50 protein-coding genes, 1 tRNA gene and 1 pseudogene (2 of these 52 cut by a window edge) are annotated in these 57,671 nt (G+C 48.9%); 46 read left to right on the top strand and 6 right to left on the bottom strand.

What is annotated here, in order from left to right:
- A protein-coding gene (locus DXA36_RS05265; protein ID WP_118677001.1) for an AlbA family DNA-binding domain-containing protein crosses the window boundary here: on the bottom strand, positions 1 to 251 show its 5' portion. It extends 46 nt beyond the left edge of the window; the window shows 251 of its 297 coding nt (coding positions 1-251); the start codon lies at positions 249 to 251; its stop codon lies off the left edge, out of view.
- Between the two features lie 190 nt (positions 252 to 441).
- Between DXA36_RS05265 and DXA36_RS05260 the strand changes: the two genes are divergently transcribed.
- The gene (locus DXA36_RS05260) at positions 442 to 681 is read left to right on the top strand and encodes an HPr family phosphocarrier protein (RefSeq protein ID WP_118676999.1); all 240 of its coding nucleotides are present in this window, start codon (positions 442 to 444) and stop codon (positions 679 to 681) included.
- A gap of 34 nt (positions 682 to 715) precedes the next feature.
- Here DXA36_RS05260 and DXA36_RS05255 read toward each other — a convergent pair.
- A pseudogene (locus tag DXA36_RS05255) lies at positions 716 to 2,433 on the bottom strand (AAA family ATPase).
- Between the two features lie 278 nt (positions 2,434 to 2,711).
- Between DXA36_RS05255 and DXA36_RS05250 the strand changes: the two are divergent.
- From DXA36_RS05250 to DXA36_RS05210, 9 genes are all read left to right on the top strand, one after another.
- A complete protein-coding gene (locus tag DXA36_RS05250) occupies positions 2,712 to 3,434 on the top strand; it encodes a tRNA threonylcarbamoyladenosine dehydratase (RefSeq protein WP_118676997.1) in 723 nt (240 codons plus the stop codon).
- A gap of 84 nt (positions 3,435 to 3,518) precedes the next feature.
- Positions 3,519 to 4,931, top strand: coding sequence for an MBOAT family O-acyltransferase (locus DXA36_RS05245; RefSeq protein ID WP_118676995.1), 1,413 nt, complete (start codon positions 3,519 to 3,521; stop codon positions 4,929 to 4,931).
- Between the two features lie 33 nt (positions 4,932 to 4,964).
- Complete coding sequence (locus DXA36_RS05240) at positions 4,965 to 6,065, top strand: alginate O-acetyltransferase AlgX-related protein (RefSeq protein WP_182478939.1); 1,101 nt, start codon at positions 4,965 to 4,967, stop codon at positions 6,063 to 6,065.
- Between the two features lie 25 nt (positions 6,066 to 6,090).
- Positions 6,091 to 7,722, top strand: a complete 1,632-nt coding sequence (locus DXA36_RS05235; protein WP_118676991.1) for a putative polysaccharide biosynthesis protein — start codon at positions 6,091 to 6,093, stop codon at positions 7,720 to 7,722.
- Positions 7,723 to 7,892: 170 nt separating this feature from the next.
- Positions 7,893 to 9,086, top strand: a complete 1,194-nt coding sequence (locus DXA36_RS05230) for a DUF3048 domain-containing protein (RefSeq protein ID WP_118676989.1) — start codon at positions 7,893 to 7,895, stop codon at positions 9,084 to 9,086.
- A gap of 25 nt (positions 9,087 to 9,111) precedes the next feature.
- Positions 9,112 to 9,894, top strand: coding sequence for an adenosylcobinamide-GDP ribazoletransferase (locus DXA36_RS05225; protein WP_182478938.1), 783 nt, complete (start codon positions 9,112 to 9,114; stop codon positions 9,892 to 9,894).
- A gap of 189 nt (positions 9,895 to 10,083) precedes the next feature.
- A complete protein-coding gene (locus DXA36_RS05220; protein ID WP_118676986.1) occupies positions 10,084 to 11,280 on the top strand; it encodes a pyridoxal phosphate-dependent aminotransferase in 1,197 nt (398 codons plus the stop codon).
- Positions 11,281 to 11,283: 3 nt separating this feature from the next.
- Entirely contained in the window at positions 11,284 to 12,150 is an 867-nt protein-coding gene (locus DXA36_RS05215; RefSeq protein ID WP_118676984.1) for a patatin-like phospholipase family protein, read from the top strand.
- A 12-nt stretch (positions 12,151 to 12,162) separates the two neighbouring features.
- Positions 12,163 to 12,996 (top strand): undecaprenyl-diphosphate phosphatase, encoded by an 834-nt coding sequence (locus DXA36_RS05210; RefSeq protein ID WP_182478937.1) that lies wholly within the window; start codon positions 12,163 to 12,165, stop codon positions 12,994 to 12,996.
- Positions 12,997 to 13,128: 132 nt separating this feature from the next.
- Here DXA36_RS05210 and DXA36_RS05205 read toward each other — a convergent pair whose 3' ends face one another.
- Complete coding sequence (locus tag DXA36_RS05205; RefSeq protein ID WP_118676980.1) at positions 13,129 to 13,542, bottom strand: hypothetical protein; 414 nt, start codon at positions 13,540 to 13,542, stop codon at positions 13,129 to 13,131.
- A gap of 536 nt (positions 13,543 to 14,078) precedes the next feature.
- On the opposite strand from DXA36_RS05205, the gene DXA36_RS05195 reads away from it, so the two are divergent.
- The 8 genes from DXA36_RS05195 to dnaJ all read left to right on the top strand — a co-directional run bounded on the left by DXA36_RS05195 (position 14,079) and on the right by dnaJ (position 24,032).
- On the top strand, positions 14,079 to 15,770 hold the full coding sequence (locus tag DXA36_RS05195) for a Na/Pi cotransporter family protein (RefSeq protein ID WP_118676978.1): 1,692 nt from the start codon (positions 14,079 to 14,081) through the stop codon (positions 15,768 to 15,770).
- 85 nt (positions 15,771 to 15,855) lie between these two features.
- On the top strand, positions 15,856 to 16,572 hold the full coding sequence (locus DXA36_RS05190; protein ID WP_118677147.1) for a response regulator transcription factor: 717 nt from the start codon (positions 15,856 to 15,858) through the stop codon (positions 16,570 to 16,572).
- 2 nt (positions 16,573 to 16,574) lie between these two features.
- A complete protein-coding gene (locus tag DXA36_RS05185) occupies positions 16,575 to 17,987 on the top strand; it encodes a sensor histidine kinase (RefSeq protein WP_118676976.1) in 1,413 nt (470 codons plus the stop codon).
- Between the two features lie 103 nt (positions 17,988 to 18,090).
- The gene (locus DXA36_RS05180) at positions 18,091 to 18,627 is read left to right on the top strand and encodes a DUF6465 family protein (RefSeq protein WP_118676974.1); all 537 of its coding nucleotides are present in this window, start codon (positions 18,091 to 18,093) and stop codon (positions 18,625 to 18,627) included.
- A 370-nt stretch (positions 18,628 to 18,997) separates the two neighbouring features.
- Positions 18,998 to 20,032: a heat-inducible transcriptional repressor HrcA gene (hrcA, locus tag DXA36_RS05175; RefSeq protein WP_118676972.1), complete on the top strand. Its 1,035-nt coding sequence runs from the start codon at positions 18,998 to 19,000 to the stop codon at positions 20,030 to 20,032.
- 70 nt (positions 20,033 to 20,102) lie between these two features.
- Positions 20,103 to 20,822 (top strand): nucleotide exchange factor GrpE, encoded by a 720-nt coding sequence (gene grpE, locus DXA36_RS05170; protein WP_243114570.1) that lies wholly within the window; start codon positions 20,103 to 20,105, stop codon positions 20,820 to 20,822.
- Between the two features lie 58 nt (positions 20,823 to 20,880).
- On the top strand, positions 20,881 to 22,755 hold the full coding sequence (dnaK, locus tag DXA36_RS05165) for a molecular chaperone DnaK (protein WP_118676970.1): 1,875 nt from the start codon (positions 20,881 to 20,883) through the stop codon (positions 22,753 to 22,755).
- A gap of 101 nt (positions 22,756 to 22,856) precedes the next feature.
- Positions 22,857 to 24,032, top strand: a complete 1,176-nt coding sequence (gene dnaJ / locus DXA36_RS05160) for a molecular chaperone DnaJ (RefSeq protein ID WP_118676968.1) — start codon at positions 22,857 to 22,859, stop codon at positions 24,030 to 24,032.
- 82 nt (positions 24,033 to 24,114) lie between these two features.
- On the opposite strand, the gene DXA36_RS05155 is transcribed toward dnaJ, so the two are convergent.
- Positions 24,115 to 25,281 carry an MFS transporter gene (locus DXA36_RS05155; protein WP_118676966.1) on the bottom strand — a complete coding sequence of 389 codons (1,167 nt, stop codon included), beginning with the start codon at positions 25,279 to 25,281 and terminating at the stop codon, positions 24,115 to 24,117.
- A 148-nt stretch (positions 25,282 to 25,429) separates the two neighbouring features.
- Here DXA36_RS05155 and DXA36_RS05150 point away from each other — a divergent pair, with 148 nt between their 5' ends.
- The 5 genes from DXA36_RS05150 (at position 25,430) to thiI (ending at position 30,575) form a co-directional block, all read left to right on the top strand.
- Positions 25,430 to 26,047: an NUDIX domain-containing protein gene (locus tag DXA36_RS05150; RefSeq protein ID WP_118676964.1), complete on the top strand. Its 618-nt coding sequence runs from the start codon at positions 25,430 to 25,432 to the stop codon at positions 26,045 to 26,047.
- Positions 26,048 to 26,202: 155 nt separating this feature from the next.
- Complete coding sequence (gene prmA / locus DXA36_RS05145) at positions 26,203 to 27,192, top strand: 50S ribosomal protein L11 methyltransferase (RefSeq protein ID WP_118676962.1); 990 nt, start codon at positions 26,203 to 26,205, stop codon at positions 27,190 to 27,192.
- Positions 27,193 to 27,211: 19 nt separating this feature from the next.
- A complete protein-coding gene (locus tag DXA36_RS05140) occupies positions 27,212 to 27,991 on the top strand; it encodes a 16S rRNA (uracil(1498)-N(3))-methyltransferase (RefSeq protein ID WP_118676960.1) in 780 nt (259 codons plus the stop codon).
- 80 nt (positions 27,992 to 28,071) lie between these two features.
- A complete protein-coding gene (locus tag DXA36_RS05135; protein ID WP_118676958.1) occupies positions 28,072 to 29,232 on the top strand; it encodes a cysteine desulfurase family protein in 1,161 nt (386 codons plus the stop codon).
- Between the two features lie 149 nt (positions 29,233 to 29,381).
- Positions 29,382 to 30,575: a tRNA uracil 4-sulfurtransferase ThiI gene (gene thiI / locus DXA36_RS05130; protein ID WP_118676956.1), complete on the top strand. Its 1,194-nt coding sequence runs from the start codon at positions 29,382 to 29,384 to the stop codon at positions 30,573 to 30,575.
- A 240-nt stretch (positions 30,576 to 30,815) separates the two neighbouring features.
- Here thiI and DXA36_RS05125 read toward each other — a convergent pair whose 3' ends face one another.
- Positions 30,816 to 31,046: an HPr family phosphocarrier protein gene (locus tag DXA36_RS05125; RefSeq protein WP_009251471.1), complete on the bottom strand. Its 231-nt coding sequence runs from the start codon at positions 31,044 to 31,046 to the stop codon at positions 30,816 to 30,818.
- A 136-nt stretch (positions 31,047 to 31,182) separates the two neighbouring features.
- On the opposite strand from DXA36_RS05125, the gene mtaB reads away from it, so the two are divergent.
- The 12 genes from mtaB to DXA36_RS05060 all read left to right on the top strand — a co-directional run bounded on the left by mtaB (position 31,183) and on the right by DXA36_RS05060 (position 41,793).
- Positions 31,183 to 32,655: a tRNA (N(6)-L-threonylcarbamoyladenosine(37)-C(2))-methylthiotransferase MtaB gene (gene mtaB / locus DXA36_RS05120; protein ID WP_118677143.1), complete on the top strand. Its 1,473-nt coding sequence runs from the start codon at positions 31,183 to 31,185 to the stop codon at positions 32,653 to 32,655.
- Between the two features lie 103 nt (positions 32,656 to 32,758).
- Positions 32,759 to 33,034 (top strand): IreB family regulatory phosphoprotein, encoded by a 276-nt coding sequence (locus DXA36_RS05115; RefSeq protein WP_009251469.1) that lies wholly within the window; start codon positions 32,759 to 32,761, stop codon positions 33,032 to 33,034.
- A 129-nt stretch (positions 33,035 to 33,163) separates the two neighbouring features.
- Entirely contained in the window at positions 33,164 to 33,658 is a 495-nt protein-coding gene (ruvX, locus tag DXA36_RS05110; protein WP_118676954.1) for a Holliday junction resolvase RuvX, read from the top strand.
- Positions 33,659 to 33,781: 123 nt separating this feature from the next.
- Positions 33,782 to 34,042: a DUF1292 domain-containing protein gene (locus DXA36_RS05105; protein ID WP_118676952.1), complete on the top strand. Its 261-nt coding sequence runs from the start codon at positions 33,782 to 33,784 to the stop codon at positions 34,040 to 34,042.
- A gap of 17 nt (positions 34,043 to 34,059) precedes the next feature.
- A complete protein-coding gene (locus DXA36_RS05100; protein ID WP_118676950.1) occupies positions 34,060 to 34,536 on the top strand; it encodes a Fur family transcriptional regulator in 477 nt (158 codons plus the stop codon).
- Positions 34,511 to 36,190 carry a ribonuclease J gene (locus tag DXA36_RS05095; RefSeq protein ID WP_182478936.1) on the top strand — a complete coding sequence of 560 codons (1,680 nt, stop codon included), beginning with the start codon at positions 34,511 to 34,513 and terminating at the stop codon, positions 36,188 to 36,190. The genes DXA36_RS05100 and DXA36_RS05095 overlap by 26 nt, the downstream gene beginning before the upstream one ends.
- A 3-nt stretch (positions 36,191 to 36,193) precedes the next feature.
- Positions 36,194 to 36,538: a YlbF family regulator gene (locus DXA36_RS05090; protein ID WP_147366547.1), complete on the top strand. Its 345-nt coding sequence runs from the start codon at positions 36,194 to 36,196 to the stop codon at positions 36,536 to 36,538.
- Between the two features lie 18 nt (positions 36,539 to 36,556).
- Positions 36,557 to 36,952: an endolytic transglycosylase MltG gene (locus tag DXA36_RS05085; protein ID WP_118676946.1), complete on the top strand. Its 396-nt coding sequence runs from the start codon at positions 36,557 to 36,559 to the stop codon at positions 36,950 to 36,952.
- A complete protein-coding gene (locus DXA36_RS05080) occupies positions 36,939 to 37,646 on the top strand; it encodes an O-methyltransferase (RefSeq protein ID WP_118676944.1) in 708 nt (235 codons plus the stop codon). Before DXA36_RS05085 ends, DXA36_RS05080 begins: the two co-directional genes overlap by 14 nt.
- Before the next feature lie 11 nt (positions 37,647 to 37,657).
- Entirely contained in the window at positions 37,658 to 38,908 is a 1,251-nt protein-coding gene (locus DXA36_RS05075; RefSeq protein ID WP_118676942.1) for a peptidase U32 family protein, read from the top strand.
- A 503-nt stretch (positions 38,909 to 39,411) separates the two neighbouring features.
- Positions 39,412 to 41,523: a glutamine synthetase III family protein gene (locus tag DXA36_RS05070; protein ID WP_118676940.1), complete on the top strand. Its 2,112-nt coding sequence runs from the start codon at positions 39,412 to 39,414 to the stop codon at positions 41,521 to 41,523.
- Between the two features lie 198 nt (positions 41,524 to 41,721).
- Positions 41,722 to 41,793, top strand: a tRNA-Gln gene (locus tag DXA36_RS05060).
- Between the two features lie 76 nt (positions 41,794 to 41,869).
- Here the strand turns inward: DXA36_RS05060 and DXA36_RS05055 are convergent.
- Complete coding sequence (locus DXA36_RS05055; RefSeq protein ID WP_118676936.1) at positions 41,870 to 42,259, bottom strand: helix-turn-helix transcriptional regulator; 390 nt, start codon at positions 42,257 to 42,259, stop codon at positions 41,870 to 41,872.
- Positions 42,260 to 42,466: 207 nt separating this feature from the next.
- Between DXA36_RS05055 and DXA36_RS05050 the strand changes: the two genes are divergently transcribed.
- The 11 genes from DXA36_RS05050 to uvrB form a co-directional block, all read left to right on the top strand.
- Positions 42,467 to 43,180, top strand: a complete 714-nt coding sequence (locus tag DXA36_RS05050) for an acyl-[acyl-carrier-protein] thioesterase (protein ID WP_118676934.1) — start codon at positions 42,467 to 42,469, stop codon at positions 43,178 to 43,180.
- A 2-nt stretch (positions 43,181 to 43,182) separates the two neighbouring features.
- Positions 43,183 to 44,028 carry a CvfB family protein gene (locus tag DXA36_RS05045; protein WP_330424978.1) on the top strand — a complete coding sequence of 282 codons (846 nt, stop codon included), beginning with the start codon at positions 43,183 to 43,185 and terminating at the stop codon, positions 44,026 to 44,028.
- A 9-nt stretch (positions 44,029 to 44,037) separates the two neighbouring features.
- Positions 44,038 to 44,955 (top strand): CPBP family intramembrane glutamic endopeptidase, encoded by a 918-nt coding sequence (locus DXA36_RS05040; RefSeq protein ID WP_118676932.1) that lies wholly within the window; start codon positions 44,038 to 44,040, stop codon positions 44,953 to 44,955.
- A gap of 133 nt (positions 44,956 to 45,088) precedes the next feature.
- Entirely contained in the window at positions 45,089 to 45,769 is a 681-nt protein-coding gene (locus DXA36_RS05035; RefSeq protein ID WP_147366546.1) for a hypothetical protein, read from the top strand.
- A 203-nt stretch (positions 45,770 to 45,972) separates the two neighbouring features.
- Entirely contained in the window at positions 45,973 to 47,061 is a 1,089-nt protein-coding gene (locus tag DXA36_RS05030; protein WP_118676929.1) for a PucR family transcriptional regulator, read from the top strand.
- A 91-nt stretch (positions 47,062 to 47,152) separates the two neighbouring features.
- Positions 47,153 to 47,839, top strand: a complete 687-nt coding sequence (gene ftsE / locus DXA36_RS05025; RefSeq protein WP_118677137.1) for a cell division ATP-binding protein FtsE — start codon at positions 47,153 to 47,155, stop codon at positions 47,837 to 47,839.
- Positions 47,829 to 48,728 carry a permease-like cell division protein FtsX gene (gene ftsX / locus DXA36_RS05020; protein WP_118676927.1) on the top strand — a complete coding sequence of 300 codons (900 nt, stop codon included), beginning with the start codon at positions 47,829 to 47,831 and terminating at the stop codon, positions 48,726 to 48,728. Before ftsE ends, ftsX begins: the two co-directional genes overlap by 11 nt.
- A gap of 39 nt (positions 48,729 to 48,767) precedes the next feature.
- Positions 48,768 to 49,994: a murein hydrolase activator EnvC family protein gene (locus tag DXA36_RS05015; protein WP_118676925.1), complete on the top strand. Its 1,227-nt coding sequence runs from the start codon at positions 48,768 to 48,770 to the stop codon at positions 49,992 to 49,994.
- Positions 49,995 to 50,043: 49 nt separating this feature from the next.
- Entirely contained in the window at positions 50,044 to 51,291 is a 1,248-nt protein-coding gene (locus DXA36_RS05010) for a S41 family peptidase (RefSeq protein WP_118677135.1), read from the top strand.
- A 160-nt stretch (positions 51,292 to 51,451) separates the two neighbouring features.
- Positions 51,452 to 55,720: a hybrid sensor histidine kinase/response regulator gene (locus DXA36_RS05005; RefSeq protein WP_118676923.1), complete on the top strand. Its 4,269-nt coding sequence runs from the start codon at positions 51,452 to 51,454 to the stop codon at positions 55,718 to 55,720.
- Positions 55,721 to 56,132: 412 nt separating this feature from the next.
- Positions 56,133 to 57,671 carry the 5' portion of an excinuclease ABC subunit UvrB gene (uvrB, locus tag DXA36_RS05000; protein ID WP_118676921.1) on the top strand. It continues 447 nt past the right edge of the window, so the window shows 1,539 of its 1,986 coding nt (coding positions 1-1,539); it begins with the start codon at positions 56,133 to 56,135; its stop codon lies off the right edge, out of view.

The following is a 57,671-nucleotide window of genomic DNA, read 5'->3' as shown; positions in this document are numbered from 1 at the left end:
CGGATCTTTCCTTGAGACAGCAGGGACATAAGAACTTTCCGGGCCGGAAAACCGGAACATCCCAGCAACAATTCAACATCCTTACGTGAGATTTCCTTTTCGGCATTTTCTATTCCTATGATTTCCCCGTCCCTTGAAACACCAACATAGATTTCCCCACCTTCGGAATTGGCAAATGCTATAATTTCTTTCTTAAAATCTGTATTTATTATTTCTTTTAACTCCAGTTGACTACTTTCTGTAAATTCCATTTAACACCTCCTGGTATATCATAATGTATTATATCGCGATTGATTTATATTTTCCGACACAGGAACCATGTTTTAACCATATTTTAATCAACGAACTGTATATTTAAGAAAAAAACGGAGATACTTTAGCTACAATATTCCACAGAGTAAAAATCAGGTGAAATAATAAGAGTAATGAAAGGATAGAATTATGGAATCGGTTAAAATCTGTTTTGACAATGCGGATGAAGTATGGAAATTTGTAAATACCATAAGAAAATTTGACGGGGAATATGATTTGGCGGCGGGAAGCTACACGGTAGATGCCAAATCCATTCTGGGAGTTTGTGCCCTGGGAACCGGAAAAGCACTGGATCTGAAGCTGGTAAATCCCAGAGGGGAAGAGAAAAAACTGTTGACAGCCCTGCATGAGTATATGGTTGGGGTGTAACGGCAGTACGGGAGGATAGTACTGCCGCCTGACATCAATGTCCTTTTTTAATGAATACATTCTTTCCTTCAAAAGCAAAACCATATTTCCGGATGCGCTCTGCCGGCACCCCTTCGGCAATCAGTCCCTTTGCATACCCCTTTTCCCCGATCTGGTCAAGCGCCCTTTGGGCAGTATCTTCAAGACCAGGTTCTTTTCGGGTGCTGCGAACTTTAAATTCCAGAATAACTGCATCATCCTCCTTGCTGCGGGGCCGTAACATTACATCATATCTGCCGAAACCGTTTTCCCGGTTCGAAGTTATTATATACCTGTCCGTAAGATCCACCATCAGGCCCAGCAGAAACCCATGATAAAACCGTTCCGGATCGGCCTGTTTTTCCGCACCTTTTCCCGTATCAAAATAGCTGAAGGTTTCCAATGCAATCCTGTTCATATAGGCATTCATCGCTTCCAGATCATCCTGGAGCAATGCTTTAATAAAACCGTTATAATCAGATGCGCTGCGTCCGAACCAACTGTGCACCATATTGCGGAACATTATCCGTACCTCAAAGTTCGTCAGAGACAGCTCATATTCGGGCCTCCATTCTCCGAACTTTGAAGTGACAACCCTGTAGCCCTTTACCTTTAGATAGCCGCTTGCCAGCAGCAGGCTCCAAATAGCCCGTTCATCGATATCCAACTCGTCATAAACGATTTGTTCATCAATTTCTGCACCCGACTTTCTCCCTGAAGAAGCCTTTCGAAGGATATTTTGATATCCCGGCTGCCCTCCCGGATTAGCTTTCCAACCAGATTGTTAGAGCTGGTATTTGCCCAATAGGGACCCACTTTTCCGGTATCGAGGAAATTAATAATTGACCAGGGGTTATAGATTTCTTTCTTATGGCCAAAGGTAAAACCATCATACCAATTCTTTACCTCATGGATACGTTCCGCCAATCCGTACTCAGAAAGGGCGGCATTCACTTCTTCATGTGTGAAGCCAAAGCATTCCGCGTATTCATCCGAGGTTGTGGTAATCACCTTCAGGTTGTTTAAATCGGAAAAAACGGATTCTCTGCTGACCCGTGTAATCCCTGTCATAATGGCACGCTCCAGATAGGGATTCGTCTTAAAAGAAGCGTTAAAAAGACTTCGGATGAAGGAAGCCAAATCCCCCCAATACCCATCTACATAGGATTCCTGCATGGGAGTATCGTATTCGTCCAAAAGGATAATTACTTTTTTTCCATAATATCTGTAAAGATAATCGGAAAGTTTATGCACAGCCATAGTTGCAATGACTTCAGGGATATCCAGCGTCGCCGCACTTCTCATGATACTGCGGTAGCTTAACTTTTCTTCCTCGGTAAGATAACCGCCCTCCAGCAGAAACGCATTTATATTATATAAATCGGCCAGCAGCTGGCCGATTCTCTGTATGGTGGTTCGGTAATCCTTTTCTTTTACATTAGCAAAAGTAAGACTGATGACTGGATATGTTCCCTGCAGAAGACGGTATTTTTCATGCTCCCAGATAGCAAGGCCTTCAAACAAGTCTGCCCGGCCGGCATATTTCAGGGAGAAAAATTGTTCCAGCATGCTCATAGTCAGGGTTTTCCCAAAACGTCTTGGGCGGGTAAGCAATGTTACACTATCACCGCTTTCCCACCATTCACGGATAAAATCCGTTTTATCGACATAAAATACCCGTTCTTTTCTTATTGATTCATAATCCTGAAGCCCGATCCCTACCGTTCTGCCCATATGAAACTATCCTTCCTTTAATTAAAAACGATTTATAAAGAACATTTCTGAAACAGCCCGGAATTGCCCGTGCTGCTGCCTGTCTATAAAATATCGGATTATTTCAGAAAATACAATGAAATCCGGCTGTATGTACCTTCCATAAGCTGCCGCTTTGTAACAGGTTCCGTCACGATTCCGCAATGTACATACACGAATTCATAGACAGATTTCCAGGGACAATGGTATAATGAAATGCCACTCCTTTTATACAGATTGAGAAAACAGGGAGAAAGTGAATGCAGGAACAATTTACAAGAACAGCCCTTCTTCTGGGAGAAGAAGGAATCGATATATTAAACTCGTCAAAGGTAGCCATATTCGGCATCGGAGGCGTGGGAGGCTATACGGCGGAGGCGCTGGCCCGGAGCGGCGTGGGTCATTTCCTTCTGGTGGACAATGACAAGGTGGCTCTTTCCAATCTGAACCGCCAGATTATAGCAACCCTGGATACCGTGGGCAGATACAAAACCCAGGTGATGAAGGAACGTATCCTTTCTATTAATCCCCGGGCCATGGTGGAGACAAGGGAATGCTTTTTTCTGCCGGAGAATGCGGATGATTTTGATTTTTCTTCCTATAATTATGTGGTGGATGCCGTGGATACGGTAACGGCCAAGCTGGAACTGATCGTACGTGCCAAACAGGCCGGCGTGCCGGTAATCAGCAGCATGGGGGCCGGCAACAAGATGGATCCCACCCGTTTTGAGGTGGCGGATATTTACCAGACAAGCGTATGCCCTCTCGCAAGGGTTATGCGCAGGGAACTGAAGGCAAGGGGAATAAAGGATGTGAAGGTGGTATACTCCAAAGAGGAGGCGATGAAGCCAAAGGAAACTCCGGCATTGGAGGACACTGCTTCCTGCCGCCGCTCCATTCCCGGAAGCATTGCCTTTGTCCCCAGTGTCGCCGGTTTGATTGCAGCCGGAGAGGTGGTACGGGATCTCACAAAAAAGGTTTGAAAAATATCTTCTACCGTTTATAATAAGTAAAAGACAGGGATTCATTAAAGTACCGGAAGCACAAAAGAAGATGGAGAAAAGAGAATGGTATTCAGCTCGATGTTGTTTTTGTGGGCTTTTTTGCCCATAGTGTTTATACTGGATAAAATTGCGGGGAAGAGCAGGAAGCTTCAGAATCTTCTTTTGCTTGCAGCCAGCCTGCTTTTTTATGCATGGGGTGAGCCAAGGTATATGTGGCTGCTTCTTGTCTCTATACTGGCCAACTTCGCCCTGGGCCTTTTTATGGATGCCGTGCAGGGACAGGGAAGGCGCAGGACGTTTCTTATAGCAGGCATCCTGGTAAACTTAGGAATCCTGGGATATTATAAATACTTTAATTTTTTCATTAATACCATAAACAAAATATCCGGCAGGGAGCTTTTGTCCATGAAAGACATCGCCCTGCCTTTAGGCGTGTCCTTTTTTACCTTCCAGGCCATGACCTATCTGATCGATCTGTATAAGAAAAAATACCCGGCGCAGAAAAACATACTGCATATGGCCCTCTATTTTTCCTTCTTCCCTAAAATCACCCAGGGACCGATTGAAAAATACAGGGATTTTGAAAAACAGCTGACACAGAGACAGCAGAGTCTGTCCCTTATGGGCGAAGGTGTCCGGCGTTTTGTATATGGACTTGCCAAAAAGGTTATTATCGCGGATACGCTGGGAGCCTGCGTGGATCGGATATATGGGCTGGATTTGGGCAATATAAACGGTATATTGGCCTGGATTGCCATTATTTTTTATTCCCTGCAGCTGTACTATGATTTTTCCGGCTACTCCGATATGGCGGTGGGGCTGGGGAAAATGTTCGGGTTTCATCTGACGGAAAACTTCAATTATCCCTATATTGCTTCCACGATTACCGACTTCTGGCGCAGATGGCATATTTCCCTGACGTCCTGGTTCCGTGAATATCTGTATTTCCCTCTGGGCGGGAACCGGAAGGGCAAGGTGCGTACCTATATTAATATTTCCATTATTTTTGTTGCCACCGGACTGTGGCACGGCGCCAGCTGGGATTTTATCTGCTGGGGTATTTTCCATGGTGTTTTTATGGTTCTGGAGCGTCTGGGACTGGGTAAAATCCTTGAAAAGACAAAGGTGGTGAAGCATGTCTACACCATACTGGTGCTGTGCGTGGGCTGGACCTTTTTCCGCGTGGGGGATGTGGGCCTTACCCTCCAGTACCTGAAGCGGATGTTTCTTCCCTGGATGTATACCGCATCCGGTTATGCCGTACAGGAACTGGTTACCAACCGGGCTTTTTTTCTGGCGATATGCGGTATCCTGGGCTGCGGCCTGCTGCAGAAAGCGGCGGTTAAAATTACTCCCCGGGCGGAAAAATTCAAAAACAGCACGGCGGAACTGGTATTCTGTATGCTGCTTCTGGCCTACAGTATGCTGCTTATGGTGAGCAGCACCTACAGCGCTTTTATTTACATGAATTTCTAATGCATGTTTCTTCTGATACGAAAGGAGCGGTATATGTCGAAAAAAAAGGCGGCGGCGTGGATAATTATATTTGCCCTGCTTATTATAGGACCCAGGGTTATTTCCTTTTTTTGGGATCCTTCATTAAATACCGAAAATACGGAAAACAGGCAGCTGGCGGAGAAACCGGAGCTTTCCCGGGAAAACCTGCATACCTTTGCATCGGAATACAACAGCTATTATAACGATCATCTGGCCTTCAGAAGCCAGATGATCGAAGCCAACAGCATCCTGAATATGAATATTTTCGGGGACGCCTCTTCCGCAAGCGTGGTATTGGGAAAAAATGACTGGCTGTTTTTTACGGATGAGGGAAGTATTGAAGATTATAAGGGGACGAATCTTTACAGCCAGGAGCAGCTGGAACTGATTAAGGACAATATGCTGAGTACCAAAGCCTATCTGGACGCCAGGGGCATTGAATTTGTCCTCATGATCCCTTCTAATAAGGAAGAAATTTATTCAGACAACCTCCCTGACTATATCCGCAAAAGGGGAGAGCAGACCAGGGCGGAGCAGGTGATTTCCTATCTGCGTGAGGAAACGGGGATCCGGATCGTCTATCCGAAAGAGGATCTGCTGGCCTACAAGGATCAGTATGATTTGTATTGGCATTACGATACCCACTGGAATTACCTGGGGGCCTACATCGGTGCCAAGTCCCTTCTCAGAGAGCTGGGAATACAGATACCCCAGGTGGAAGAGCTCACAATTACACCCAACGACTTCTCCGGATACGATTTGGCGAATATGATGAATCTGAGGGACTATTATAAAAATAACAAGCCTGCCGAGGTCAGCTATGATGTGTCGGGTTATCCGACCAACAATATGACGGTTATCCAGGCGATAGACGCCACGGAGCTGATATACCAGTCGGATTCACCGGACAGAAGACGGCTTTTCCTCGTAAGGGATTCCTTTGCAGGGGGGATGGCCCCGGTGCTTGCCTCCAATTTCGCGTATACGTATATGCCCCATTGGAACGGATGTTTTGAACAGTCGATGATCGATGAACAGCAGCCGGACATTTTTGTTTATGAGGTTGTGGAACGAAGGCTGGATGCCCTGCTTTCTTTCCGCCTTTCGGAGTAAACAATTGCAAACAGGTGGATAATATATGGGGAATAAGAAAAACAGCAACAGCTTTGTTATGCAGGCGGGGATTCTGGCAGCAGCCGGGATTATATGCCGAATCATAGGAATTTTATACAGAAGTCCGCTGGCCGCCGTTATCGGAGACGAAGGAAACGGATATTATTCATCCGCTTATGAGATATACACGATCATTCTTCTTGTTTCCTCCTACAGCATCCCTTCTGCGATTTCCAAGGTCATCGCCCAGAGACTCGCATTGAAAGAATACCGGAATGCCCAGAAAATTTTCCGCTGCGCCATCGGTTACGTGGTGGTGGTGGGCGGACTTGCCAGCCTTTTTACCTTTTTCGGCGCAGGCTTCCTGGTAGGAGGAAATTCCATCCCGGTCCTGCGGATTTTTGCCCCCACCATATTTTTTTCCGGCCTTCTTGGGGTCCTGCGAGGGTATTTCCAGGCGCACGGTACGATGGTGCCCACCTCCTTTTCCCAGATAGTGGAGCAGATCCTGAATGCGGTGGTCAGCATCCTGGCGGCTTTCCTTCTGATTAAAGCCGTATCGGATTCGGACACCACCACCCAGGCCATATACGGTGCGTCGGGCAGTGCAATCGGCACGGGATCCGGCGTGATAATCGCTCTGCTATTCATGCTGGGTGTGTTTGTGCTGAATAAAGAATATATTAGCCGTAAGGTCAAAAGGGATCGCTCCTCCCAGCTTCTGACCACCGGGGAAGTATATAAAATCATCATTACCATGGTGACTCCTGTTATTTTGAGCACCTTTATTTACAACTTTAATACTTCTTTGAACCTTACCATATATACCAGGATCATGGAGCATGTGAAAGGTTTTACCGAAGCGCAGGCTTATACCCAGTATGGGCTGTTCAGCGGCAAAGCCAAACAGATATCCAACATCCCCATCGCTATAGCTTCCGCCATGTCCTCTGCCATGATTCCCGGAATTTCCGGGAGCTTTGCCCAGGGAGATATCTCGGGAACCAACAGGCGCATAGGTACCGCGATTAAAACGACCATGTTCCTTTCCATTCCTTCCGCCGTGGGCCTGACAGTGCTGGCCAAGCCTGTGACTTTGCTTCTGTATCCCCAGAAATCGTCCGTGGATACCGTATCCTACCTGCTTGCGGCTATGAGCATCAGCATCATTTTCTATGCTCTTTCCACTATCAGCAATGCAGTTCTGCAAGGGATTGGAAAGGTGAACCTGCCGGTAATCAATGCAGCGGTAGCCCTGGTAATCCAGACGGTGGTGCTGGTCCCCCTTCTTCTGACTACAGATTTAGGGCTTTATACCCTGGTTATTGCCACCGTCCTGTATTCCTTCCTTATGTGTATATTAAACGGGATCTCCGTGAAAAAAGAATTGAAATATAAACAGGAGATTATAAAAACCTTCCTTCTTCCCGGATGGGCCGCCGTCCTTATGGGCGCCGCCGCCTTTGGTGTTTACCAGGGCCTGTACCTTCTCATCCATATTAATGTAGTATGCCTGGCTGCGGCTATCCTTGTGGCAGTCCCCATATATTTTATTCTTACTATTAAAATGGGCGCTGTGGGAAGGAAGGATCTTCTCGCCCTTCCCAAGGGTGCATTATTCGTTAGAATTGCGGAAAAATGCCGTTTAATTCATTAAGAATTTCATAATTTACTGGACTTTCAGGTACTTGCGGAGTACAATATCATAGACTTTATGGACTTTACAACGGTAAATTACCACAGGATGCAACAGCCGATGAAAAAATCACAGATGCCGGGGATAAGGAGATATTCTTTTGCCGGGGATCGTTTTTTTAGGAGAAACACATGAAAAAAAACCAGATGATTACAGGGATAATACGCCGGAAAACCGTTCTTTTTACCGCATTCTTGGTAGGTGCTGCATTGCTTGCGGGCTGCGGCAATAGCGGGGAACAGCCGGCCGAATCGGAAACCGCCGAACAATCCCAGTCTGTCAGCGCCAGCGAACAGGCACAAGCCAATGAAACCGGAGCCGTTACCCATGACAAAGAGGCTGCCAAGGTACAAAATGACGGGGAACACAGCTTCCTTACCGGGGAAAAAATGGAATCCGGACAGGTGGCCCAAAGACCCCTTGCCGTGATGTTCAACAATATTATTGAAGGCTGCCCGCAGACGGGCATCGGCCGTGCCTCCATTGTCTATGAAGCGCCCGTGGAAGGCCGTATTACCAGATTAATGGGGCTTTTTGAAAATTACCAGGATATGGACCGCATCGGTTATATCAGAAGCAGCAGAGACTATTTTGTTTACTGCGCCCTGGAATTCGACGCTATATACGCTCATTTCGGACAGGCCACCCCCTATGTGGGGGAACTGCTTAACAGCGACCGCGTGGACAATATCAGCGGAGCCGTTGCGGGTATTGACCATCCGGCGTCCAGCACCTTTCTGCGGACCTCTGAAAGGAAAGCGCCCCACAATGTATATATCGACATCCGGGGGCTGCTAAAGGACATTAAAAAATTTGGCTACAGCCAGACCTACCATGATACCCATAAGCCCAAATTCGCTTTTGCCCCGGACGGCCGGAGGCCGGACAACTCCGACGGTAAGCAGGCTCTTCTTCTTTATCCGGGAGGAAAGAAAACCGATCTTCCCAACGGTTTCAGCAAGGTACAGGCATACTTTGAATACGATCAGAAAGAAGGGAAATATTACCGCTATCAATACGGCGGCCCTCATATTGACGAAAGCACGGGGGAACAGCTGTCTTTTGACAACGTCATTTTCCAGTATTGCTACGGCGAAGTAAGGGATGAAAACGACTACCTCGCTTTTGGCTGCCACGGGGACAACAGCATGAAGGTCCAGGTATTCACCCAGGGAAAAATGACCGAAGGGACCTGGTCCCGTTATGCAGACACCGATCCCGCTTATTATGTGGATAAAGACGGAAACCCCATCGAACTCAGTCAGGGAAAGACATGGATATGCCTGATATGGGACGAATACGCTGATGATGTGGTTATCGAGTAAAGACCAAAGAGACAGGAGCGACAGCATGAAACAGATCTGGAACAGTTTACGTTTAGCTTTTTCCATGTATTCCATAATACCCGCCCGCCAGATAGACAAGACAAAAGACAACATGAAATATATTCTTTGTTTTGTTCCCTGGGTCGGGGCCGTCATTGCATTCCTTATTACCGAATGGAGAATTGTCCATCCCTACCTTCTGGACTATGAATTCCTCCGTTCCGTAATCTGCGTAATGATACCCCTCCTTCTCTCCAGCGGAGCCTTTATGGATGGATTTTTCCGTACCGTTGACGCCCTTTCTTCCCATCAGCCCAGAAAAGGCAAACTGGAAATCCTTCAGGACTCCCACAGCGGTTATTTTGCCATCATCACCTGCGTCAGCTATTTCCTCATTATAGTTGGGCTTTGGAGTGAAATGCCTATAGACGGGTGGCCCGTTGTAGCCCTGGGATTTATTTTATCCCGTTCCCTCTACGGCCTCTCCATCATCTGGCTCCGCCATTCCCAGACAAGCAAATGCTCCCTCTATGTCCCCGAAGGCAAAACCAAGATTGCAGTTGCCGCCATACTCATCCTTTATACGGCTGCCTGCGCTTTTTTCATGCTCCGCATGAACCTTTCCGTAGGCCTTGCCTGCATCGCAGGCGCCGTCATCGCATTCCTCTACTACTGTTGGGTAGCTTTCAAGCATTTCGGAGGAATCACCGAAGACATAGCAAGCTTTTTCGTCCAGGTATGCGAAATATTGATTCCGCTCATGGCCCTTCTTGTATACCGCATGCCCACGGACTTCACCAGCCTGTAAAAAAGCGGATATGTAAAAGACTGAATCCCCCGATGTTATATCGGACTTTTCAGTCTTTTTTTACTGTTCACGTCCCCTGTGCCGACGTTCCTATTGTAACTTCGGCCTCCCCTGTGATACAATGGTCGGGACAAAAAAGACAGCAAAGCCGAACGGCAGTTAAGCCGCAAAGCGGTTTGGAGGGAAATTATGGTATCAGAGCAATATAAATCCATGCTCAGCGGAAAATCGGTCATCCGTACACTATCCGAATTCGCTGCCAGGCGTGGGGAAGAGATCGGCTATGAAAATGTATATGATTACAGTCTGGGGAATCCATCGGTTCCCGTTCCTGCGGAATTTACGGACTGCATGATAGAAATGCTTCAAAACAGCAATCCCATGGAGCTGCATGGCTACAGCCCCAGTCTGGGAATCCCGTCGGTGCGTGCAAAAATTGCAGAGTCTTTGAACAAAAGGTTCGGAATGGACTACGGCCCGCAGCATATTTTTATGGCATCCGGTGCAGCCGGCGCCCTGGCCCATGCCTATCGGGCGGTGACACAGCCCGGGGATGAAATCCTGACCTTTGCCCCCTATTTCCCGGAATATAATCCATATGTAAATCTGACCGGAGCGGTCCTGAAGGTGGTTCCGGCGGATACCGGCACCTTCCAGATCAATTTCGGGGCGTTTGAAGAAATGCTGAATGAAAAGGTGACGGCAGTCCTGATTAATTCGCCCAATAATCCTTCCGGAGTGGTCTATTCCGAAGAAACCATAGAACGCCTTGCCGGTATCCTCCGGGAAAAGGAAGAGGAATACGGGCATTCTGTTTTTATCATTTCGGATGAGCCTTATCGGGAAATTGCATTTACAGGCGTAAAGGTACCCTATGTATCCCGTTATTACACCAATACCATTTCCTGTTATTCCTTTTCCAAATCCCTGTCTCTTCCGGGGGAACGGATTGGTTATGTGGCGGTGAACCCTGCCTGCCCGGATGCGGAAACCATAGTAAATATGTGCGGCCAGATATCCAGGGGAATCGGCCATAACTGTCCGCCCTCCATCATCCAGCTGGCGGTGGCGGAGGTTCTGGATAAGACGGCGGATCTGACCGTTTATGAAACCAACCGGAACCTGCTGTATGACTGTCTGACTAATCTGGGCTTTACCTGTGTGAAACCAGGCGGGACCTTCTACATATTCCCCAAAGCACTGGAAGAGGATGCCGGGATTTTTTGTAAAAAGGCCCTGAAATATGATTTGGTTCTGGTACCCGGTGATACCTTTGGCTGTCCCGGCTATTTCCGGATGGCCTACTGCATTGACACGGAAAAGGTGGAGCGATCCCTGCCGGCCCTGCGAAGATTTGTGAAGGAAGAGTACGGACAACGGAGGTAGAGTATGTATCAGGCCGGATTGGTTTTGGAAGGCGGCGGAATGAAAGGCGTTTATACCGCCGGTGTCCTGGATTTTTTCCTGGACAAAAAAATAGAATTCTCCAATTGCTATGGGGTATCGGCAGGAGCCTGCCACCTGTGCAGCTATCTGTCGGGCCAGCGGGGCCGGGCATATGCCATCAGCGTGGATTATCTGAAGGATAAACATTATTGCAGTGCATATAATGTATTGACAACAGGGGATTTGTTTGGGGTAAAGATGTGCTATGACGATATCCCCAACCGTCTGAACCCCTATGACTATGAAGCCTTCAACCGGTATCCGGGAAAAGCCTATGCGGTGGTGACCAATATCGAAACGGGGCAGCCGGAATACCTGCGTCTGAAGGAAATGTACCGGGATATCCTTGCGGTGAGGGCGTCCGCTTCCCTGCCCCTGGTTTCCAGAAATGTGAAAATCGGAGAAAAACGTTATCTGGACGGCGGCCTATCGGACAGTGTCCCTATCATGCATTCTATTGTGGACGGCAACCGGAAAAACGTGGTGGTGCTCACCAAAGAGGAGGGATACCGGAGAAAACCATCCTCCCATCTGGGGCTGGTGAAGCTGCGCTATGCCAGGTACCCGAAAATCTATGAGCTGATGGCGAACAGGCATATTGCCTATAACAATATGCTGGATTATCTGGATGCCCAGACGGCCAACGGGCAGGCCTTTGTGATACGTCCCCGGAAAGCCAGCGGGATTGGGCGGATAGAAAAAGACAGGGAAAAGCTGCGCCTGCTGTATGAAGAAGGCTACCAGGATGCTAGGGATTGCTACGAGGATCTGCTGCACTATCTGGAACCGGGAACGGAAAGTAAAAAATAATGGAGAATAGGTATGATTGAAATTTTAAAATCGATTTTGTTCGGTATTGTGGAAGGAATTACGGAATGGCTGCCTATCAGCAGCACCGGCCACATGATTCTTCTCAATGAGTTTGTGACACTGGAGGTATCCCCGGAATTCTGGGAGGTATTTCTCGTGGTCATCCAGCTGGGTGCTATTATGGCTGTGGTGGTTTTGTTCTGGAATAAGATTTTCCCCTTTGATCTGGGTAAGAACCGGAAAAAGGGTATTATAAAAACCGATATTTTTGTGATGTGGTTCAAGGTACTGGTGGCCTGTATCCCCGCCATGATTTACGGCGTCCTCCTGGATGATATTGTGGAGCCTTATTTGTATAATGCGACTACAGTAGCTATCATGCTGATCTTATTCGGTGTCGCTTTTATCCTGATAGAAAACTGGAACAAAGGGAAAAAGCCCAGAATCAACAGCCTGGCCGCCCTTACCTACAGGGACGCCCTGATTATCGGCCTTTTCCAGCTGATTGCTGCGGTATTCCCCGGAACCTCCCGCTCGGGGGCCACAATTGTGGGGGCGCTGCTGATAGGGGTCAGCAGGGTGGTATCTGCGGAGTTCACTTTTTTCCTGGCAATCCCCGTCATGTTCGGCGCCAGCCTTTTGAAGCTGGTAAAGTTTGGCTTCGGGTTTACCATGACGGAAGCCTCTCTGCTGATCATCGGTATGGTGGTGGCCTTCGTGGTTTCCATGGGAGTGATTTCCTTCCTGATGGGTTATATCAAAAAGCATGACTTCAAGATATTCGGCTGGTACCGGATTGTGCTGGGAATTATCGTGCTTGCCTATTTTTATCTGCTTGCCGCATAAGTGCCGGAAGGGAAACTTGCGGACAGCGGGCAGGGAACCATTTGGCAGATGCGGAGTTTGAGTGACATAAAAATAGGAAGAAGGCGGCTGCTAACCTTCTTCCTATTTTTATGTTCCGGGGCAGCGCATACCTTATCCCTGCTCTCTCTTGTGAAGCAGTTCATTAATTTCCTCCGCCCGCATAGCCTGCCGTTTCCTGAAGTAAGTGAATATGGAAATATCCACAAGCAGAAAAACGGCGGTATAGGTTGCCAACTGCCTGATCGTCAGGGAATCCCAATAAAAAACACGGCAAAAGACAAGAGTGGACAGATAAAGGAGGAGGGATTCCGTAAGGCAGTAATGGCTCCATTTCCTGAATTCGATTCTGCAGACAGCGGCATCGATCAGCTGGCAGAGGATCAGCCAGAGAAAAAGATACAGCACCGAAGCGGTATATCCGTCCAGGCCGCGGCTGTATAATACCTGCAGCGCCGAGTTGGCAATTGTGATGAGGGTAAAACAGATACATATAGAAGGAATACGTACAGAAAGCAGTTTATTCATAACATTTCTCCTTTTAGTTTCTCTTTCAAAGGTTCGATATAATTACGCGTGATGATCAGCTTTTCCCCGTTCCGGAGCGCAGCCGGAAGTAATCTGCCCCGGGCACAGAGAGGCTGTGAACGATAACAGGACCCTTTCTAACTTTAAATAACAAATTAAAATGATATTTTACATAGATTTTACATAACCTAAGCGTGTACTTTACACACGCCTGATAAAATAAAGAAGGACAATGAGAAAGTATGAATTTTTGTAACTGTTCAGCAGATCAGCGCATTTACTGCGCTGACCGTAAGAAAGTGATTCAGGAGTGCAAAAATCCATCGCCGAAGGCGATTTAAGATGGATTTTTGCAGAGTAACTGTGAGGGTACTGAACAGTTATGATTTTTTTCTCCATTGTAAAACCCATGTAACTGCCAGAGTTACAACCAATGAAAAATAAATACCGCCCCGAAGCGGAATGAGGGAGAAGTCAGGATTTCGATTGCGTGAAAAGACAGCGATATCCGTTGACGAGGGCAGAGGAGAGTTGGAATGTCTATTAATGATGTAGGAATGTTGTTTTCATTCATCGGCGGCCTTGGCATGTTCCTTTACGGAATGAATATCATGGCTGACGGCCTTCAGAAATCAGCCGGGGGCAAGATGCAGAAGCTGATGGGATTTCTGACCAAGAACAGGCTGATGGCCATCCTTGTAGGAGCCGGAGTAACTGCGATTATTCAGAGCTCTTCCGCCACAACGGTCATGGTGGTAGGGTTTGTTAATGCCGGCATGCTGGAACTGGCACAGGCTGTGGGCGTGATTATGGGGGCCAACATCGGTACCACCATAACGGCCTGGATTGTTTCCATGAGCGAATGGGGCAGTATTATGAAGCCCGAGTTCTTTGCCCCTCTGTTATTGGGAATCGGTGCATTTCTGGTCCTTTTTACCAAGAGTGAAAAAAAGAAAAAAGTCGGGGAAATCCTCGTCGGCTTCAGTATTCTCTTTATCGGCTTGTCTTTCATGTCCGACGCCATCAAACCCTACCGGGATGCACCTGTCTTTGCGGACGCCTTTGCCGTGCTGGGTAAAAATCCTGTGCTTGCGATCCTGGCAGGCGCTGTGGTTACGGCTATCATTCAAAGCTCATCCGCTTCGGTGGGAATTCTCCAGACACTGGCCCTCAACGGGGTAGTGAACTGGCAGTCCGCCGTGTTTATCACGCTGGGCCAGAATATAGGAACCTGCGTAACCGCCCTGATATCCAGCGCGGGAGCCGGGAAAAATGCAAAAAGAGCCTCTATTATCCATCTGCTTTTCAATGTGATAGGAGCGGTCATTTTCGGAATTATCATGTTTATCCTCTTCCGGTTTAATCCGGTATGGGGTTCGTCAACCATAAACAGTGTGGAAATTTCCATATTCCATACCGTATTCAACGTACTCAACACCCTTATGCTCGTCCCTTTTGCGGATAAGCTCGTGAAGCTTTCTACCTATATAATAAGGGAGGACAAGTCCGAGGAACAGCCCGAGATCAGTGCATCCGGTGAAATGCGCAGACATCTGGACGAACGTATCCTGGGAAATCCCGCTTTTGCCATGGACGCTGTACTGGGGGAAGTGAATGTCATGGGACAGTCCACCCTGCTAAACCTGAAAAAATCCCTGGAGGGTATTGAAACGGGAAATAAGGAAACCATACGCTCCGTTTTTCAGAATGAAAAGATCATAAATGAAATGGAAAAGATTCTTACCGCGTTTCTGGTTCGGGTGGACAATCTTTCCCTTACCGAGGAACAGCATCAGGTGATCAAAAACCTGTTTTATACGGTAAGCGACCTGGAAAGGGTGGGCGACCATGCGGAAAACATCGCCGAACTGGCCGACAACATGCGCAAGGATGATGTTACCTTTTCCAAGAAAGGCTTCAAGGATTTGAAGCTTATAGCGGAGGAAACTATTCTCGCCCTGGAAAGCGCGCTGAAAGCAAGAGAACTTTCCAGTGCCAGCGATGCACTCCAGGAAGCCGATTACGAAAGGAATGTTGACAAGCTGGAGGATGAACTCCGGGAAAAGCATATCCAGCGTCTGTCCAAAGGAAAATGCGTCCCGGAAAGCGGCGTGGTATTCCTCGACCTGATCAGCAACCTGGAGAGGATAGCCGACCATGCTACCAATATAGCCGGTTATGTGGTGAGTGAATCCGGGAAAGCCCTTCCTGCTTTAGATGAAGAGTGATATACTGATAGCGTAAGCCGGTATGGGGCAGAAAGAACCCGGGATAGCGCCGAGAGTGCTTTTGCAGAAGAATGGAGAGGTAAGCATGCAGAAAATATTTGTTATTGAAGATGATGAGAATATCCGGAATCTTGTGAAAATTGCATTGGAAGGCTATGGCTATCAGGTCCTGTCTTTTGAAACGGCTGAGGAAGCCCTGGAGCTGGCGGGGAAGGAAAAACCGGATCTGGCGGTTTTTGACCTGATGCTTCCGGGGATGGACGGGCTTTCGGCCATCCGGCTTATCCGCGGCAGGGAGGATGAGATTAAGAATATCCCGATCATTGTCCTCACGGCTAAGGATAAGGAATACGATAAAGTGGTGGGCCTCGACGGGGGCGCAGATGATTATATAACGAAACCCTTCGGCGTGCTGGAACTGGCGGCCCGGATCCGTTCCCTTCTGCGGCGCGCGGCGGAACAGCAGCCTGTGCATGAAACGGGCAAGATTAAGATGGGCGGCCTGTCGGTGGATCCGGCGGCCCGGGAAGTGGTTATGAACGGGGATCCGGTTTCCCTTACTTATAAAGAATATGAACTGCTGATGTATCTCATTGATAACCGGGCCAGAGTGGTGGAACGGGATGAACTGCTGAATAAGCTGTGGGATTATTCCGCAGATATTGAAACAAGGACGCTGGACATTCATATCAGGACCCTGCGGCAGAAGCTGGGTGAGGAAGGAAGCAAATACATCAAAACAATCCGCAGCGTGGGATATCGGTTTGTGATTCCCCAGGAGAATGAAAATAAGGAAAATTAAACATGAAACGAGCAATTTTACTCCGGTTCGTAGCGATACTCATGCTGGCCCTTGCGGTCAGCAGTGTTTTTTCCTACTATTTTATAGGAAAGAACATGCTGAAAAACAACAGGGAGTCCATGATTAATACGATCCATGTGGTGGATTATTCCCTGGATTATGAAGGCGATCTGCAGGAGCAGCTCAGCAGTCTGCATAAAGCCACCATGGACGAGGAATCCCGGATTACGATTATCAGCGAAGACGGGACAGTGGTGGCGGATAATGAAATAGAACAGGTGGGAAAACTGGAAAATCATCTGGAACGGGAAGAGGTGAAGGAAGCCCTGGCAACCGGATCCGGCTTCGCAGCCAGGAATTCCGAGAGCCTGGGGCGCAGCCTGCTCTATGTGGCGGTGCATTCCGTAAAAGGCCCCTATGTGATCCGGATGTCGGTACCGTATACGAATATGCTGGATTATATGATTCTGATTTTTCCGCTCCTGCTTCTGGGTACCGGGATTGCTTTTGCCATGAGCGTTGTAATTGCCATACGGTTTACCAATACCATTACCACCCCCCTGAATGAAATTTCCAGGGAAATGGTGAAGGTGCGGGGAGAAAACCCCAGCTTTACCTTCCGGCAGTATAAATATAAGGAATTAAATGTGATATCCCAGACTACAATGAAAATGGCGGCGGAGATCCGCGAGCATATGGATCAGCTGGAAAAGGAAAAACGCATCCGCCAGGAATTTTTCAGCAACGCTTCCCATGAACTGAAAACACCCATTACCTCCGTCAAAGGATATGCGGAGCTGCTGGATCAGGGATTTGTGAAGGATGAGGCTACAAAAAAAGATTTTATTGCCCGTATCCTGAAGGAAACGGACAATATGACCAACCTTATCAACGATATCCTCATGATATCCCGCCTGGAAGCAAAGGAGGCCGAGGTGACCTATTCCATGGTGCGTATCGCCCCTCTGCTGACGGAAATCTTTGAATCTGCGGAACCTATTGCTGCGGAATATCAGGTTGCGCTTCATAAAGAATGCGAACCCCTCATCATAGAAGCCAGCGCCAAACAGCTGCGGGAGCTGATAATGAACCTGGTGAGCAACGGTATCAAATACAATCACCCCGGCGGAAACGTATGGGTGGAGATTTCTTCGGAGGGGAGCGACATGTGCATCCGCGTGAAGGATGACGGCTGCGGTATCAGCAAAGAGGATCAGGAGCGTATTTTCGAACGCTTTTACCGGGTGGATAAGGGACGCAGCAAAAAGATGGGCGGAACCGGCCTGGGGCTATCCATTGTGAAGCATATTGTGGAGTTCTACGGAGGCCATATCGGGCTGGCGAGCACTCCGGGAAAGGGTAGCTGCTTTACCGTAACAATTCCTTTTTCAGCGGAAAATAAGGCGAAAAGTTGACAACTGCGCGTCTTTGCGGTAAACTGAATTCTATATTCAGGTATATTACTGCTTTGTGTGTTGTGCTTGGACGAAGTACCTGGGTCTAAAGGAGGAGAAAATTATGGCAGAAATGAAGAAAAACGAAGCGAAGGAAACTGTGAAACCCGTTGAGAAAATTACTGCGAAAGCTGATGCACTGAAAATCGAAACCAAAGAGCCTGAAAAAACACCAGCAGTAAAAGCCGCTGTAAAAGAACCCGCAGAAAAGAAGGCACCTGCCAAAAAGGAGCCTGTTAAAAAAGAAACCGTAAAGAAAGCGCCTGTGAAGAAGGCACCTGCCAAAAAAACGGCTGAAAAGCCTGCAGCAGAAAAGACTGCCGCCGCCGCGAAACCTGCCGCCAAAAAAGCGCCTGTTAAGAAAGCGGCAGCTAAAACAGAGACGATGGAAACTATCGCATCCAAGGAAGTTGTTACCGTACAGTTTGCCGGTAAATCCTATTCCACAGAGGATCTTGTCAAGATCGCAAAGGATGTTTGGAAATATGATTTGGGCAGGGAGGAAGCTGATTTCAGGGAAGTTGAGCTTTATGTAAAACCGGAAGAAAGCAGTGTATACTATGTGATTAATGGGGATGTGACAGGAAGTTTTGCTATCTGACAGAAACCCGCAGGCCTGCAATAAAAATACATAGTTAGATTTCATGTAACTGTTCCGTACCTTCACAGTTACGAATTCATACAACTACACGTCATTTATACGCCGTATCCCCTGAAAGGCGGATTCCGATTCCGGTTTATCCAGCTTTTCAGTTTCACAGGGATACGGCGTTTCTTTTGCCGGAAGGAAGGCTGCTGCTGAACCGGAGGGCCTTTGTTTTCATCCGTTTTTCTTAAGATTCTTCACAATTTTTTCATTAATTTATTTCTAAAAACGAGTTGACAACGTATAGGAGAAGTGATAATGTATGTTCAGAAGGTGTTAGCACTCCTGAAGGTTGAGTGCTAACAACCCGAAATGAGGTGAGGTAATGCAGCACGAACTGGATGAACGCAAAATGAAAATTCTGCAGGCAATCATCCGTAACTATCTGGAGACAGGAGAACCGGTAGGGAGCAGGACGATTTCCAAATACACGGATTTGAACTTAAGTTCAGCCACGATTCGTAATGAGATGGCAGACCTGGAAGAACAGGGATACATCCTCCAGCCCCACACCTCCGCAGGCCGGATTCCTTCCGATAAAGGCTACCGGCTTTATGTTGACAGCATGCTGGCAGAAAAGGATCGGGAAGTGACGGAATTAAGAGAGCTTCTCGTGGAGAAAGAAGATAAGATGGACCATCTTCTCCGGCAGGTTGCAAAGGTTCTCGCAGTGAATACCAACTATGCGGCAATGATTTCATCGCCGCTTTATCATGGGAATAAGCTTAAGTTCATCCAGTTATCCAAGGTGGATGAACACCAGGTATTGGCGGTTATCGTGGTGGAAGGCAATATGATTAAGAACACCATGCTCCATGTGGACGAAGCGCCCGACCAGGAAACCATATTAAAATTAAATATCCTGCTGAATACCCACCTGAACGGGAAGAGCCTGGATGAGATTAATCTGGCGATGATAGCCAACCTGAAGCAGCAGGCAGGCATTCACAGCGATATGGTGGGCGAAATCATCGATGCGGTGGCGGAAGCCATACAGGCGGATGAGGATCTGGAGATTTATACGAGCGGCACCAATAATATCCTGAAATATCCGGAGCTTGCGGATAAGGAACTGGCAGGACAGCTTATTACCACTTTTGAAGAAAAACAGGCATTAAACCAAATCGTTCAGGAAACACTGGCTGATGAGAACAGTACGGGCATTCAGGTATATATCGGTAACGAAACACCGGTACAGACAATGAAGGACTGCAGCATAGTAACAGCCACCTACGAGCTGGGCGAAGGAATGAAAGGAACCGTCGGCATCATCGGGCCCAAACGTATGGATTACGACAAGGTTGTGGGAATCCTGAAGAATCTGATGACACAGCTGGATACGTTATATAAGAAAAAATAGATAACTGTGAACTACCGGACAGTTACAAAAATAGAAAGTGTCAGATACACAGAATGGAGTGAAGCAGAAGATGGAAAATAAAGATAACCGGAACCTGGAGGAAGAGATGGATACTGCTTCTGAGGCGAAGGCAGGAGAAGAAACAGCACAGGGGGCTTGCAAAACAGCGGATGCCGATCCGGCTGCGGACGCGGATAACGGCGTGGATTCTGCCGGAGAATGTGAAGCATGCAGCAGTGAGGAAGCGGACGGAGGGGAAGAAAGTTCCCCGGAAGATGATTCCGCACAGGATGACAGCCCGGCAGCTGAAAAAGAAGGCTTTTTTAAGAAAAAGAAAAAAGATAAAAAGGAAGAAGCTTTTAAGGCCAAAATTGATGAACTGGAAGACAGGGTAAAACGTCAGATGGCCGAATTTGAGAATTTCCGTAAGCGTACGGATAAAGAAAAGTCAGCAATGTTCGAAACCGGAGCAAAAAGCGTGATTGAAAAAATCCTCCCGGTGGTCGACAACTTTGAAAGAGGTTTGGCGGCCGTACCCGAAGATGAGAAGGGATCCGCTTTCGTGGAAGGTATGAACAAGGTATATAAACAGCTGATGACCGAACTGGATAATATGGGGGTTAAGCCCATTGAAGCGGCCGGTCAGGAATTCGACCCTAATTTCCATAATGCGGTCATGCATGTGGAGGATGAGGCGTACGGTGAGAATATTGTGGCCGAGGAATTCCAGAAGGGTTATACCTATCACGATACTGTGGTAAGACACAGTATGGTTAAAGTGGCAAATTAAGTATTTCAGGCACTGCCTGATGAAATAGCCGCAAAAAGCGGTAGAATGGAGGAGACTTATGAGCAAAATTATCGGTATCGACTTAGGTACAACAAATAGCTGTGTTGCAGTTATGGAAGGTGGTAAACCCACCGTTATCGCCAACGCGGAGGGCGCAAGAACAACTCCCAGTGTGGTTGCATTTACAAAGACCGGCGAAAGGCTGGTAGGCGAGCCTGCAAAGCGTCAGGCGGTAACCAATGCGGACAGAACCGTTGCTTCCATCAAAAGACATATGGGAAGCGATTACAAGGTTGACATTGACGGAAAGAAATATTCCCCTCAGGAAATTTCCGCAATGATTCTCCAGAAACTGAAAGCGGATGCTGAGAACTATCTTGGTGAAAAGGTGAATGAAGCGGTAATTACCGTACCTGCTTATTTCAACGATGCACAGCGCCAGGCTACCAAGGATGCAGGAAAGATCGCAGGCCTGGATGTAAAGCGTATCATCAATGAGCCTACCGCAGCAGCCCTTGCTTATGGTCTGGATAATGAAAAAGAACAGAAAATCATGGTATACGACCTGGGCGGCGGTACCTTCGACGTTTCCATCATCGAAATCGGTGACGGTGTCATCGAAGTTCTTGCAACGAACGGCGATACCCGTCTGGGCGGCGATGATTTTGACAATAAGATTATTGACTGGATGGTAAGTGAATTCAGGAAGCAGGAAGGCATTGACTTATCCGGCGATAAGATGGCTATGCAGAGACTCCGGGAAGCGGCTGAAAAAGCGAAGAAAGAGCTTTCCAGTGCAACCACCACCAACATCAACCTTCCTTTCATCACAGCAACTGCGGATGGACCGAAGCACTTTGATATGGACCTGACGAGAGCGAAATTCGACGAGCTTACCCATGACCTGGTGGAAAGAACGGCTATTCCCGTTCAGAATGCCCTCAAGGATGCCGGCGTAACCGCATCCGAGCTGGGGAAGGTACTTCTTGTAGGCGGTTCCACACGTATTCCTGCCGTACAGGATAAGGTAAAATTAATGACAGGCCATGAGCCGAGCAAGACGCTGAACCCGGATGAATGTGTTGCTATCGGTGCTTCCGTTCAGGGCGGCAAGCTGGCCGGTGATGCAGGCGCAGGCGATATTCTTCTTCTTGATGTTACGCCTCTGTCCCTGTCCATCGAAACCATGGGCGGCGTGGCGACAAGGCTGATTGAAAGAAATACAACAATTCCTACCAAGAAGAGCCAGATTTTCTCCACCGCAGCAGACAACCAGACTGCAGTAGACATCAACGTTCTTCAAGGGGAAAGACAGTTTGCAAAGGATAATAAGTCCCTCGGACAGTTCAGGCTGGACGGGATCCCGCCGGCAAGACGCGGAGTGCCTCAGATTGAAGTTACCTTTGATATTGATGCCAACGGTATCGTAAATGTATCCGCCAAGGATTTGGGTACAGGGAAAGAACAGCACATCACTATTACAGCCGGTTCCAACATGTCCGAAGACGACATCAGCAAGGCTGTAAAGGAAGCTGCTGAATACGAAGCACAGGATAAGAAGAGAAAAGAAGCAATTGACGCCAGAAATGAAGCGGATTCCTTCGTATTCCAGACCGAAAAAGCTCTGGAGGATGTGGGAGATAAGATTCCTGAAGCCGATAAGGCAAGCGTACAGGCAGATCTGAGCGCACTGAAAGCTCTGCTGGATCAGACCAAGGATCAGGAAATGACAGAATCCCAGGTTGCAGACATGAAGGCAGCGCAGGAAAAACTGATGCAGAGTGCACAGACCCTGTTCTCCAAGGTTTACGAGCAGGCTCAGGCAGCAGGCGGCGCAGGCCCGGATATGGGCGGCGCGGCGGATGCAGGCGCAGCTGACACAGGCTCCGCACCGGAAGATGATGTAATCGACGGTGATTTCAGAGAGGTTTAAGCTTAAAAAATACAACACTAGGGGGCACTGCAGTGTCCCTTAGTGTTGCGTTCAGATAATAGTGATTCTGCTGTGTTGAGGCAGAACCAAGGGAGGCAATTATGGCGGAACAAAAGAGAGATTATTATGAGGTCTTAGGCATTGAGAAAAATGCCGATGACGCAGCCATTAAAAAAGCATACAGAGTCCTCGCCAAAAAATACCATCCTGATATGAATCCGGGAGATGCGGAGGCTGAAAAGAAGTTTAAGGAAGCATCAGAGGCATATGCGGTGCTGAGTGATCCTGAAAAAAGGAGACAGTATGACCAGTTCGGCCATGCGGCCTTTGACGGGGGTGCCGGTGGCGGCGGCTTCGGCGGCTTTGATTTTAACAGTGCAGACTTCGGCGATATTTTCGGTGATATCTTTGGCGATTTCTTTGGCGGCGGTTCGCGCAGAAGCGGCAGGGCCAGCAATGCCCCCATGAAAGGGGCTAATTTACGTACCAGTGTCCATATAACCTTTGAAGAGGCGGTATTCGGCACTGCCAAGACCATTGAGCTAAATGTAAAAGAAGAATGTAAGACCTGTCACGGAACAGGAGCGAAGCCGGGAACGCAGCCTATTACCTGTCCCAAGTGCGGCGGTAAAGGCCAGGTGGTATTTACCCAGCAGTCCTTCTTCGGGACGGTGCGTAACGTTCAGACCTGTCCGGACTGTAATGGTACCGGCAAGGTGATAAAAGAAAAATGTACGGATTGCCATGGAAGCGGCTATGTTCCCATGAAAAAGCGCTTTGAAGTGGATATTCCCGCAGGAATTGACAATGGCCAGTGCAAGCGGCTCGCAGGCATGGGAGAACCCGGCGTAAACGGCGGACCCAGAGGTGATGTGCTTGTGGAAGTGATTGTAGGCCGTCATCCCATTTTCCAGCGTCAGGATTATAATATCTATTCCACGGTACCTGTATCCTTTGCCGTAGCCGCGCTGGGCGGTGAAGTAGTCATCGATACGGTGGACGGAAAGGTGATTTATGATGTGAAGCCTGCGACGCAGACGGATACCAAGATCCGGCTGAAAGGCAAGGGCGTGCCCAACCTCCGCAACAAAGAGGTGAGAGGCGATCATTATGTAACCCTTGTGGTCCAGGTGCCTGATAAGCTTTCCGGCGAAGCGAAGGAGCTGTTGAAGAAATTCGACGAGGCGTCCGGTGACAGCCTGAATGCGGCAAAGAAGATGGGCGAAAATGGTGCCCCGGAAGGGAAAGAAAAAAAGAAAAAAGGATTCTGGAAGTAGGAAATATACGTATCCGGATTATTGACGGTCGGCACAGGCGGTGTCCCTTTCAGGGAAGCACAGCCTGTGCCGGCTGTTTTTTCTATACTTCTGTTTTACTTTTCAGCTTTTCGGCCGTTATAGCCATAAGGATAACGAACAGGAGAAGGAAAACGGGGAACAGACGCACATTCACATATTGGGCGATAAGCCCGAACAAAGGAGGCATGAACGTGCTCCCCACATAAGCGCAGGCCATCTGGATTCCCATGATGGCCTGGGAATTGTTCCGGCCGAAGTTAGCGGGGGTGGCATGGAGCAGGCTGGGATATATAGGGGCGCAGCCCAGGCCAATGAGAAAATAGCCTCCGCATATAGCCGGAGATCCGAAAGGCAGACAGAGAACAAGAATACCGGCCAGAGCTATTGCCTGGCCCAGACGTACCATATTCCTGTCGGATACTTTCATGGAAAGAAAACCGCTGACAAGACGGCCGAAGGTGATCCCGAAATAGAACAGGGAAGTCCATTGGGCAGCTTTTTCCGCAGGGATTCCTCTGGCAAGTACGAAATAGCTGCTTCCCCACAGCCCTGCCGAGGCTTCCAGGGCACAATAGCCGAAGAAGCAGAGCAGGGCCGGCTTGGCCCCGGGAAGCTTTACTACCTGGGAAAAAGAAAGGGAGGAATTCTGTGTTTCCTGTTCCGTCGGATCGGTCCCGTTCTGCTGTTTTTTCCACAAAGGAAGTGAAAGAAAAAGAAACAGAGTGAGAGTGATCTGGATCAGGGCAATAATCAGGTAGCCGCTGTGCCAGCTGTTTCCCCGGTTCAGGAAGAGTGACATGATAAAAGGGCCGGCGGTTGCCCCGATTCCCCAGAAGCAGTGGAGCCAGCTCATATGATGTGCCTTATAATGAAGAGCCACAAAGTTATTCAGGGCGGCATCCACACTTCCCGCCCCCAGGCCGTAGGGAACGGCAAGAAGGCAGAGAAGCCAGGCGGAATGGGACGCGGAGAAGCCGAGCAGGGCGGCCGCCGTCATAAATACACTGACGGCGGTGACAAGGCCGGTCCCCAGGCGCCGTATAATTTTTTCACTGAAAAAGCTGGAAATAATGGTTCCTCCTGCAATAATCATGGAAATGACACCGGCAAAAGAAACCGGGACCTGAAGCTCCCCATACATAACGGGCCAGGCGGAGCCAAGCAGAGAATCCGGCAGCCCCAGGCTGATAAAGGATATGTAAATAATTAGCAGCAATAAAGTCATCATGACGTTTTTCCTTTCAAGACTGTATTCATACTTAATAAATATACTTAATTAAGATATGCCTCTTGATTATAAAAGACAAGGTATCTGGTGTCAAGAGAAGTGCTGTGTTAAAATAAAGAAAATGTGTACGGCAGAGTGGAGGAAAGGTATGGAATTAGTGGATAAAAACGGCCTTACGGAGGCGGAGTTTCTTAAGGATTACCGGCCCCGTGATTATGAACGTCCGTCCGTAACCGTGGACATGCTGATTTTCGCTGTGGATAACCGGGGTGAAAATGTCAGGCTCCTGTTGATAAAACGGAAAAACCACCCCTTTCTGGGGTGCTGGGCGCTGCCCGGAGGATTTGTGGAGATGGGGGAGTCCCTTCGGGAGGCCGCAGCACGGGAGCTGGAAGAGGAAACCGCAGTTAAGGGAATGTATCTGGAGCAGCTGTATACCTTCGGGGAGGTCGAACGGGATCCCCGTACCCGGATCATTTCTGTAGCGTATATAGCTGTGGTGGATGGGAACGGCCTGAAGATACAGGCCGGGGATGATGCGGCCCGGGCCGCCTGGTTCCGGGTTTGGAAGGAAACGGATGAGGATGGGGAACGGATTAGCCTGGAATCGGACGAAGCGGGTGTCTGTTTTTCTTATCGTGTGGAGAAACATGAAGGGCAGGAGTACCAATGCAGGCCTTTATTTGATACGGCTGCAGAGAGGGGGCTGGCGTTTGACCATGCGGAAGCGGTACGTATGGGATTGGACAGGCTCTTTTCCATGTAACAGGAACCGGGGGGAAACCGGGGGGAAATTCCCCAAAATCCTTGTGGTTGGCTGTTCTTTGTGTTAAGATAATTAACTGGTATGTAGTTAACGGGGCTTACCGGAGGAAGAGAAAGATCCGGAAACCAGGGAACCGTTGTTAGGAGCAGGGAAAGATGAAGTGGAAGAAATTTAAAATAAAAACGGTAACGGATGCGGAAGATATTATTATAAGCACACTTTATGACATTGGCCTGGAGGGTGCGCAGATAGAAGACAAGGTGCCGCTAACCGCGGCGGAGAAGGAGCAGATGTTTGTGGATATCCTTCCGGAAGGTCCGGCAGACGACGGGATAGCCTGGCTCAGTTTTTTTGTAGAGGAAACAGAGGACGGACGGCTTCAGGTGAATGGTGGGGATACGGATGAGCAGGCCGTGATGGAGAGCGTGCAGAAGGAGCTGGACGGGCTGCGCGCGTTCTGTGATATCGGGGAAGGCAGCATTACGGTGGAGGAAACAGAGGATATTGACTGGATCAATAACTGGAAACAGTATTTCCACCAGTTTTATATAGATGATATCCTTGTTATTCCTTCCTGGGAAGAGGTGGAAAAGCAGGATGAGGGCAGAATGGTGCTTCATATCGATCCGGGAACGGCTTTCGGGACGGGAATGCATGAAACTACCCAGCTCTGTATCCGGCAGCTTAAAAAGTATGTGACGCCGGATACGGCGCTTCTGGATGTGGGGACCGGCAGCGGGATTCTGGGAATCCTGGCCCTCATGTTCGGTGCACGAAACGTTGTGGGCACGGATCTGGATATCTGCGCCGTGGAAGCGGTGCGGGAAAATCTGGAATCCAACCATATCGATCCGGACAGGTTTGAGATGATGATAGGGAATATCATCACGGAAACGGAAATCCAGGACAGGGTGGGATACGGCTGTTATGATATTGTGGCGGCCAATATTCTGGCGGATGTGCTTGTAGCCCTTTCACCGGTCATCGTAAACCAGCTGAAGCCGGGCGGGATTTATATTACTTCAGGAATTATTGATGATAAGGAAAGCGTGGTAGTGGAAGCGGTGAAGGCGGCAGGGCTGGAAGTGCTGGAGGTAACCTGTCAGGGTGAATGGGTGGGAGTGACTGCCAGAAAGCCCCTGTGACAGGAGAAACGGATAGAGGATGTATCAGTTTTTTGTGGACCCCGGGCAAATACAGGGAAAAAGAGTCACGATTACCGGGAGTGACGTAAATCATATAAAGAATGTGCTTCGTATGCGTATCGGGGAAGAAATCGCAGTCAGCAACGGGAAAGACGGCCTGGAGTACCGGTTCGGGATTGATGAAATCCTGGAGGATGAAGTGATCGGTACGCTGCGGTTTGTAAAAGAGGACGGGCTGGAGCTTCCCTCCAGGATTTACCTGTTCCAGTGTCTGCCCAAGGCGGATAAAATGGAACTGGTGATCCAGAAAGCGGTGGAACTGGGAGCCTATGCGGTAATTCCGGTAGCGGCCAAGCGCTGTGTGGTGAAGCTGGATGCCAAAAAAGAAAAGAACAAGCTTGCCAGATGGCAGGGAATCTCAGAGGCGGCGGCCAAGCAAAGCAAACGCCGGATCGTGCCGGAGGTCATGCCGGTTATGGCAATGGGGGAAGCGCTGCAGTTTGCGGCAGATATGGATGTGAAGCTTTTTCCCTATGAGCTGGCAGAAGGAATGGCTAAGACAAAGGAGCTTATCGGAACTATCCGTCCCGGGCAGTCGGTGGCCGTTTTTATCGGACCGGAGGGCGGTTTTGAGGACAGCGAGGTGGAAGCAGCTTCTGCCTGCGGGTTTGTGCCTGTGACGCTGGGGAGGCGCATTCTCCGTACGGAAACAGCCGGATTTACGGTGCTTTCCTGGATTATGTACCAACTGGAAGGGGAAGGGCCTGAGGGTTCCCAATTAGGGCAGTCAGACATATAATAAGGTAGGCGGATTCCGAAACAGGAGTCCGCGCTTCATTCCTGCGGGCAAAATCAAATACAGAAAGTTGGGAAAAAATTATGGAATGCTATCTGGATAATTCCGCTACCACGCAGTGCTTTGACAGTGTGGCGGCTATCATGACCAGGGTCATGTGTCAGGACTATGGCAATCCATCCAGTATGCACATGAAAGGAGTGCAGGCAGAGCAGTATCTGCGCTATGCCAAAGATGTGATTGCAAGAACACTGAAGGTAAATGAAAAGGAGATCTTTTTTACTTCAGGGGGAACGGAGTCTGATAATCTTGCCCTCATCGGATGTGCTTTTGCAAACTGCCGGGCCGGAAGGCACCTGATCACCACATCTATTGAACACCCTGCCATTCTGCAGACCATGCAGTATCTGGAGGGACAGAGTTTTGAAGTAACTTATCTGCCGGTGGACGGCTTTGGACGGATTCGGCTTGAGGATTTACAGTATGCTATGAGACCGGATACAATCCTGGTATCGATTATGCATACGAACAACGAAATCGGCTCCCTGCAGCCTGTTGCGGAAGCGGGGATGCTGATTAAGCGGATGAATCCCGGAACCCTGTTCCATGTGGATGCGGTTCAGGGATTCGGAAAGTTCAGGATCCTGCCGAAAAAAATGGGAATTGACCTGCTGTCGGTAAGCGGTCATAAGATTCATGGTCCCAAGGGTGTCGGTTTCCTTTATATCAGTGAAAAGGTGAAGATACAGCCGATTATTTTCGGGGGAGGCCAGCAGAGAGGGATGCGTTCCGGTACGGAAAATGTACCGGGAATAGCAGGGATTGCAAAGGCCACGGAAGAGATGTATGCCAATCTGGAAGGCGATGTGAACCGGCTGTATGCGCTGAAGGAGATGTTCATAGAAGGCGTGACGCAGCTGGATGGGGTACGGGTGAACGGCCTGACCGGACGGGACAGTGCCCCCCATGTAATCAGTGTTTCCTTCCTGGGGATCCGGAGTGAGGTTTTACTGCATGCGCTGGAGGAACGGGGGATCTATGTCTCTTCCGGAAGTGCCTGTTCTTCCAATAAGCCGGGGACAGCTGCATCGGCAACCCTGAGGGCTATCGGGCTGGATAAGGAGCTTATGGGATCCACGCTTCGTTTCAGCCTGTCGGTATTTACTACGGAAGAGGAAATCCAATATACGTTGAACGCGCTGTATGAGATTGTACCCATGCTGCGCAGATTTACAAGAAGGTAGGACCGGTATCCGGCCGTACAGGACGGAGAAAAGCACTGCGTTGTACCAACGCAGTGCAGATGCCGGTGGCAGCCGGTCTTTCGGAAGGGGAAAACCGGAGTTACAGTTCATATAGGTCTGCGCATTTACGGCGCAGTGGAGGATAAGATATGGTATTTAAGGCATTTCTGATAAAGTATGCGGAAATTGGTGTAAAAGGTAAAAATAGAGGTATTTTTGAGGATGCCCTGGTGAGGCAGATCCGGTATGCCCTGAAGCGATGTGAAGGGCAGTTTGCTGTGCATCGTACCAGGGGCAGGATCTATGTGGACGTGCTGTCTGAAGAGTATGATTATGATGAGACAGTGGAGCATCTGAAGAAGGTTTTCGGCATTGCGGATATCTGCCCGATGGTGCAGGTGGAGGATGAAGGGTTTGAAAAGCTGTGCGGGACCCTGGTGCAGTATATGGATGAGGTTTATGCGGACAAGCATCTGACCTTTAAGGTGAATGCAAGAAGGGCGCGGAAGAATTACCCGCTGGATTCCATGACGATAAACGGCCAGGTGGGCGGAGTGCTTTTGGATGCATTTCCGGAAATGAAGGTGGATGTGCATAAGCCGGATGTCATGCTTCATATAGAAATCAGGGAAAAAATTTATATATATTCCATAGAAATCCCGGGGCCGGGCGGTATGCCGGTGGGTACAAACGGGAAGGGGATGCTGCTGCTGTCGGGAGGGATTGATTCGCCGGTGGCAGGATATATGATCGCCAAAAGAGGGGTAAAGATCGATGCGGTTTATTTCCATGCTCCGCCGTATACCAGTGAGAGGGCGAAGCAGAAGGTGGTGGATCTGGCGAAGCAGGTAGCGAAGTACAGCGGCCCGATTTATCTGCATGTGGTGAATTTTACGGATATCCAGCTTCATATTTATGAGAAGTGTCCTCATGATGAGCTGACGATTCTTATGAGGCGGTATATGATGCGGATCGCGGAGAAGATCGCCGGAGATACGGAGTGTCTGGGCCTGATTACGGGTGAAAGCATCGGACAGGTGGCGTCTCAGACGATGCAGTCCCTGGCGGCTACGGATGATGCCTGCTCCATGCCGGTATACAGGCCGCTGATAGGGATGGATAAGCAGGAGATTATCGATATATCGGAGAAGATCGGGACGTATGAAACTTCGATACTGCCGTTTGAGGATTGCTGTACGATCTTTGTGGCAAAGCATCCGGTGACGAAGCCGAACCTGAATGTGATCCGGAAGCATGAGAAGTTTTTGGGAGAGAAGATCGGGGAGCTGGTGGAGACGGCTTTGGAGACGAAGGAAATGATAGTTGTGGGGGCGGATGCGTAGGGCGGCGCCTGTCACACACAGAGAAGAGAGGATGGGGGTACGGTAAGCCGCCCTGTGCAAAAAGAAAAATAAAAACTGCCCGGAATGCAGATAATGGTAAATTTTTATCTGTATTCCGGTCAGCTTTCATTTTTTCTTTGCACCCGGCAGCAATTATAAAAAAAGACAAGCCCCCTCCTAATTGCGCAGGTTCTTGCCCTTTTTTCCATCATTGTTTTACTGGAAAGTGGTGGAGGGTAATTAAACCATGTAGGGCTTAAGTACTTCCAGAACTTCGTCAGAGTTATCCTCAGCATGGATGTTCAGATCAATCGGCTTGGATAAGTCGAGGCTGAAGATGCCCATAATTGATTTTGCGTCGATTACGTATCTTCCGGATACTAAATCAAAGTCATAATCAAATTTGGTAATGTCATTTACAAATGATTTTACCTTATCAATGGAATTTAATGAAATCTTAACGGTTTTCATTTTGTTTTACCTCCTTATTTGTTGAACAACTATATCCGGTAGAACGGTTATGTTGTCTTATACCTTCTGCTTACATATTAAAGGGAAGGGGGGTAAAAGTCAAGCATCAAACATGACAAAAATAGTGGGGAATAATATGAAAAGTGTAGCATTACATAATTTGGGCTGTAAAGTTAATGCCTATGAATTAGAGGTTATCGGGCAAAACTTACAAGAAAGCGGATATTTAATTGTACCATTTGATAAAAAAGCGGATATATATATCGTAAATACGTGTACTGTGACTAATATCGCGGACCGGAAAAGCAGGCAGATGCTGCACCGGGCGAAGAAACAAAACCCGGATGCAGTGGTGGTTGCAGTGGGGTGTTATGTGCAGACGGGGAAGGAAGAAGCGCTGCTGGACGGGAGTATCGATCTGGCTGTGGGGAACAACCGGAAAAAGGATCTTCTCCCGATTCTGGAGGCTTTTCTGGAGGAACGTGAACGGAATAAAGGGGAGGGGGGCACAGGCGATGCGGCTGACGTGAAAACGCTTCATCATACGTCCGTGGTGGATATCTCCTGTGAAGCGGAATATGAAGAAATGTCCCTTTCGAGTTGGAACAGGCAGGATGGGAAAGAATCCGGGGATGATTTTTCCCCCAGGGATGAAAGATCATCCCTGCGTACCAGGGCATATATCAAAATTCAGGATGGCTGTAATCAGTTTTGCTCCTATTGCATCATCCCCTATGCCCGGGGACGGGTGCGCAGCCGGAAGCAGGAGGATATTCTGCGGGAAGTCCGGGGGCTTGCACGGGAAGGGTATAAAGAGATCGTTTTTACCGGCATTCATATCAGTTCCTACGGTATGGACTTTATTGATAAGACGGACGGCGATTATCTGGAAAGCGGAAAAGATCTGCGTGGGACGGCTATGGAAAGGGCTTATCTGCTGAACCTTGTGCGGGAAATTGCCGGGGTGGACGGAATCGAAAGGATCCGGCTTGGCTCGCTGGAGCCGCGTATCATTACGGAAGAGTTTGCAGCGGGGCTGGCGGCGGTTCCCAAGGTTTGCCCGCATTTTCATCTTTCCCTGCAGAGCGGATGTGATGAAACTTTAAAAAGAATGAATAGGCATTATACGACAGAGGAATACTATGACAAGGTAAAGCTGCTGCGCAGGGTATTCAAAAATCCGGCGGTTACCACGGATGTGATCACAGGGTTCCCGGGAGAAACGGAAGAGGAATTTGCCGTAACCAGACGGTTTTTGGAAAAAGTGGACTTTTTTGAAATGCATGTTTTCAAGTATTCCAGGCGTCAGGGGACTGTGGCGGCCGCCATGGAAGATCAGGTGCCGGAGCCGGTTAAGACGGTGAGGAGCGGGGAACTGCTGAAGCTGGAAAAGAAACAGTCCGCTGCATACCGTGAGGGCTACATAGGGAAAGAAGTTACTGTTTTAACGGAAGAAGCCAGGGAAATTGAGGGCAGGGTATACCGTATCGGCCATACGGATACGTATGTAAAAGCTGCCGTGCCGGGCGCTTTGGCGGGCGGCAATATGCTGGTGACAGGAAAGGCCGCCGGGCTGCTGACAGAAGAAATCCTTCTGCTTGAGCTATAACGGATATCACGGTACACATTTTAAATACGTTGAAATTTTTCACAAAGTAGAGTAAGATAATAAGGAACAGGTATTTTGACAGTAAGACGGAATGGAGTTTAGAATGCAGGACCAGGATTTTGGCAGCACACAGTATTTTAAAGTGGAAAAGGAACCGGAGAACGGAGTGAAGGTCATTCTGGCTGCGGTTTATGAGGCACTTACGGAAAAGGGCTACAACCCGGTTGACCAGATAGTGGGATATATTATGTCCGGAGATCCGACCTATATTACCAGCCATAAGAATGCCCGGGGCATGATCATGCGCGCGGAGCGGGACGAGCTGGTGGAAGAGATGCTCAAGGAATATATTAAAAATAATAACTGGGACAGGCAGTAAACCAGAGCATGATTGAAAATTGAGGGAATGAGTATTCAGTCATGCTCCAGGGTGCCATTTACTCTGTACCGGATGCGTCGGCGTCCGGTGCCGGTTTTTTGCGCCGTATCAGAAAAGGACGGGTAATGTATGCGTATTATGGGACTGGATTTCGGGTCAAAGACGGTGGGAGTTGCCATCAGTGACCCTTTATTGATTACTGCTCAGGGAATCGAAATTGTCCGCAGGAAAGAAGAAAACAAGCTTCGCCAGACGCTGGCCAGGATTGAAGAACTGATACTGGAATATGAAGTGAAGGAAATCGTGCTGGGATATCCCAAGCATATGAACGATTCGGAAGGTGACCGCGTGGCCCTGACCAAGGAATTTGCGGAGAAGCTGATGCGGCGTACCGCGCTTCCTATTACCTTCTGGGACGAGCGTCTCACTACAGTGGCGGCTGACCGCACCATGATGGAAGCGGGAATCCGCAGGGAAAACAGAAAAGAGCATGTGGATCGCATCGCTGCCGTGCTCATCCTGCAGGGATATCTGGATTATCGAAGAAACAGGCAGGACGGCGTGCTGGAGCAGGCCGTAACCAAAGAGGAAAAAAGCGGGATTCCTATGGAACCTGGCCTGTAAGGAGCCGTAAAACCTGGCCTGAAAGGTGCCATAAAACCTGGTTTATGAGGTTCTATAGAACCCGGTTTACAGGGCAGTGAGAAACAGAAGAACCGGAACTTATATAGAAAGCGGGAAATAATATTGGATAAAATTGAATTTTGCCTGGAAGACGGTGAAAAAGCTGAGTTTTACGTATTGGAGCAGACAAGACTGGGCGGCTGTGATTATATCCTGGTCACCGATTCGGTGGATGAAGAAGAGGGGGAGGCCCTGATTCTGAAGGATATATCAGCTCCTGAAGATAAAGATGCCATCTATGAAATCGTGGATGATGAACGTGAATTGGATGCGGTGGCAGAGATTTTTTCCGATATGCTTGAGGATATTGACCTGGAGAAATAATCCAGGAGGTAGCATACATGATTCTTGATGAAGAAAAAATAAAAGGGATACTGAAGCAAAAGGGACTGAAGGTAACACGTCAGCGTCTTCTTGTATTGGATGCGCTGGCATCCAGGCCCGGTTCCCATCTGACTGCTGAAGAAATATTTGATTTGGTAAAAGCAGGCAGTCCTGAAATAGGGCTGGCTACTGTTTATAGAACAATACAGTTATTTATGGAATTACATCTGATAGACCGGATAAACCTGGATGATGGATTTGTAAGGTATGAGATTGGCGATATGGGGACGAAAAAAAACTGCCATCACCATCATCACCTGATTTGTCTCTCTTGCGGCAGGGTCATGAGCGTGGAGGATGACCTGCTGGATGAGCTGGAGGCAGAAATTGCCAGGACGACAGGCTTTAAGGTTACCGATCATGAGGTGAAGCTCTACGGGTACTGTAAGGAATGTGGAGGTAATTTGATTGAAAAAAACAAAACAAGTGAATAATGAAGGCTCCAGGCTGAAAGTGATCCCTTTGGGAGGATTGGAGCAGATTGGGCTGAACATTACTGCCTTCGAATATGAAGACAGTATTGTTGTGGTGGACTGCGGTCTTTCTTTCCCCGATGATGATATGCTGGGAATTGATATGGTCATTCCGGATATCACCTATTTGAAGGACAACGTAGATAAAGTAAAAGGCTTTGTGATCACCCACGGACACGAAGACCATATCGGAGCGCTCCCCTATGTGCTGAAGCAGCTGAATATCCCCGTTTATGCTACGCGCCTTACTATGGGAATCATAGAGAATAAACTGAAGGAACATAACCTTCTTAACCATACAAAGAGAAAGGTTATTAAATTCGGTCAGTCCATCAACCTGGGACAGTTCCGGATTGAATTTATTAAGACAAACCACAGTATTGTGGATGCGGCAGCGCTTGCTATCTATTCGCCGGCAGGCACCGTCGTGCATACCGGAGACTTTAAGGTGGATTACACACCGGTATTCGGGGATGCCATCGATCTGCAGCGTTTTGCAGAAATCGGCAAAAAGGGCGTGCTGGCCCTGATGTGTGACAGCACCAATGCGGAACGGCATGGATTTACGCCTTCCGAGAGGACCCTGAGCCGTATTTTCGATACAATTTTCCATGAGCATCCCAACCAGAGGATTCTAATTGCCACCTTTGCGTCCAACGTGGACCGGGTGCAGCAGATTATTAATTCCGCGTATAAATATAACCGGAAGGTGGTAGTGGAAGGCCGGAGTATGGTGAATATCATTGATACCGCCATGAATCTGGGCTGCCTGAATATTCCGGAAAATACGCTGATCACTGTGGATCAGCTTAAGAATTACCCGGACGAGCGCACGGTAATCATTACCACGGGAAGCCAGGGCGAGAGCATGGCGGCCCTGAGCCGTATGGCGGGAAGCGCCCACAGGAAGATATCCATCACACCTAATGATGTTATTATTTTCTCATCCCATCCCATCCCCGGAAACGAGAAAGCGGTTACGAAGGTTATCAATGAGCTTTCCATGAAGGGTGCGGAGGTTATTTTCCAGGATGTCCATGTTTCCGGACATGCCTGCCAGGAAGAGATCAAACTGATTTATACGCTGGTCCATCCCAAATATGCGATCCCTATCCATGGAGAATTCAAGCACCGCAAGGCACAGGCCGGGTTGGCGGCGGATTTGGGAATCCCGAAAGAGAATATTTTCATGATCAACTCCGGGGATGTCCTGGAATTGGGCGGTGAAAAAGCCCAGGTTACAGGAAAGGTGCCTGTGGGAGCTATCCTTGTGGATGGTCTGGGTGTTGGAGATGTAGGCAATGTGGTTCTGCGGGATCGGCAGCATCTGGCGGAGGACGGCATCATGATCGTGGTCCTCGGGCTGGATTCCGCCAGCGGGCAGTTGGTGAGCGGACCGGATCTGGTATCCCGCGGTTTCGTATATGTGAAGGAATCGGATGCCCTGATGGAGGAGGCCAGAGTTCTGATGACAGATGTGCTGGATAACTGCATCGGACGCGGCTGCAGTGACTGGGGTAAGATCAAGTCTGCAGTAAAGGATTCCCTGGGTGATTTTATCTGGAAAAAAACAAAGCGCCGCCCCATGATACTTCCCATCATAATGGAAGTCTAGAATGTGAAAGGTTGTGTAGAAACGATGGAAGTACAGGAGGCTCTGGAGCAGCTTGCCCAGGCTGTAAAGGAATCTGAAGTTTACCGGGAATACCGCAGGCAGAGCGAGCGGGTGGATAATTCCGGTGATATGAGAGAAAAAATTGACGAATACCGGGTTCGTAACTTTGAATTACAAAATTCTGTCCAAACAGAAGATTTACTTGACAAGCTGGATGATTTTGAGAGAGAATATGAGAAATTCAGGGAAGACCCGTTGGTCGAAGAGTTCCTTGATGCCGAACTCGCTTTTTGCCGCATGATGCAGGAAATTGATGTGAAACTGGCGGAAGCGATGGATTTTGAGTAGAAAGGAAAGGAAACGTCAATGAAGAAAAAAGAGGCAGCGGGATTTGCTGTATATTCCGTGGTGAAAATTGTTGTAATAATCCTGGTGGTAATGGTTATTTACCGGCTCGGCAGCATGGCTTTTTCCTATGGGGAGAGAATCTTCGGAGAACCTCCCATGGAGGATGCGCCGGGTACGGATATCGTGATAACGGTAAGCAGTGAAGACAGCATGAAGGATATTGCTGAAAAAATGGAATCGGCAGGACTTATCCGGGATGCGGGGCTTTTCGTGCTTCAGGAAAAGCTGGCAGGGTATAAGGAGGGCGTAAAAGCCGGAACCTATACGCTGAATACATCAATGACACCGGAAGAAATGATACAGACCATGGCGGCCTCTTCGGATGAAGGAGACGCAGATAATGATAACGGATGAGCGCCTGACAGCCTTCATCAATTCTCTGGACACAGGGAATCCGGCATATCTGAATGAACTGGAAAAGGAAGCAAGAAAAACCAATGTGCCGATTATCCGCACAGAAACCCAAAGCCTGTTAAGGACGCTGATAGCGGTTAACAGGCCGGAACGGATTCTGGAGGTGGGAACGGCAGTTGGTTTTTCTGCGCTTTGTATGAGTGAATACGCGCCGGAGGGCTGTCAGATCACAACAATAGAAAAATATGAGAAACGAATCCCTGTGGCGCTGGAGAATTTCAGACGTTTTGGGAAAAGCGGCTGTATACATCTGATAGCGGGGGATGCGGCGCTGGCGCTGAAAAAGCTGGACGGCAGCTATGATTTTATATTTATGGATGCCGCCAAGGGGCAGTATATGAATTTCCTCCCGGATGTCCTGCGGCTTCTTCGTGAGGGAGGGATGATGGTTTCGGATAACGTGCTTCAGGACGGGGATATTCTGGAATCCAGGTATGCCGTGACCAGGCGTGACAGAACCATACATGCCAGAATGCGGGAGTATCTTTATGAATTGAAACATAACCCGGCGCTGGTGACCTCGGTGCTTCCGGTGGGAGACGGCGTAGCTGTGAGTGTTAAGGCTTCCCGGAACGGGTGTGGGATGCAGGAGCGGCAGCCCCGGGAGGAAGAGAGTAAGGAACCGGGTTCCTAAGGAGGAGATACATGAAGGATAAGAACAGGAAGCCGGAGCTTCTCATTCCGGCAAGCAACCTGGAAGTGCTGAAAACGGCGGTTATTTTTGGAGCCGATGCGGTATATATTGGAGGAGAAGCCTTTGGGCTGCGGGCAAAAGCAAAGAATTTTTCCCGGGAGGATATGGCGGAGGGAATCCGGTTTGCCCATGCGCATAGTACCAGGGTATATGTGACGGCCAATATCCTGGCCCATAACAGGGATTTGGACGGGGCAAGGGCGTATTTCCGGGAATTAAAGGAAATAGAGCCGGATGCGCTGATTATCTCGGATCCCGGCATGTTTACCCTTGCCAGGGAGGAATGGCCGGAGGTTGAAATCCATATTTCCACCCAGGCTAACAATACCAATTACATGACCTACCGTTTCTGGTGGGAGCAGGGAGCCAAAAGAGTGGTTTCCGCCAGAGAGCTTTCCCTTGCGGAAATAAAGGAAATCCGGGAAAAGATCCCTGAGGACATGGAAATAGAAAGCTTTGTTCACGGGGCCATGTGTATTTCCTATTCCGGAAGATGCCTTCTCAGCAATTATTTTACCGGTCGGGATGCCAATCAGGGGGAATGCACCCATCCCTGCCGCTGGAAATATGCAGTTATGGAGGAGAGCCGTCCGGGAGAGTATCTGCCGGTTTATGAGAATGAAAGAGGAACGTTTATCTTTAATTCCAGGGATCTGTGTATGATTGATTATATTCCGGAGCTGGCGGATGCCGGGATTGACAGTTTTAAAATAGAAGGAAGAATGAAAACCGCCTTGTACGTGGCAACTGTGGCCCGTACCTACAGGAAGGCTATTGATGATTACTTCCGGTCGGAGGAAGAATACCGCAAAAACCGGCCATGGTATCAGGCTGAAATTTCCAAGTGTACCTACCGGCAGTTTACCACCGGCTTTTATTTTGGAAAGCCCTCCGAAGAGGGCCAGATATACGACAGCAATACGTATGTGAATGAATATATCTATCTGGGTACCGTCGGGGAATGCAGGGAAGGCCTTACGAGAATCGAACAGAGGAATAAGTTCTGTACCGGGGACACTATTGAGATCATGAAACCGGACGGCAGGAATATTCCGGCCAGGGTGTTACGGATAGCAGATGAAGATGGAACGGAAATGGAAAGTGCGCCCCATCCCAAACAGGTTCTGTATCTGGAGCTGTCTGAAAACCCCGACAGATATGATATTCTCAGAGTGAAGAGCGGGACACCGGCAAACGGATAAGCCGGACCTGCGGGCGGCAGGTTTTGTAACCGTTCAGACAGGCTGCCAGGTTTTTTATTTTTTTAATGCAAGGGGAAAAAGTTGTGGTAATATAAATTGAAAAACCCGGCTTCCTTCCCCTTCATGATAAAAGATCCCTTATCCGAGCAAGCGAATTACGGTGTGAAAATTTTTAAAACTTTTACTTGCTTTTTTTAGAGTTTTAAGGTATCTTATAGAAAACGAAAGCAGTTTTCATATTGGCAGGTATCATGAACGAAGGTGTTCCAAAAGGGTTTTTGGGACATTTTTTTATGCAGAAAACTAAAGTGTGTTTGACGGTTCGTTTGCCCGCTTTGCGGAAAGCAATGTTCAAACACGCTCTGCGGGAGGCTTCCCGGCAGATTGAAATAAGCGATGCCTGCGGGCTGCAGACGTAAAAAAGCCGTAACTGCGAAGCTGCTGAACAGTTACAAAAAATCAGAGAAAGAGCCGTACTTCGCGGCGGCGGAATGGAGGATAAAATGAGCGAAGTTCTGAATGTGGAAGCAATTTTCGGTGAAAATGTATTCAACCTGGGAACTATGAGAGAACGTCTTCCCAAGAATGTATTCAAAGAGGTGAAGAAGGTTATGGACCAGGGCGGGGAGCTTTCCCTTGCTACCGCAGATATTGTGGCAAAAGCCATGAAAGACTGGGCTGTTGAAAACGGCGCAACCCATTATACCCACTGGTTCCAGCCGCTGACAGGTATTACTGCGGAAAAGCATGATTCCTTTATCGGGCATCCGGATGAAAACGGAAAAATGCTGATGGAATTTTCCGGAAAAGAGCTGATTAAAGGAGAACCGGATGCCTCTTCCTTCCCTTCCGGCGGCCTGCGCGCCACTTTTGAAGCCAGAGGATATACCGCATGGGATATTACGTCCCCGGCTTTTCTCAAGGAAGATGCCACGGGCGTAATTCTCTGCATTCCCACCGCCTTCTGTTCCTATACGGGTGAGGCGCTGGATAAAAAAACCCCCCTGTTGCGTTCCATGGAAGCCATAAGCGAACAGGCGCTGCGTATAGCGAAGCTTTTTGGAAACACGAGAGCGACCAAAGTGACGGCCTCTGTTGGTCCGGAACAGGAATATTTCCTGGTCGACCGTCAGAAATACTTGAAGAGACAGGATCTGATATTTGCAGGCCGTACCCTGTTCGGTGCACCGGCACCCAAGGGACAGGAGCTGGAGGATCATTACTTCGGCGTCATCAGGGAACGTATCGGTGCCTTCATGAAGGATCTGAATGTGGAGCTGTGGAAGCTGGGCGTGACGGCCAAGACGCAGCATAATGAAGTGGCTCCCGCACAGCATGAGCTGGCCCCGATTTACGAAACGGCCAATATTGCGGTGGATCACAACCAGATAATCATGGAAACAATGAAAAAAGTAGCGGAACGTCATGGCTTACGGTGCCTGCTGAATGAGAAGCCCTTTGCAGGCGTGAACGGATCCGGCAAACATAATAACTGGTCCATCACCACGGACGACGGCATGAATATGCTGGATCCCGGTGAAACCCCCAATGAAAACATACAGTTCCTGCTGGTTCTGGCTTGTATCCTGAAGGCTGTGGATATCCATGCGGATCTGCTCCGCCAGAGTGCGGCGGATGTGGGGAATGACCACAGACTGGGAGCCAATGAAGCGCCGCCGGCTATTATTTCCGTATTTTTAGGGGAACAGCTGGAAGATGTGGTAAGACAGCTGATTGAAACCGGAGAAGCCAAGTCCTGTCTCCTGGGCGGCAAGCTGATGACAGGGGTTTCCACCCTGCCGGATCTGCCGAAGGATGCCACAGACAGAAACCGGACATCGCCCTTTGCGTTTACCGGAAATAAATTTGAATTCCGTATGGTAGGTTCCGCAGATTCCATTGCAAGCCCCAATACCACACTGAATGCCATCGTCGCCGAAGCCTTCTGTGAAGCTGCCGATATCCTGGAAAAAGCGGATGACTTCGATATGGCTGTGCATGATTTGATTAAGCAGTACATGACAGAGCATCACCGGATTATTTTCAACGGGAACGGCTATTCCGACGAATGGGTGGCGGAAGCGGCGAGAAGAGGGCTTCCCAATATCAAATCCATGATTGAAGCCGCCAATACGCTGACCAAGGAAAAAGCGGTGCAGCTGTTTGAACGATTCCATATTTTTACGAGAGCCGAGCTGGAATCCCGGGAAGAAATTATATATGAGACATATGCAAAGAGTATTAATATCGAGGCTCTTACCATGATTGATATGGCTTCCAAGCAGATAATCCCTGCCGTGGTGGAATACAGCCGGAAGCTGGCGAAAACGGTCCTGGATGTGAAGGCGGCGGGCGTGGAGCCAGTGGTACAGTCGGAGCTTCTCGTAAAGGTAAACAGCAAGCTTACCGAAATGAAGGAAGCCCTGACCGTCCTGCAGAAGGAGGAAGCGGCGGCTTCTTCCATTGAGGATGTGAAGGAACAGGCATTCCGTTATAAGGATCTGGTGATGCCTGCCATGGATGCCCTGAGGGCGCCGGCAGACGAGCTGGAAATGATGATGGATAAGGAAGACTGGCCGTTCCCTACCTACGGCGATTTGATGTTTGAAGTATAGAGGTTCCTCAACCTTATGTGCGGCTCCGCTGGTCATCCGGCGGGGCCGGACGCCGAAAAGCTGCGGAAAAGGGCATTTTATACCGATTTATGCAGAAATTTAAAAATATGGAAAAATATAAAAAAAGTACTTGCAAAAGTGGTGGGAATCATATATAATCTATTCTTGCAAGCGGCTAAAAAAGCTTGTCCCAAATATAGGGCTATCGCCAAACGGTAAGGCAACGGACTCTGACTCCGTCATTTCAAGGTTCGAATCCTTGTAGCCCTGTTCAGAAAACCCGATGGAATATATCCATCGGGTTATTTTATATGTACCGGGCATAAAAATGTTGAAATAAGGACGCTTATTTTATCAAAGGAAGAATTTCCGTTATGAATTTTTCCAGAGCCAGAAGCTGTTCCTCCGACAGGCCGGTATCGGAGCACGAGCCAAATAACGGGAGAAGCCTCTCCAGCGTGTGCCTGGCAGAGGATTTTCTGGAGGAATCCACGGGAGTGAGCTCTACCAGATCCTGGATGCCTACCTGCAGTACGCTGCAGATCTTGATGATCTTGTCGATCTGAAAATGACGTTCTCCCCGCTCCAGCTGGCCGTAATACTGGGCTTCAATCCCTATGGCGGAAGCCAGATCGAACTGGGTCATTTTGCGCATGAGCCGATATTTTTTAACATTGCGGGAAATTTGAACAATTATTTGTTCTGTAGTGGTATTTGTCGTTTTTTCTGCCATCATGTGCCCTCCCTGTATAAAAAGAATAGAAGGAATCAAAATAAAAAAGAAGCGGCAATATGCTTTATGGCATATAGCTTATTGCATATATATCCTGAAATGAAGGGATGGGAACACCGGAAACAGAACAAAAGTTGAAAGTGCCGGGAACCTGGGGTATAATAGGTTTTCAGGATAAATGACAGAAAGGCCGTGAGGAGGCATAAATATATGTACACATTCCAAAGCAGGGTACGCTACAGCGAACTGGACCCGGAACGGAAATTAAGCATCGCATCGGTGGTGGATTATTTTCAGGACTGCTCCACTTTTCATTCAGAGCAGCTGGGGGTCGGAATCGATTATCTGGAAGAGCGGAACATGGTATGGGTGATGTCATACTGGCAGATTGTGATAGACAGATATCCCAAATTATGTGACAATATAACAGTCGGGACATATCCCTATGAATTTAAGGGGTTCATGGGGTATCGTAATTTTTTTATCAGGGATGAGGCCGGGGAAATCATTATCCGGGCGAATTCCATCTGGAGCCTGATGGACAGGAAGGCAGGAAGGCCGGTCCGTCCCACGGAGGAAATGCTGGCGGCCTACCGGCTGGAGCAGAAGCTGTCCATGGATTATGAGCCGCGCAAAATTGTCCTGCCTGCGGCAGGGATCCGGAAAGCGCCCTTTGTTGTGGCAAAGCAGCATCTGGATAGTAATCAGCATGTAAATAACGGGCAGTATATATATATGGCGCAGGACTATCTCCCCGGGGATTTTTCGATCGGGCAGATGCGGGCGGAATACAGAAAATCGGCTCTGCTTCATGATTGTATTGTGCCGGAGGTATTTGAACAGGAAAACCAGGTGAGCGTATCCCTCTGCGATGAGGAGGGACAGCCCTTTGCGGTTGTGGAGTTCAGGAAAAAGAAGCAGTGAGGATGAATATGCATATTGAATTGGGAAGAATGCAGGAACTGATGGTAGTAAAAAAAGTGGATTTCGGCGTCTATCTTGCGCCGGAGGATAACCGGGAGGAAAAGGTGCTCCTTCCCGGGAAACAAGTGCCGGAGGGCTGTGAAACAGGAGATTCCCTGACCGTGTTTGTGTACCGGGATTCCAAGGACCGTCTGATAGCCACCACCAAAGAGCCAAAGCTGAGCCTGGGTGAGGTAGCCGTGCTCACGGTTGCCCAGACCGGCAAATTCGGAGCCTTTCTGGACTGGGGGCTGGAAAAGGATCTGTTCCTGCCCTTTAAGGAACAGACAACCCATGTGCAGGAGGGGGACAGCTTTCCTGTGGTGCTTTATGTGGACAAGAGCGGCCGCCTGTGTGCCAGTATGAAAATATACCACTATCTGCAGACGGACAGCCCTTATCACAAGGATGACCAGGTAAGCGGCCATCTCTACGAAATCAGCCGCCAGTTCGGCGCCTTTGTTGCGGTTGACGACAGGTATTCCGCTTTGATACCGCCCAGGGAAATGTTCGGCGAACTGCGGGTGGGGGAACCGGTGCAGGCGAGAGTAATTGCGGTGCATGAGGACGGCAAGCTGGATTTGAGTATCAGGGACAAGTCTTACCGCATGATAGAAACGGATGCCCTGAAGGTATTGGAACTTATAGAGAGCTTCGACGGGGTGCTGCCTTTTAACGATAAGGCTTCACCGGAGGTTATCAAAAGAGAGACACAGATGAGCAAAAACGAATTTAAAAGAGCGGTGGGACATCTGCTGAAAAACGGACGCATAGAAATTACTGAAAAATCGATCAGAAAGATAAAATAGGAGCGATAAATGAATTACAGGAAAGTTAACTGGTGTTTTCTGGGGATAATTATGCTGCATCTGGGAGTGGTGGGCCTTCTGGTTGCCCTGCGCAATGTGTACAGCATGGGGATGGTGGCCAATCTGCTTGTCAGCGAACTGATATTGGCGGTGCCTGCCTTTCTTGCAGTGCTTGTGTCCAGGGAGAAGCCGAACCGGGTGCTGGGATTCCACAGGATGAAGCTGTCCTCCGTATTTATGATCATTCTGTATACGTTTCTGATGGGCCCGCTGACCACGCTGCTGAATGCGATCAGTATGCTTTTTGTGGATAATGCCGTGGTTTCCATCAGCGGTGAAGTGCTGAACCTGCCTTTCCTGCTGACCTTTTTCATGATGGCCATATTCGGGCCTGTCTGCGAGGAACTCTGCTTCCGTGGCGTGGTGTATAGAGGGTATCTGAAAAGCGGGAATGTAGCGGGGGCGGTGCTGCTGTCCTCTCTGTTGTTCGGACTGATGCATATGAATTTCAATCAGGCACCTTATGCCTTTGCCATCGGGGTTTCCATGGCGGTTCTGGTGGAGGCTACGGGCAGTCTCTGGTCCTCCGTGATCATGCATGTGGTATTCAATGCCCAGTCGGTTATCGCCATGTATTTTTACCTGAGATTTTACCCGAAGGTTTGGCTGGAACAGACACAGGCCGTTACGACGAATGACGATATGATAGCCGCCATCAGCGTTTATCTGGTGATAGCCGTGATAACGACTTCGCTGGCCGTATGTGTCCTTGTATGGCTGTGTAAGAACCAGGGCCGGGAAGAGTATATCCGCTGGCTTTGGAGGGAAAGAAAGTCCGGCCGGAAAAAAGGGAGGCTTGTAAGCGCTCCCCTTATCATTGCCGTCATCCTCTGTCTGGCGTACATGCTGCTGAATCTGTTCCTTTAAAATACCGCCGGTACGGGGCGGCAGCTATAGGAGCATATAGCGGGGTGCGTTGCGCGGAGTGGAATTATCTGCTATAATAACGGGAAGGAAAAAGCGGGGGGAGGTGCGGGCGCTATTCTGCCAGGGTGAAGGTATGCAGAAATATACAATATTAGGGATTACTTTATATGATTACGGGGCGCGGGAAGCGCTGCGCAATACGGACAGCTTCCTGCACAACGGGGCGCTTAATACGATTGCGTATATCTCCAGTTCCAATCTGGCCCAGGCTTCCAAGGACGAACAGCTGAAGGATTGCCTGGAGGCCATAGACATGACGGTGTGTACGGAACCGGATGTCCTGGAAGCGGCAGGAATTGCCGGGAGAAACAGGATCCGTGAAATAGACGAAAAAGTATATCTCAGGGAGCTGCTCAGAAAATTCGGAAGGAACCGGAACAGTGTATATCTTCTCGCGGATACGCAGGATAACCTGGAGGTGCTTGGAGAGATTGTTTCCGAGTACCAGGAAAATCTTCTGATAAAAGGCTGCGGCGTGTATGAGGATTTTGGATGCCAGCCGGAGCGGCTGGTAAATAATCTGAATGATCTGGCGCCGGATGTGGTGATTTCTAGGATGCCATGGCCGACAGACGTACATCTCATGCATGATTACGGGCATTTTGTGAATGCGGAGCTTTGGGTCTCCCTTCCTTTCGGGGCGGTGAGCTGGGTCAGGAATCCGTCTTTTCTGGCGCGTTTGAAGCGCAAACTCATCTATCAGGTTTTCACGCATAACGTAAATGAATATAATAAGAAAAAGACAGGGGACTAGCTCCTGTTTTTTTGTATAGGTTGACCAGCGCCTGAAAATGGGAAAAGCTGAAAAAAAAGCTTAAAAGTGCATAAAATTTTTGACTTTCCTATAGATCTTTTTGTGGTTTTCATTTAAAATGGAAAAAGGGTGTTACATTAGACAATTTCCCGGCGTGGGTAATGTTTGTGGAAATTGCATAGGAGAAGGAGCGGGGTAAGAATATGATATCAAATCAGGTATTGCAGACTACGATTGACGGACTGCGCAGTATTGCACGGGTCGAATTGTGTGTAGTGGATGTGGACGGCAAAATGATCGCAACAACATCCGAAGAAATGAGTAACTGTCTGGGAGCGGCCCAGGATTTTTCCAGGTCCCCTGCGGACAGCCAGGAGGTACAGGGTTATCAGTTCTTTAAGATCCTGGATGAGACACAGCTGGAATATATCCTTGTTATAGGCGGCGCCGGCGAAGATGTCTATATGATTGGAAAAATGGTCGCCTTCCAGATTCAGAGCCTTCTTGTGGCCTATAAAGAAAGGTTCGATAAGGATAACTTCATTAAAAACCTTCTTCTGGACAATCTGCTTCTGGTGGATATATACAGCAGGGCTAAAAAGCTCCATATCCCGACAGATGTGGCAAGGGTCGCCCTGATCATTGAATCGGACAATAACCGGGATAACAATGTTCTGGAAATTATGCGGGGCGGTTTCGGAAGCAACAATAAGGATTTTATTACGGCGGTGGATGAAAATAACGTGATCGTGGTAAAGGAGCTGGTGGAGCCGGATACGGGTAAGGAGATTGACCGGGCGGCAAAGGCCATTGATGATTTCCTGGATAAAGAAGGGATCACGGGTATCCGTATTGCCTACGGCACGATTGTAAAGGAAATCAAAGAAGTGAGCCGTTCTTACAAGGAAGCCAAAATGGCCCTTGATGTGGGAAAAATTTTCTTTGACGAACGCAATATTATCGCATACAATGAATTGGGTATAGGAAGGTTGATTTACCAGCTTCCCATTCCTCTCTGCAAGATGTTTATTAAGGAAATCTTCGGCGGGAAAAGCCCGGATGATTTTGATGAAGAAACCCTGACCACTATCAACAAGTTCTTTGAGAACAGCCTGAACGTATCGGAGACAAGCCGTCAGCTGTTCATCCACAGGAACACGCTTGTATACCGTCTGGATAAGCTTCAGAAAAGCACCGGCCTGGATTTAAGGGTATTCGAGGATGCCATTACCTTTAAAATCGCGCTGATGGTTGTAAAATACATGAAATATATGGAAACATTTGAATACTAGGCCGTTATGGTAAGGCCGGATAGTGAGGTGTATCGTTTTGGGACTTTTTGGTACGAAAAAGACAAAGAGAAGAATTAAGGAAGATGGTTCCCTGATAGTTCTCGACAGGGTGAGCAAGAGCTATTCCACAGGGGCGCCTGCATTAAACGGGGTTAATTTAAGAATAAAGAAAGGCGAATTTGTCTTTATCGTAGGTGACAGCGGTTCCGGAAAGTCCACACTTATCAAGCTTCTTCTGCGGGAGCTGACACCGACTTCCGGCACGATTCTGGTAAACGGGCAGAGCGTGGCGGATTTAAAGCCGCGGCAGATTCCGCGGTACCGTAGAAACCTTGGAATCGTTTTTCAGGATTTCCGTCTGCTCAAGGACAGGAATGTATATGAGAATGTGGCTTTTGCCCAGCGTATCATCCAGGTGCCCACCAAGGAAATCAAGAGGAATGTTCCGGCCATCCTCGCAACGGTGGGGCTTGCCGGGAAATACAAGGCAAAGCCCAAACAGCTTTCCGGAGGGGAGCAGCAGAGAGTGGCGCTGGCCAGGGCACTGATTAACAGACCGCCTATTTTGCTGGCCGATGAGCCTACCGGTAACCTGGATCCCAAGAACTCATGGGAAATCATGAAGCTTCTGGAGAAAATAAATGAAGGGGGAACCACAATACTGGTAGTAACCCATAACCGCGAGATTGTAAATGAAATGCGTAAGCGGGTTGTTACGATGAAGAAGGGTGTCATCGTAAGCGACGAAGAAAAAGGTGGTTATATCGATGAGAATTAGTACATTTTTTTATACCCTGAAGCAGGGCATTATCAATATTTTCCGTAATAAGTGGTTTTCGCTTGCTTCTGTGGCAACGATCAGCGCCTGTCTGTTTCTGTTCGGCTTGTTTTATGCGGTGATTACCAATTTCCAAAGTATTGTGAAATCGGCGGAGGAAGGCGTTTCCGTCACTATATTTTTCCAGCACGGCACCTCGGAGGAACAGATTATGGAAATCGGTTCCAAAATAGAAGCCAGGGATGAGGTGTCCAAAATAGAATATACCTCTCCGGATCAGGCATGGGAGTATTATAAGGAAAACTGGATACCGGAAGAATTTTCTGACGGCTTCCCGGATAATCCGCTGGAGAATTCCGCCAGCTACGCCATCTATATGAAGGATATATCCCAGCAGGCGGCTCTGGTCGAGTATCTGAACAGCATCCCGGAAATCCGGACGGTAAACCAGTCGGAGCTTGCGGCTTCCACACTGACAGGTGTGAATGCGCTGGTTGCCTATGTATCGGCAGGTATCATCCTGATTCTGCTTCTGGTTTCCGTATTCCTGATCAGCAATACGGTAACGATAGGTATTTCCGTGCGTAAGGAAGAAATCAGTATTATGAAATATATCGGGGCAACCGACTTTTTTGTAAGAGCGCCTTTTGTTATCGAGGGTATTCTCATCGGCATTTTCGGTTCTGCCCTTCCTTTGGGAACCATCTATGTATTGTATAACAAGGTAGTGGAATACATAGGAACCAAATTTTCCGTATTGTCCGGCCTGCTCAATTTCCTGCCTGTAAATACGGTATTTTCCACGTTGGCTCCTGTGGTGGTCGCTATTGGCGTAGGGATCGGTTTCCTGGGCAGTTTTATTACTGTCCGCAAGCATCTGCGTGTCTGATTTCCGGGCATGTCTGATGATACGGTACGGTGGTGGATTATGAAAAAAAACAAAAGAGTCATCAGCCTTGTGCTTGGTTTCGTCCTGTTTGTTACCTGGCTTGGCCCGGCGGTAGGGAGCGAAGCGGCCACCTCCAGTGAACTGGAGCAGAGCATCAAGGAAAAGGAATCGGCAATTTCCCAGGCACAGGAAGAGAAAAAACAACTGCAGACCACCATGTCTGATATCCAGGCCATGGTAGACAGCCTTGAAAGCTCCAAGAATGATCTGGAGGCGTATGTAAAGCAGCTGGACGGTAATCTGGCTGAGATACAGTCCAAAATCAACGAACTCAAGACGATGATTTCGGAAAAGGAAGAGGAGATCAAAGAGACGCAGCAAATGCTGGACGAGGCCATAGAGCGGGAAAAGGAACAGTATGCGGCCATGAAGGTACGGATACAGTATTCCTATGAAAAGGGCAATAACAATTATCTGGAAATGCTTTTAACTGCAAAAAGCTTCGGGGAGCTTCTGAATAATGCCAATTACATGGAAGAAATGAACGCCTATGATCAGAGGCAGCTGGAGGAATACCAGAAGAACCGGGAGCTGGTGGAAACCTGTAAGACGGCTCTGGAAGAGGAGCAGGAGGTTCTGGAACAGGCCAAAACGGAAGTGGAAAAGGAAGAGGCCGGCCTGGAGACCCTGATTTCCCAGAAGGAACAGCAGATCAGCGCGTATCAGGGAGATATCAGCAATAAGGAAGCGGCTATAAAGGATTATGAGGCGGATATCGCGGCGCAGAATTCCACGATTGCCGCGCTGGAAGCGGCTGCGGCTGCGGAACGCAAGCAGCTGGAGGAACTGAACAAACCCAAGGTGACCTACGACGGAGGCATGTTCCAGCTTCCGCTTACATCTTATAAGCGGATTTCCGATGAATACGGATACCGGATACATCCTACGCTGGGGGTTAAGAAATTCCATAATGGTGTGGATTTTGCGGCAGCGAGCGGCACCCCTATCCTGGCGGCTTACGGCGGTACGGTTGTAGGGGCGGCATATAACAGCTCTATGGGCAATTATGTGATGATCAACCATGGGGACGGGCTGTACACTATTTATATGCATGCTTCTGCCCTTTATGTATCACAGGGGCAGACGGTGAAAAAAGGGGATCAGATTGCGGCGGTAGGGTCCACCGGGCGTTCCACAGGACCTCATCTGCATTTCAGTGTGAGGGTGAACGGTGAATACGTAAATCCATGGAATTATTTAAAATAATTGGCAATATATTAAAACAGGACGTAATCGGACAGATAGGAGCATGGTAATGAATCACAAAAAGAGCTTCTGGGGAGGGGTAATTACAGGTGTTCTGGCAGTAGCGCTGGTATTGAGCGGTGTCTTTTTGGGACAGTCCGCATGGAATTTATATCAGTCGTCCAGGGCACAGGAAACTGCGGCACATAACGGAGAGGAAGGCGTGAGCAGCAACAGTGTGGCTAATCCGCAGACCATGAATAAGCTTCAGGTGCTGGAGGATACCATAAACAAGTATTATCTGGAGAATGTGGATGAGCAGACGCTGGAGAAGGGCGTATATGACGGCCTGGTGGAAGCTCTGGGGGATCCCTATTCCACTTATTATTCCTCAGAGGAACTTAAGGAACTGCAGGATAAGACAGAAGGGATTTATTATGGAATCGGTGCCTATGTGGGAATCGATGCGGATACCAGCCTCCCAAGGCTGACCGGTATTATTGAAGGAACGCCTGCACAGGAAAGCGGCCTGCGGGCAGGTGATCTTCTTTATAAGGTAGATGGAGAAGAGGTACAGGGGCTGGAGCTGACCCAGGTGGTGAGCAAGATCAAAGGGGAAGAAGGAACCTCGGTTCATCTGACCATCATCAGAGAAGGAGCCACGGATTATCTGGAGGTGGATGTGGTCCGCAGAAAAGTGGAAAGCCCTACGGTTAACCAGAAAATGCTGGACGGTGATATCGGCTATATCCAGATTACGGAATTTGATACGGTTACCCTGGATCAGTTTACGGAGGCTCTTGCAGTATGCAGAGGTTCAGGTATGAAAGGCCTGATTCTTGATTTACGCGGCAATCCCGGAGGTAACCTGAATACCGTGTGTGATATTGCCCGGGAAATTCTTCCGGAAGGCCTGATTGTCTATACGGAGGATAAGGACGGAAAGCGTTCGGAATATACCTGCGACGGGACAAGAGAAATGAAAGAGCCTCTCGTGGTGCTTGTTGACAGCGGAAGCGCAAGCGCGTCGGAAATCCTGGCGGGGGCTGTCAAGGATTATGGAATCGGTACCCTGGTAGGGACCACCACCTTTGGGAAAGGGATTGTACAGCGTATAATTTCCCTCAGTGACGGTTCGGCAGTGAAGCTGACAGTAAGTAACTATTATACCCCTAAGGGAAATAATATCCATAAGATCGGTATCGAGCCTGATGTGGAAGAAAAGTTTGATGCAGAAGCTTACTATAATGATAAAGTGGATAACCAGCTGAATAAGGCTATTGAAATTATGAATGAAAAGCTGGGGCAGGAGCAGTAACGCCCGTTGGGCCGGGCATGGGAGTTTACTTATTATGCGGAGCTGTGATACAATTAACAGAGTATCATAGCTCTGTATTTTTACATGTTCCGTTCTCGGACTCAACAGGACGGAGAGCAGGATAAAAGCGGCCTTATTTAGGAGAAGGAGGGCTGGGCGGATGGGGGAAGACTTAAAAACAACGCTTAGCAATATTCCATGTGGATTGTGTGTTTACAGGCTGGCCGGGGGAAAAATTTCCCCGGTATATCATAATTCCGTCTTTTATGAAATTATGGGCTATGCAGAGGAACATATCCGTTTAGTGGAGAAAGAAACGAGTTTTCTGGGAGTCCATCCGGAGGATCTGGAACCCTTGAAAAGAAGCATTCAGGGGGCGATCCGGAGCAACGGCACCGTGCAGCATACGTACCGGCTTTGGAATGACAGCAGAGGGGAATACCGCTGGATCCGTCTGGAAGGCTCCGTGAAGGATGCCGGAGATAATACCAAGCTGCTATATGGGGTATACAGTGATGTAACCGGTCAGATACGCACGGAGATGGAATTAAACCAGGCTACCGAAAAAATGCAGGATATTATCAATGCGATACCGGGCGGGGTTGCCATTTATAAGGTTTCCGATATCTTCGAAACGGTTTACTTTTCGGATGGGGTTCCTGAACTTTCCGGGTATACGGTGGAGGAATACCGGGAACTCATCAAGAGCGATGCGGCAGGAATGATCTATTGGGAAGATACAGAAATGGTGTTATCCCGGGCCGGAGAGGTGATCCGCACCCATGAAATTGCCAGTTTTGAATTCCGTAAGCAGCATAGGGACGGGCATATCGTCTGGGTACGTGTTCAGATTAAGTGGATTGGGGAAGAGGACGGTTATCCGCTGCTCCACTGTGTATTCCATAATATTACAGACTTAAAGGAAGCGCAGCTGGAGGTAGCTCATCTGGTCAATTCCATACCGGGAGGCATTGCAAGCTACCGCGTGGAAGGGGAGCGTTTTATTCCCACCTATTTTTCCGACGGCGTTATGGCGCTTTCCGGGCATTCGCGGGAAGAATACGAAAAGATGGTTGCGGATAACGCTCTGGATATCATCTACGAGCCGGATCGGGACAGGGTGCTGGCGGCTGCGGTGACCGCGCTGAAAAGCGGAGGGGTACTGGATGTTTCGTACCGGATGCGCCATAAAAACGGACAGCTTATCTGGATTCATCTGAATGGGCGCCGGATGGGGCCTTTGGCGGAAAGCACCGGTTTTTATGCGGTATTTACGGGGATGTCCGCAGATACCCGCCTGTTCCAGAGCATGGTGAATGAGACTGCCGATGCCATATATGTCATAGACAGGGAAAATTATGATCTGCTATATGTAAATGAAGCCAGAAATCTTTTTGCAGAAGGAAAGAATTGTGTGGGGCAGAAATGCTATGCGGCCCTGCACGGGAAAAATGCCCCCTGTCCGTTCTGTACTTTGAAAAGCCGTAAACCGGACGGGGAGGAGCACGAGATGCTCATTGAGGGAACCGGCCGGTTTTACAGTACCCGTTTCCGGGAAACGGACTGGAACGGGATTCCGGCGTACGTGAAGTATGTGCGGGATATTACGGAAACGGTTATCACGCGGAAGGATAAAGAGCGTCTGGAACAGTATTTCCAGACGGTTTTGAAAAATCTGCCGGGCGGGGTCGCCGTCGTTAGATATGAAGATCAGGGGAATATGACTCCTGAATTTTTATCCGACGGATTTGCGGCAATGACGGGAATGACACTTCAGGAAGCGTGGGATCTGTATCGGGAAGATGCCATGGCGGGTGTACATCCCGAGGATCGGGTATATGTATATCAGCAGATGAATGCGTATATAGCCGGAGGGGAAGGGCATTGTGAAATCGTCTACCGTCTGCAAAAGGGAGACGGCAGCTACTTATGGGTTAAGAACAGCCTTACCCTGATCGAATACGAGGACGGGGAAAGGCGGGTATATTCGGTATATCAGGATATGACCAATGAAAAGGAAGAACAGAACCGGATCCGGCAGCAGTATAAGGATTTGATATTGCAGCACTATCATACGCAGGATCCCAATGCGTTGATTGTGGGTCACTGCAACATTACACAGAACCGTATCCTGGAAATCATTGATCATACACATTCGGATCTGCTTAAAAATTTTGGTTCGGCAAGGGAAGGCTTTTTTACCGGGCTGAGTACGCTGGTGGTGGAAGAGCAGGAGCGGCAGGAGTTTCTTGGCATGTACCTGAATAAACCGGCGCTGGAGGCTTTCCGCAGAGGGATTCCGGAGCGGCAGTTTGAATGTTTTGTCCGCATGCCGTGTGATACGAAGGGCAGATATGTTCAGATAAAAATGAATCTGGTGGAGGAACCGGACAGCGGTGACGTGACGGGAATCCTTACGGTAACGGATATTACCAGCCAGACCATATCAGACCGGATTCTGCACAGGCTATCCGCAGCCGGCTATGATTTTGTGGCAGATATTGATTTGCCCAATGACTGCTATCGGGTGCTGACATCAAATGAGAAGGCGGGATGCATTCCGCCCAGGGAAGGCCTGTATTCCCGGTGGGTGCAGAATATGCTGGAAACCCGGCTGCTTCCCAAGGATCGGGATCGGTATAAGGCGATGATGGATCCGGAAGGCCTTTCGGAGAGACTGCAGAATGCAGGTTCTTATACCTTTGCCTATTCCATAACGGATGACGGAGGTGATGTGAGGACCAAAAATGTTACGGTTTCCCTTGTGGAAGCCCGGTTGGGCAGAGTATGCCTGGCAAGAGCGGATATCACGGATTCCGTCCGGGAACAGCAGGGGCTACTGCGTCTGATCGCCTATACCTTTGAACTTGCCGGTTTTATCAATATCGGGAGCGGAGGATTGACCCTGTATACCAGAAAAACCGTGCTGGAAAATCTCCCCCCTTATTTTACGGAAAATTACGGGGTGTCCATTCCCCGCTTTGTAGATGGGTATATAGCCGATGAAAACCGGGATTATGCCGCGGCCCAGTTTGACATACAGACCATGGCAAAGCGTCTGGAGGAGAATCCCAACGGCTATGATTTCCTGGTTTCTTACCGCGGGGAAAACGGGGAAAGATACAAACAGGTGAATGTGATGTGGGGAGATGTGAACCGCAGCACTATCTGCCTTGTGCGGGCGGATGTAACGGATGTCCTCGCTGCGGAGCGCAAAACAAAGAAAGCGCTGGAGAACGCCCTTTCCCTTGCGGAGGAGGCCAACCGGGCCAAAAGCGATTTCCTGTCCGCCATGAGCCACGATATCCGTACGCCCATGAATGCCATCATGGGGATGACTGCGCTGGCAGTTGCCCATATGGACGAACCCGGACGGGTGTCGGACTGTCTGAACAAAATATCCGTATCCTCCAGGCATCTGCTCAGTCTCATAAACGACATCCTGGATATGAGCAAAATAGAATCCTCGCAGATCACGCTGAACTGCAGGAAGATAAATCTTACGGAGCTTCTGGGGCAGCTGTCTTCCATCATGTCGCCTCAGGCGAAGGAAGCCGGGCTGAGACTGGAATTCAGGACTGCAGAAATACGCCATGTGTGTTTCTATGGGGATTTTCTCCGGATCAATCAGATACTGCTCAATATATTAAGCAATGCGGTGAAATATACGCCGGAGGGCGGCAGTGTGGCTTTCCTGGCGGAGGAGATACCTCCCGTTGATTCCGGGGACGGGGTGCGATACCGGTTTACGGTGAGCGATACCGGTGTGGGCATGTCGGAGGAGTTCCTTTCGCGCATTTTTGAACCCTTCACACGGAGCACAGGGACCATGCGTGTGGAAGGGACCGGGCTGGGCCTGAGCATTACCAAAGGACTGGTGGAGCTGATGGGAGGAACGATTACCGTCAAGAGCCGTCTGCATCAGGGAAGCAGCTTCTGCGTGGAACTGGAAGGACAATGGGCCGATACAGAAGGAGAGGATTCCGTTAAGGCAGGAGGGGAACCTTTCCCGGTAAATGCCGACAAGGATCTGTTCGCCGGACGGAGGTTCCTGGTGGCGGAGGATAATGCGATTAATGCGGAAATCCTGTGTGAACTGCTTTCCATGTATGGCGCCGACAGTGTGGTAAAGACAGATGGGGTCCAGGCTCTGCAGGAATTCCGTACCGCTGCGCCGGGAACCTACGATGCGGTCCTCATGGATATCCAGATGCCGGAAATGAACGGATATGATACCGCCCGGTGCATCAGGGGGATGAAACGGTCCGATGCCGGGGAAATCCCCATAATCGCCATGACGGCAAATGCCTTTGCGGAGGATGTGAAAGCGGCTATGGATGCCGGGATGACGGCCCATGTAGCCAAACCGATCGACGTGGAGGTACTTCGGGAAACCTTAATGAAGATACTTCCCGGAAGGAAGGAATAGATTAAAAGAAACGCGGTTCCGATTATTTTTTGTGGTTCTTTCTCGTGTCCGGGTACCCAGTGCCACGCTCTGTGCAGCCCCCTTTGGGCCGGTACAGAGCGCGGCACTGGATACCCAAACGCGAAAAAGAACCTTTTTTTGTCTGCGCTGTGTTATTTCCGGCTGTTCAGTACAACATAAAGATTATGGGACAGAGGGTGTGAACCATAACAGGGAAATAGTGGGTTTAGAACAAATGTTCTGAAATGTGCTATACATTTTAAATAGTCTATGATATAATTTTTGGTACACTATGGACAGTGTCTGGTGTGTCAGGCTGTTGTAAAGCCCTTTTAAAATAAATGCTTCTGTTTATGAGTTCCTGCCGAACAGACGGACTTGTTATAGGGTTACCAAGGAGGTAAAACAGATTATGGAGTTTAAACTGCATTCCGAATACCAGCCTACCGGCGACCAGCCGCAGGCTATTAAGCAGCTTGTGGCCGGTTTTAAGGAAGGCAACCAGTTCCAGACCCTGCTGGGTGTCACCGGATCGGGCAAAACATTCACAATGGCGAATATCATTCAGCAGATGCAGAAGCCGACCCTGATCATCGCCCACAACAAAACCCTGGCCGGACAGCTGTACGGGGAATTCAAAGAATTCTTCCCGGAGAACGCGGTGGAATACTTTGTCTCCTATTATGATTATTACCAGCCGGAGGCCTATGTGCCTTCTTCGGATACCTATATTGCCAAGGATTCCTCCATCAACGATGAGATTGACAAGCTGAGGCTTTCCGCAACCGCGTCCCTTGCGGAACGCAGGGATGTTATCGTGGTAGCCAGTGTTTCCTGTATTTATGGTCTGGGAAGTCCGGATGAATATAAGGATATGATCGTTTCCCTGCGTCCGGGTATGGTAAAGGATCGGGATGAGGTCCTGCGCGAACTGATTAGTATACAGTATGACAGAAATGATATGGATTTAAGCCGCGGCTGTTTCCGTGTGAGAGGGGACAGTGTGGAAATTTATCCTGCCCAGGGCGGGGATTACCTGATCCGGGTGGAATTTTTCGGGGATGAAATTGACAGGATTGCGCAGGTGGATCCGTTAAGCGGGCAGCTGCATTCCACTTTGGAGCATATTGCTATTTTTCCCGCCTCCCATTATGTGGTATCACAGGGGAAAATCAATATCGCCTGCGATAATATTGAACAGGAACTGGAAGAGAGGATCCGTTATTTTAAAGGGGAGGACAAGCTGCTGGAGGCACAGAGAATCTCTGAAAGGACCAATTTTGATATTGAGATGCTGCGGGAAACCGGCTTTTGTTCCGGCATTGAAAATTATTCCAGGCATCTGAACGGTTCCGCGCCGGGAGAACCGCCCATGACTCTCCTGGATTTCTTCCGGGATGATTTCCTGATTATGATTGACGAGTCTCATATCACCGTTCCGCAGATCAGAGGGATGTATGCCGGGGACCGTTCCAGGAAGATGACCCTGGTGGATTATGGATTCCGCCTGCCTTCCGCTCTGGATAACAGGCCGCTCAATTTCGAAGAATTTGAAACCCATATTGATCAGCTGCTTTTTGTTTCCGCCACGCCTTCCTCTTATGAAGAAGCGCACGAACTGCTGCGGACGGAGCAGATCATCCGGCCCACAGGCCTGCTGGATCCGCAGGTTTCCGTCCGTCCTGTGGAAGGGCAGATCGACGATTTGGTGGGGGAAATCAGAAAAGAGACGGATAGACATAATAAAGTGCTGGTAACCACGCTGACCAAACGCATGGCGGAGGATTTGACCGATTATATGCGGGATGTGGGTATCCGCGTGAAATACCTGCATTCGGATATCGATACGCTGGAACGTGCGGAAATTATCCGGGACATGCGTCTGGATGTATTTGATGTACTGGTGGGGATTAACCTGCTGCGGGAAGGGCTGGACATTCCGGAAATAGCC

It is taken from the genome of Eisenbergiella sp. OF01-20, from assembly GCF_003478085.1.
Taxonomy (GTDB): Bacteria; Bacillota; Clostridia; order Lachnospirales; family Lachnospiraceae; genus Eisenbergiella.
The sequence above is the reverse complement of the archived record's forward strand: the minus strand, read 5'-3'. Positions and strand labels throughout refer to the sequence as shown.

Coding starts and splice junctions, on each gene's coding strand:
- DXA36_RS05210 (WP_182478937.1), top strand. CDS start 12,163: ATGATTGAAATTTTAAAATCGATTTTGTTCGGTATTGTGGAAGGAATT.
- ftsX (WP_118676927.1), top strand. CDS start 47,829: ATGAGAATTAGTACATTTTTTTATACCCTGAAGCAGGGCATTATCAAT.
- DXA36_RS05250 (WP_118676997.1), top strand. CDS start 2,712: ATGCAGGAACAATTTACAAGAACAGCCCTTCTTCTGGGAGAAGAAGGA.
- DXA36_RS05220 (WP_118676986.1), top strand. CDS start 10,084: ATGGTATCAGAGCAATATAAATCCATGCTCAGCGGAAAATCGGTCATC.
- DXA36_RS05015 (WP_118676925.1), top strand. CDS start 48,768: ATGAAAAAAAACAAAAGAGTCATCAGCCTTGTGCTTGGTTTCGTCCTG.
- DXA36_RS05045 (WP_330424978.1), top strand. CDS start 43,183: ATGAATATGCATATTGAATTGGGAAGAATGCAGGAACTGATGGTAGTA.
- DXA36_RS05070 (WP_118676940.1), top strand. CDS start 39,412: ATGAGCGAAGTTCTGAATGTGGAAGCAATTTTCGGTGAAAATGTATTC.
- DXA36_RS05140 (WP_118676960.1), top strand. CDS start 27,212: ATGTATCAGTTTTTTGTGGACCCCGGGCAAATACAGGGAAAAAGAGTC.
- DXA36_RS05115 (WP_009251469.1), top strand. CDS start 32,759: ATGCAGGACCAGGATTTTGGCAGCACACAGTATTTTAAAGTGGAAAAG.
- DXA36_RS05030 (WP_118676929.1), top strand. CDS start 45,973: ATGATATCAAATCAGGTATTGCAGACTACGATTGACGGACTGCGCAGT.
- DXA36_RS05055 (WP_118676936.1), bottom strand. CDS start 42,259: ATGATGGCAGAAAAAACGACAAATACCACTACAGAACAAATAATTGTT.
- ruvX (WP_118676954.1), top strand. CDS start 33,164: ATGCGTATTATGGGACTGGATTTCGGGTCAAAGACGGTGGGAGTTGCC.
- DXA36_RS05260 (WP_118676999.1), top strand. CDS start 442: ATGGAATCGGTTAAAATCTGTTTTGACAATGCGGATGAAGTATGGAAA.
- hrcA (WP_118676972.1), top strand. CDS start 18,998: ATGCAGCACGAACTGGATGAACGCAAAATGAAAATTCTGCAGGCAATC.
- DXA36_RS05155 (WP_118676966.1), bottom strand. CDS start 25,281: ATGATGACTTTATTGCTGCTAATTATTTACATATCCTTTATCAGCCTG.
- DXA36_RS05085 (WP_118676946.1), top strand. CDS start 36,557: ATGAAGAAAAAAGAGGCAGCGGGATTTGCTGTATATTCCGTGGTGAAA.
- DXA36_RS05205 (WP_118676980.1), bottom strand. CDS start 13,542: ATGAATAAACTGCTTTCTGTACGTATTCCTTCTATATGTATCTGTTTT.
- DXA36_RS05230 (WP_118676989.1), top strand. CDS start 7,893: ATGAAAAAAAACCAGATGATTACAGGGATAATACGCCGGAAAACCGTT.
- DXA36_RS05075 (WP_118676942.1), top strand. CDS start 37,658: ATGAAGGATAAGAACAGGAAGCCGGAGCTTCTCATTCCGGCAAGCAAC.
- dnaK (WP_118676970.1), top strand. CDS start 20,881: ATGAGCAAAATTATCGGTATCGACTTAGGTACAACAAATAGCTGTGTT.
- DXA36_RS05080 (WP_118676944.1), top strand. CDS start 36,939: ATGATAACGGATGAGCGCCTGACAGCCTTCATCAATTCTCTGGACACA.
- thiI (WP_118676956.1), top strand. CDS start 29,382: ATGGTATTTAAGGCATTTCTGATAAAGTATGCGGAAATTGGTGTAAAA.
- DXA36_RS05225 (WP_182478938.1), top strand. CDS start 9,112: ATGAAACAGATCTGGAACAGTTTACGTTTAGCTTTTTCCATGTATTCC.
- DXA36_RS05180 (WP_118676974.1), top strand. CDS start 18,091: ATGGCAGAAATGAAGAAAAACGAAGCGAAGGAAACTGTGAAACCCGTT.
- DXA36_RS05040 (WP_118676932.1), top strand. CDS start 44,038: ATGAATTACAGGAAAGTTAACTGGTGTTTTCTGGGGATAATTATGCTG.
- dnaJ (WP_118676968.1), top strand. CDS start 22,857: ATGGCGGAACAAAAGAGAGATTATTATGAGGTCTTAGGCATTGAGAAA.
- DXA36_RS05035 (WP_147366546.1), top strand. CDS start 45,089: ATGCAGAAATATACAATATTAGGGATTACTTTATATGATTACGGGGCG.
- DXA36_RS05010 (WP_118677135.1), top strand. CDS start 50,044: ATGAATCACAAAAAGAGCTTCTGGGGAGGGGTAATTACAGGTGTTCTG.
- prmA (WP_118676962.1), top strand. CDS start 26,203: ATGAAGTGGAAGAAATTTAAAATAAAAACGGTAACGGATGCGGAAGAT.
- DXA36_RS05215 (WP_118676984.1), top strand. CDS start 11,284: ATGTATCAGGCCGGATTGGTTTTGGAAGGCGGCGGAATGAAAGGCGTT.
- DXA36_RS05235 (WP_118676991.1), top strand. CDS start 6,091: ATGGGGAATAAGAAAAACAGCAACAGCTTTGTTATGCAGGCGGGGATT.
- DXA36_RS05050 (WP_118676934.1), top strand. CDS start 42,467: ATGTACACATTCCAAAGCAGGGTACGCTACAGCGAACTGGACCCGGAA.
- mtaB (WP_118677143.1), top strand. CDS start 31,183: ATGAAAAGTGTAGCATTACATAATTTGGGCTGTAAAGTTAATGCCTAT.
- DXA36_RS05135 (WP_118676958.1), top strand. CDS start 28,072: ATGGAATGCTATCTGGATAATTCCGCTACCACGCAGTGCTTTGACAGT.
- DXA36_RS05100 (WP_118676950.1), top strand. CDS start 34,060: ATGATTCTTGATGAAGAAAAAATAAAAGGGATACTGAAGCAAAAGGGA.
- DXA36_RS05185 (WP_118676976.1), top strand. CDS start 16,575: ATGAAACGAGCAATTTTACTCCGGTTCGTAGCGATACTCATGCTGGCC.
- DXA36_RS05190 (WP_118677147.1), top strand. CDS start 15,856: ATGCAGAAAATATTTGTTATTGAAGATGATGAGAATATCCGGAATCTT.
- DXA36_RS05195 (WP_118676978.1), top strand. CDS start 14,079: ATGTCTATTAATGATGTAGGAATGTTGTTTTCATTCATCGGCGGCCTT.
- grpE (WP_243114570.1), top strand. CDS start 20,103: ATGGAAAATAAAGATAACCGGAACCTGGAGGAAGAGATGGATACTGCT.
- DXA36_RS05240 (WP_182478939.1), top strand. CDS start 4,965: ATGTCGAAAAAAAAGGCGGCGGCGTGGATAATTATATTTGCCCTGCTT.
- DXA36_RS05150 (WP_118676964.1), top strand. CDS start 25,430: ATGGAATTAGTGGATAAAAACGGCCTTACGGAGGCGGAGTTTCTTAAG.
- DXA36_RS05245 (WP_118676995.1), top strand. CDS start 3,519: ATGGTATTCAGCTCGATGTTGTTTTTGTGGGCTTTTTTGCCCATAGTG.
- DXA36_RS05125 (WP_009251471.1), bottom strand. CDS start 31,046: ATGAAAACCGTTAAGATTTCATTAAATTCCATTGATAAGGTAAAATCA.
- DXA36_RS05005 (WP_118676923.1), top strand. CDS start 51,452: ATGGGGGAAGACTTAAAAACAACGCTTAGCAATATTCCATGTGGATTG.